The organism is Paenibacillus sp. W2I17 (assembly GCF_030815985.1).
Lineage (GTDB): Bacteria > Bacillota > Bacilli > Paenibacillales > Paenibacillaceae > Paenibacillus.
Genome location: NZ_JAUSXM010000001.1, coordinates 5,474,632 through 5,532,302 on the forward strand (window position 1 = coordinate 5,474,632; position 57,671 = coordinate 5,532,302).

A 57,671-nucleotide genomic window follows, 5' to 3' on the forward strand; every position below is an offset into this window, starting at 1 on the left:
AAAATAACCAATATGGTAAATGAAGTGGCTTATCGCTAGAACAGGGTAAAATCTTCAATGGTATATACCAAGCAGGGTACCTCCAGATTGCATGGGGTACTCTTTTTTTATACGCAAACTTTGTAATTCATGGGAAATGTGATGTTTATGTGCAGTTTGAGACTGCCGTAACTTGCAACCTGAACGTTAACGTTATAACCTAGATACTAAAGAGAACATACTACTACATATAGATAAGCATTTTGCACAAATCGAATGATGCAAAAATGCGGAGACAAAGGATTATATAAAATCCTAATGGGTTAATATGAGATCAGGGTTTACTCATCAATGGGGATAGCGGGGGCTGGCTTATGAATTATTTTGCTGACTTAACGTGGACAGAGTCCATTAAGGACGTTATCGATATATTGATCGTTACCTATATTATGTACAAACTGATTTTGCTTGTGCGGGGGACACGTGCGGTTCAGCTCCTGAAAGGGATTCTGTTCCTTGTGCTGATCTGGGCATTAAGTACGTGGCTAAACCTGTATACGCTCAAATGGTTAATGAACCAGATGTTTACGTTTGGTGTCGTTGCGGTGTTCATTATCTTTCAGCCGGAACTGCGTCGTGGTCTGGAGCAATTGGGACGCGGTAAGCTGTTTGGACGTTCAGCGGCAGCGAGTGATGAAGAATTAACCGTGTTAATTGGTGAGATTATTAAGTCAGTTAATTATTTGTCACGGCGTAAAATTGGCGCTTTGGTCGTATTTGAACGTGAAACAGGTCTGAACGATTACACGGAATCGGGCATTAAGATGCAATCTCTGGTCAGCTCGGAGCTGATGATTAATATCTTTATTCCAAATACACCGCTCCATGATGGAGCCGTTATTATACAGGGTAAACAGATTTCGGCGGCAGCTTGTTATTTGCCATTATCAGAGAATCCTTTTATCAGTAAGGAATTGGGAACACGTCACCGTGCAGCAATCGGGATTACCGAAGTTGCAGATGCGATCTGTTTGGTTGTCTCCGAGGAGACAGGACAGGTGTCACTTGCAATGAATGGACAGGTCGTTCGTGATATTAAGGAAGAATCGCTGATTGCCAAACTGTATGAGGAGTTGCGCCCTACATCCAATCTGAAAAAGAATGGCTGGACAACCTTCTGGAAACGGAAGGGAGGACGTAACAATGGATAAGTGGTTTAACAATAATAACTTTGCCAAAATACTTGCGCTTGCGGTGAGCCTGCTGCTCTGGTTCATGATTCATCTGGATGAAGTACCAACTACCCCTACGATTACAACAGGGACAACCAACAAGGTTGTGGAACGTACGGTGCCTGTTCAACCTTATGGATTAGACAGCAACAGCTATGTGCTTACTTCATTAAGTACCGATGAGGTCCGGCTGGAGATCAAAGGGCAGCGCTCGATGCTAACATCGATTTTTACGAATGATGACTACAAGGTACTGGTCGATCTGAGTCAGGTGAAAGATGGGTCCAATACACTGCCACTTGTACCTGATTTGCCTTCCGGGGTAGAAGTGGTCAGCATGGAACCTTCCATGGTTACGGTGAACGTAGAAAAATTGGGCACCAAATCCTTCAATGTGAATATTGTACCCGAAGGGGAACCATCCGCCGGATACAGCGCTGGAACGCCCGTAATTGAACCTTCGACGCCGGTTAAGGTAACTCTGCCCGAAGGACAACTCGAGGCTGTAGCGAAGGTCCAGGGCAGTGTGAGCGTGAAAGATGCCAAGGAAGATGTCATACAGAAAAAAGTGAAACTTCAAGCATACGATGCTGAAGGCAAGGTCCTTGAAAATGCGATAATAACGCCTCAAACGGTTGAAGTCCGAGTTCCGGTCAATCAGCCCTATACATCTGTACCCTTAAGAATCAAATATTCGGGACAGCTTCCGGAAGGCCTGGTACTCTCCACGGTAGAGCCAAACGTGAAAGAAGTCTCGGTTTATGGATCAGAGGATGCGCTTGCAGGTATACAGTCCTACGACCAAGTAACCCTTGATCTTACACAGTTTGATAAGTCGGGTACATCGACAGTTAACGTGGACTTGACGCCGCCTTCCGGTTTTGAGAAAATCGAGCCTAGTTCGATTCAGATCAAAGTAACCATATCCCCATTTGACGAGGCAGAGGAGACAACCAAAGTCTTTCCGAACGTCCCCATCACACTTACCGGTGCGGGGAATGGGCTGGAAGGTACACTCGTTACGCCTAAAAGTGGCGGTCTGAACCTTACGCTTACAGGCTCAGCAAGTATGCTTGAGGGTCTGAGTAGTGATGATCTCACGTTAACCGGGGATCTTGCTGGACTTGCGGTCGGAACGCATGAGATCAAGCTTGAAGCCGACCTGCCCCGTTATGCCAAACTGGATGAATCATCCACTGCTTTGAGTGCGACGGTTAAAATTAGTGAAAAGGCTGAAGACACCACAACTACTCCTAGCGAAGATCCGACTGACGAGGGAACGGTAGCACCTGACCCTTCACCAGCCGAGGTCGAAAATGGGGAAACGGAGCCTGTTCCTGATGAAGAAGAAACGGAATCGAATACGGATACTCAGGATCAGGGCCAACAGGGGAGCACAAGCAGTCGAGGTAATTTAAATAATAATAACAGCGGTACTAGCAGTAAAAGTGGCGCGAATCCGTAAACGTTCTAATTTTAAAATTCTCAAAAAATAATAATAGTGCTCGTATATGATGCGAATAGAAGGAGTTAAATCATGGGGAAATATTTTGGTACAGACGGTGTAAGAGGGGTTGCCAATAAAGAGTTAACGGCAGAGCTGGCTTATAGCATTGGACGTTGTGGTGGTTACGTGCTTGCAGGTGGTGTGGAAAGACCAAAAGTGGTTATCGGCATGGATACTCGTATCTCGGGATTGATGTTGGAATCCGCACTGGTTGCAGGTCTGTTGTCCATTGGCGCTGATGTGATCCGTCTGGGCGTAGTATCCACTCCGGGAGTGGCGTATATTGCACGTTTGTTGAAAGCTGACGCGGGCGTGATGATCTCCGCTTCCCACAATCCGGTTGAGGATAACGGAATCAAGTTCTTTGGTGGAGATGGCTTCAAGCTGTCTGATGAAACAGAGAACCGGATTGAAGAACTGATGGATGCGGAGACAGATCAATTGCCACGGCCAGTTGGTGGCGGGCTGGGTACTGTAACGACAGATGAAGAATCCCGTTATCGTTACCTTGATTTCCTGAAAACGACTGTAAATGAATCGTTCTCTGGACTTAAAATTGTTTTGGACTGTGCAAACGGAGCAGCTTATGAGCTGGCACCGAAATTGTTCAGTGAACTAGGTGCAGAAGTCATTGCCATTGGCGCTGAGCCTAACGGCCTGAATATTAATGAGCAATGTGGATCAACTCATCCAGAGAACCTGAAACAAGAAGTGCTTAAACATAAAGCAGATCTGGGTCTTGCTTTTGACGGGGATGCAGATCGTCTGATTGCTATTGATGAGACAGGCGCTGAAGTAGATGGAGACTTCATTCTGTGTATCTGCGGTGATGCAATGAATCGTGCAGGCAAGTTGAAGGACAGTACTGTTGTATCGACCGTTATGAGTAACATCGGATTCTACAAAGCAACGGAGAAACTTGCACTGAAAACAGCTAAAACAGCAGTAGGTGACCGTTATGTGATGGAGGAAATGCGTCGCGGCGGTTACAACTTGGGTGGAGAGCAATCTGGCCATGTTATTTTCCTGGATTACAATACAACTGGAGACGGTATGCTGACTGCGATTCAACTCGTGGATACGCTCAAGGCTTCCGGTAAAAAACTGAGTGAACTAAAAGCGCTAATGACCCAGTACCCACAAGTATTGGTGAATGTGCGAGTTGAAGATAAGAGCAAATACGAGGGCAATGCTGCAATCGAGCAAGCTATTGCTACAGTAGAACAACAACTCGGCGATAATGGACGTGTACTCGTTCGTGCTTCAGGTACTGAATCTCTGATCCGTGTTATGGCGGAAGGACCAGATAAAGACGAACTTGAACAATTTGTGTCTCAAATCGCAGATGTAGTGCAAAAAGAACTGGTATAGGACTGGAAGATGTAAGAGATACCTTCTGCATACTTTTCTTAAGGGAATTGTTGTGTAGAACGAGGCTTAATATAACATGATTTAGGACTTATGCATGGATATTCCTGCGTCCCGGCCTGATGAGACCATAGGTCCGTTTATCCGGTCGGGATTGTAGGTAAATATGCTAAAATTGTCACAGGTACTTTGCTCCATTGCAAAATGGACCTGACGTGCATATAATGAGTGGAGTCGTCATTCAGACACAGAAAGTGAGGAACGTAAGGTTACAGTTACACAAGCGCCAGAGCTTGGAGTTGCGCGGGATGATGTTGATCAGGATTTCTTCTAGGTTGAAGAACGGCTGATTAAGATCAACGGCAATCAAGCTGACGAGGTGGAGGTGTTCGGATTGTTCGGCGGGGACCTCCCGGTGAAGCACCAGAGCCGTAAACCGGATTGCGGAAAATGGATGGGTGACTGTCCACACAACGCGCCGGTGCAGGTGCAAGAGTTAAACTAAAATTCAAATGAATGTGCGTGAAGAGCGTAAACAGTACGCGGACGGGAAAATGATGTACATTCATGATTGCATTCATAACAGCTTATGATGACAGCGGGGCGACACGAGGTCGCTCTGATCATTGATAATTGAATAAGTACCAAGTATTCATGAAACGCTAGGCAATCACTCATTTTTCCGATATGCCGCCTCTGCCTGTTTCTCTTCGTGACACAGTATTCATATACAAACGGAGGAAATAAACTATGTGCGGTATTGTTGGATATATTGGTAATAAGAACACTCAATCGGTATTGGTCGAAGGATTAAAGAAACTCGAGTATCGTGGTTATGATTCTGCAGGTATCGCGGTATTTACACCGGAAGGTCTGCAAATCACGAAAGCTCTTGGTCGTCTTGCGAACCTTGAAGCCAAGCTGGATGGTGCACCACTGGTAGGTAATGCCGGAATCGGACACACACGTTGGGCAACTCATGGTAAACCATCGGATGAGAACTCTCATCCACACACGGATGGAAGCCAGAAGTTCTCTGTTGTGCATAACGGTATTATTGAGAACTACCTGGATCTGAAGGACGAATTGATGGCTCAAGGTCACACGTTCACTTCCGAGACAGATACTGAGGTTATCTCTCACCTGATCGCACGTGAATACAATGGTGATATCGTCAAAACAGTACAAAAAGTGATCACATTGTTGCGTGGCGCATTTGCACTGGGTGTATTGACAGAGCATGAGCCTGAGAAACTCGTAGCTGTGCGTCAAGCAAGCCCATTGATTATTGGTATTGGTGAAGGCGAGAACTTCATTGGTTCCGACATCCCGGCAATTCTGGAACATACACGTAACGTGTACATTCTGAATGATGGTGAAATGGCTGTATTGACACATGATGCTGTCGAATTGATGACGATTGAAGGCAACTTTATTTCTCGGGAAATGATTCGTGTCGATTGGGATGCTGTAACCGCAGAAAAAGGCGGATTCGAGCACTTCATGCTGAAAGAAATTCATGAGCAACCAAAAGCATATCGTGATACTATGCTGGGTCGCATCGATAATGAAGGTAAAAAAGTTCAACTTCCTGAGTTGAAAATGACTGAAGAACAAATTAAAAATATCCGTAACGTTCAAATCATTGCATGTGGTACAGCGTACCATGCAGGTCTGGTTGGACGTACAGTGATTGAGCAATTGGTACGTATTCCGGTTGAAACAGATGTGGCTTCCGAGTACCGTTACCGTTCCCCAATCGTGCACAAAGATACACTTGTAATCGTAGTGAGCCAATCCGGTGAAACTGCCGATACGCTTGCTGCATTGCGTGAAGCACAATCCAATGGTGCGCATGTACTGGCAATCACAAACGTAGTGGGCAGCTCCATTGCACGTGATGCAGATGATGTTATCGCAACATTGGCAGGTCCTGAAATTGCAGTAGCTTCTACCAAAGCGTATACTTCGCAGTTGATTGCTTTCAACTTGCTTGGTCTGTACCTTGCACAAGTTCGTGGTACTCAATCTGCAGAAGAGATTGCACACACACTGGCAGCGATGCAAGCATTGCCTGAGCAAGTGGAATCCATGTTGGAGCAAGCGGAGGCAATCAAAGGATATGCAGAGCAAATCTCCAAACATGAACATCTCTTCTTCATTGGTCGTGGTCTTGACTATGCAGTAGCTCAAGAAGGATCTTTGAAGCTGAAAGAGATCTCTTATATTCACTCCGAGGCGTATGCTGCGGGTGAGTTGAAACACGGTACACTTGCATTGATCGAAGACGGTATCCCTGTTATTGCCCTGGCAACGCAGGAGAACGTACTTGAGAAAACAGTGAGCAACATTAAGGAAGTAAAAGCACGTGGCGCAGATGTATTGGCAATTACGTACGAAGAGCACGTAGCACCATTGCTGAAATCCGTAGACCAAGCGTTTGCGATTCCTAAGACGCTGCCACTGCTTAGCCCTGCTTTGTCTGTAGTTGCGCTGCAATTGCTGGCATACTATGCTTCCCTGGCACTGGGTCATGATGTGGATAAACCACGTAACCTGGCGAAAAGTGTAACGGTTGAGTAAGGTAAGGAAATCTGTACAAATTACTTTATCGTCTAGTGATAAATAAGTGTAGAACCATTAACAAAAGTATGGAACTACACGAACTGTTGTCCAATGACATGGATAACGGGTTGTTCAATAGATTCAGTAAACTAATAAAGTATGAACAAAATAATGGTCCTGATGACTCTAAGTCATCAGGACTTTTTTGATGTTCAGGAGGGGGAAAACGATATAAGCTGTTGGAGGGAGAATAAGACGCATTCGGAAACTACATAAACAAAACGAAACTGAATGCAAGAAAATCTTAGGTGTATCGCAAGGGAATTAGAGCGAATTAGAGCAAAATAAAAATAAGACGTTAATTATAAAGTGGTTACAAGAGTTAAAATAGGTGGTTCTGAATATTAGAACCACCTTATTTGTGTTTGTGCATTGTAGATTGCGGTCATTCATTGAACGAAAATCCACCAGATTATAGAGCACCTTTTTGTAATTCTCACATTTGAAATATTCTTCGTGCACGAATGTAATCAACTTTTTAAAGAGAGTCATTAACATTCGCAACTCGTAAGTGCAAATATATCCTCAAGAAGGATGCGGATTGGGCATAAAAGATCATTTGAACGATAAAGGAAGATGACTGAACGTGACTGGTACATCTTTCAGCAACTCAAAAAATGGTATGCCAAGAAGCAACAATGCGCTCGATGAAGGAGCTTATTACGCGAAGTGAAATCATTGTCCGTTCAATTCGGACTCAGAACGCGATTGTAATCTGTATGTAAATAAATGAAGGACATCGGAAAGCGTATAAGGGAAAACCTCACGTACAGTTTGATGAGGAGGAGCAGAATATATTTACCCTTTACTCTAACAGAGGCGCAGAGAAGAAGGCGTGATACAAAACTATGCCAGCTACCATCCGTGCGGACGCTGTGGCCATTTTCCAGCCAGAAATTGGTCAGGTAATCATGTTAAGTTATTACAAAGTGCAAGGAATAGGAACACCGGCAAAGAATATTTAAAGGGAATATATACCAAATTTACCCGTTCAATGGCTGAATGTCAACACTCGTCAAATTCCTCGATTGATGTCAAATCATTCCCAACGTTTCTTCTCCATTCACTTTTTCACATTTTTTAACGAAAAATGTTAACACATTATGTTTTATGAACCAAATTTAACAATATAATGACTATATTTAACAAAAAAATCACTATACATTCTTGTAAATTTTGATATAATTCAACCTAGGTCTTATTCCCTATTATTCTAATAAATGGAATTGTAGGGTTTTTTATACCCATCCAAGCTGTGTGCGAGAGACCAGTATACTGGCTAACCAACAAGCCGGCATGCGGGGACCAACAATTGTGGAAAATGACAGCCTAGAATATGTTGCTCCATGACGTCAGAAGGTTCAGAAAGGAAGGTTCAGAAAGATGGAGCCAACCTTATCCCAATTCCGATGGAGGATGAAGTGAGTGAGCATTTTTGAAAAGCTGGAATCCAACGTAAGATCTTACTGCAGAAGCTTTCCGGTGGTATTCGACCGGGCCAAGGGAGACCTTTTATATTCTGAGGACGGAAGAGCATATATTGATTTCTTTGCAGGTGCCGGGGCACTCAATTACGGCCATAACAACGATTATATTAAAGATCGGGTTCTCGATTACTTGACCTCCGACCGGATTATGCACGGTCTGGATATGTATACAATGGCCAAGCGTGAATTCATCCAGAGCTTCTCTGAGCGGATCTTGGAGCCGAAGAAGCTGAATTACAAGCTTCAATTCTGCGGCCCAACAGGGACGAATGCGGTGGAAGCGGCCCTGAAGCTCGCACGCAAGGCGAAGAAGAGAAGTGGAATATTCGCATTCATGGGTGGCTTCCACGGCATGTCGCTCGGCAGTCTGTCGGCGACAAGCTCCAAGTCCATGAGAGAAGGGGCGGGGCTCCCTCTGGACGGAGTTACGTTCATGCCGCACCCGAGCGGGGCTTTCGCAGAAATGGATACGCTCGGTTATATCGAGAATATCCTGACTGATTCGCACTCCGGAATCGATAAGCCGGCTGCAATCCTGCTTGAAACGGTACAAGCCGAAGGAGGAATTCACGTTGTCGACGCGCAGTGGCTACGCGAGCTGCAGCAGCTTTGCCGCAGGCACGATATTCTGCTCATTACAGACGAGATTCAAGTAGGATGCGGTCGGACAGGCGAATTCTTCTCCTTCGAACGTGCAGGGATCGAGCCGGATCTCATTACCCTGTCGAAGTCGATCAGCGGGTACGGCCTGCCAATGTCCCTCCTGCTGCTGAAGCCCGAACTGGATATCTGGACGCCGGGCGAGCACAACGGCACCTTCCGCGGCAACCAGCTGGCTTTTGTGGCCGCGAAGGCTGCTCTCGAGTTCCGGGACAGAACCGAACTGGAAGCTCAGGTGAAGCAGAAGGAAGAGTATGTGCGCTCGTTCCTTGATCAAGAAATCAAGCCTCTGCATCCGTCCATCGCCATCCGCGGACTCGGCCTGATCTGGGGCATTGACGTCTCGGGGTTCATGGATGAAGCCGGGGCGAAGCGGGTGACGGATATCAGCTTCGAAAACGGGCTCATCATTGAAAGAGCCGGCAGAGGAGATTGTGTGCTGAAGATCATGCCTCCGCTTACCGTCTCGATGGAGCATCTGACCGCCGGCTGCGCCATTATCAAGTCCAGTATGCAGCAGGTGATCTCTCAGGAGACCAAGGATTTGTTAGTAACGACCTAAGCTTGGCCAAGCCGATGGCCGCCCCCGGCAAGAGGCATGAAAGTGCCTTCCGGAGGGCGTGCGGACTTGATGTTAAGGTAGCGCTTTCTCCTCATGCTACCTGCGGTAACGTCAATCAGCATGGAATTCTCCGGCAATCCAAGGGCAGTACCGTTCGTGCCATACGGAGCATTCCTTGAGTCTCATGCAGTACCCTCGTTAAATTTAATCGTCAGGAAAAGCTCACTACCCCGCAGCCGAATCTTTACTTATCCACACCAGGGCTGTGGGGGAATAAGCAAATCGTACATAGAGTGTATCAATACCCCTTAAACATAGGCTTCGTCAAAGGCAGCTCGGGTGCCAAATCAGGAGGTACGGTCGACTTCCTGCTGGACGGCTGGAACCCTGCGGCAAGCCTTACATCGACAGGAGGAACATTCCTTGTCGTCTATCCCCAAATCCAATTCCGAATCCCATGTTAAACCAAATCCCGTCTTCGGGTGGCTCGTCCGCAACAATCTTATTGAAGCAGAGGAGTCCGAAGTAACCGCATCTCTTGCGTAGAACGATGCTTGTTGTTGTCCTTTACGCATGGGAGCCAAGCGGGACAGCTGCTAGCAGAGGATTGCCGCATGCGATCAACCGGGCAATTGAAGCGGTGACATTGCGCAAGCCAATGATATTGTTGTCAGATGTTTGAAAAGGAGGGGAGCGTTGCTTCGGCATATGCTCCGCCGGATTGCTTTTACCGATGAAGAGAGGGGAACGATCCAGATGGCTTTTGAAAAAGAAACGTTGTTTTGGAACGAAAAATTCGGTAGTGACGATTATACCTTGACGCGGTTGCCTTACAGCAAAGCTCCAAACTCCCTGGTGCCCAATGTGAAAACCGTTGGCGGTTCGCTTTCGGAGGAAGCGGCGCAGCGCGTCCTTCAAATGAGCAAGGGTGCTCCGCTGGCTGCTTTTATGATTTTGCTCGCCGGTGTTCAGGCACTCTTGCATAAATATACAGGAGCTTCAGACATTCTGGTCGGCATGCCGGTTGTGCCGAAAAAGGGGGAGACGCGTCGATCCGTTAATCATACGGTCATTTTGAAAAACTCGCTTTCGGTGGGGGCAACTTTTAAAACGCTGCTGAGCGAACTGAGGACTTCCTTGCCGGAAGCCATTCAGCATCAACATATTCCGTTCTTGAAAATGACGGAGAAGCTGGACCTGCAATATGCAGAAGGGATACCCTTCGTCCATACGCTAGTATCCCTTAAGGAGTTGCATCTGGACGAAATTGGGCAAAACGTGGTCACGGACTGTTCCTTTGAATTCAGTTTAACCGGCGGGACGATACAGCTAGCGCTGTCATATAACGAGCACTTATATGACTCCGAGTTCATGAGTCGGGTCGTCGGCCACCTGAATCGCCTGCTGTCCGTGGGGCTTTATGAGCTGGAGCTGGACATCGTGCGAGCGGACATGCTGTCGGAGGACGAAAAATTTCAATTACTGCAAAGCTTTAACGATACCGAGAAGGACTATCCTCGTGATCGGACGATTCATCAGCTTGTGGAGGAGCAAGCGAAGCGTGTGCCCGAGGCGACTGCGGTTGTCTTTGAGGGGCAGCGGCTTTCATACGCAGAGTTGAACGAACGGGCAAACCAGCTGGCGCGTACGCTACGATCGGTCGGTGTGCTGCCCAATCAGTTGGTAGGCTTGATGGTCAGGAGATCACTGGAGACGGTCATTGGCATTTTGGCGGTTCTGAAAGCTGGCGGTGCCTACGTGCCGATCGACCCGGAGTACCCGGAAGAACGTATCCGCTACATTCTGGAGAACTCGAACGCGCAGCTGCTGCTGACTCAAAGAGAGCTGTTACAGCAAGTCCCGTTCGAAGGGACCGTATTGGCGCTCGATGACGAGCAGGCCTATAGCGACGATGGCTCGAACCTGGAGGCGGCCAGTGGTCCACACGATCTTGCTTATGTCATTTATACGTCAGGTACAACGGGCAAACCCAAAGGGGTCATGCTGGAGCATCGTGGTTTGGTCAGCTTGAAGCTGATGTTCGCAGACAGGCTGGGCATCACGGAGCATGACCGGATCGTACAATTTGCGAGCTTGTCCTTCGACGCATCCTGCTGGGAAGTGTTCAAAGCACTCTATTTTGGCGCGGCTTTGTACATCCCGACGGCCGAGACAATTCTTGACACTCGTCTGTTCGAGAGTTATATGAACGAGCATGAGATTACGGCGGCGATTTTGCCTCCGACGTACAGCGCTCATTTGAACCCGGACCGTCTTCCCAGCTTAACAAAGCTTGTAACGGGAGGTTCGGCGGTATCGGCCGAATTCGTGCAGCAGTGGAAAGCGAAGGTTCACTATTTCAATGCTTACGGCCCTACCGAAGCTTCGATTGTTACGACGCTTTGGGATGCGGATGAGCAGCAGCCGGAGCGCAGAGTCATTCCGATTGGGCGCCCGCTGGCTAATCATCAGATTTTTATTTTGGATGCCCACCTGCAACTTGTGCCTCCGGGAGTGGACGGCGAGCTGTGCGTGGCAGGTGTGGGGCTTGCGAGAGGTTACCTGAACCAACCGGAGCTGACGGCAGAGAAGTTTGTGGAACATCCGTTTGCGCCGGGAGAACGCCTTTACCGGACAGGAGATCTCGCCCGCTGGCTGCCGGACGGTAATATGGAGTACTTGGGCCGAATCGACCATCAGGTGAAAATCCGTGGATTCCGAATCGAGGTCGGTGAGATTGAAGAGCAGCTTCTGAAGATCGACTCGGTGCAGGAGACGATTGTAATCGCGCGGGAAGGCAAAAGCGGGCAAGAACTGTGCGCTTACCTGGTCGCTAGTCTCCCTCTTACGCTCGGCGAGCTGAGAAGCGCGCTAGCGCAAAAATTGCCGAATTACATGATTCCTGCGCATTTTGTTCAGCTACCGCGGATGCCGCTCACGCCGAACGACAAAATCGATCGTAAGGCTTTGCCTGCCCCGGAAGGCAACGCACTGACCGGTGGCGCGTACGTAGCTCCCCGCAATGAAACTGAGCGAACGCTTGCTGATGTGTGGCAGGCGGTATTGAACGCCGATCGTGTTGGGGTAACGGATCATTTCTTTGAGCTGGGCGGAGACTCGATCAAGTCCATTCAAGTATCTTCGCGGCTTCATCAAGCCGGGTACAAGCTGGAAATCCGGGATTTATTCAAATATCCGACGATTTCACAGCTCAGCCTGCATGTGAAACCGATCAGACGTACCATCGATCAAGGCGAAATAACGGGTGAAACGGCTTTGACACCGATTCAGCATTGGTTTTTCGAGAGTTCCTTTGCGGACCCGCATCATTTCAACCAGTCGGTGATGTTTTATCGGAAGGAACGCTTCAACGAAGAGACAGTGTATCAGGTGCTGCAAAAGCTGGCCGAGCATCATGATGCCTTGCGCATGGTGTTCTGCAAGACGGAACAAGGGTTTAGTGCGTTAACCCGAGCGATTCAGGATGGTGGGCTGTTCACGCTGGACGTGTTCGACTTTAAGGATGCGGAGAATCCCACGCAGGTTGTAGAAGCGAAGGCAACGGGCATTCAAGCAGGCATCGATCTGGAGAACGGGCCCCTCATGAAGGCGGGATTGTTCCAGTGCGAGGACGGAGATCATTTGCTGCTCGCGGTTCATCATGCTGTGGTAGACGGCGTGTCTTGGCGCATTTTGATGGAGGATTTCGCTCTAGGTTACGAGCAGACTGGAAAAAGCAAGGAAATTCGTTTCCCGGCGAAAACAGATGCGTACCGCACTTGGTCCGAGCAGCTGGCTGCTTACGCGCAAAGTCCGGAGATAGCGAAGGAACGGGCCTATTGGCAGGCCGTGGAACAAATGGAGGTTCTGGCCGTGCCGAAGGATATGGAGGCGGACGTTACGACGCAGTATGACAGCGAATCGCTGTTTGTCCGTTTGACTCCTGAAGAAACGGAGCTGCTACTGAAGCGGGTTCACCGTGCCTACAACACCGAAATCAATGATATTTTGGTAACGGCGCTCGGAATAGCCTTACACAAATGGACGGGGCACGAACGGGTGCGGATCAATCTCGAAGGACACGGACGTGAATCGATCGGAACGGATATCGACATCACGCGTACAGTTGGCTGGTTTACGACCAAGTTTCCGGTCGTACTGGAGCCGGAAACCGACCGAGATTTGGCATATCAGATTAAACAGGTCAAGGAAAACTTGCGTCGCATTCCGAACAAGGGGCTTGGGTACGGTATATGTCGCTATCTCTCGAAATCGGAGGATGGATTGGTTTGGGGCGCAGAGCCGGAAATTAATTTTAACTACCTCGGTCAGTTCGACGATGATGTCAACCAAGACGAGATCGGCATATCTTCTTATTCCAGCGGCAGCCCGGCTAGCGACCGGCAGGCCCGCAGCTTTGTGCTGGATATCAACGGTATGGTGCTGGACGGCGCTTTATCGCTCGATCTCAGCTACAGCCAGAAACAGTATCGCAAGGAAACGATGGAAGCCTTCGCTCAGCAACTTGAGCACAGTCTCCGAGACCTCATTATCCACTGTGCAGGCAAAGAAAACACTGAATTGACGCCGAGCGACGTTCAATTTAAAGGCTTGACCATTGCAGAATTGGAGCAAATCGCCCAGCGCTCGGGCCATCTCGGGGAAATCGAAAATATTTACTCACTTACGCCGATGCAGAAAGGTATGTGGTTCCACAGCGCGCTTGACCGGCAAACTGCGGCTTATTTTGAGCAGACGCGGTTTACGATGCGGGGAGAGCTCGACGTCCAGCTTTTTGAGAGGAGTTGGATGGAACTTGCGAAACGTCATCTGGTGCTGCGGGCGAATTTTGTGAAAGGACCCGCGGGCGAGCCACTGCAAATCATATACCGCGACAAACCGGTCGGTTTTGAATATGAAGAGCTGCTTCATTTGCAGATGGACGAGAAACAAGCTTACTTGGATAAAAAGGCTGAGGAGGACAAGCTTCGCGGCTTCGACATGGAACATGACGCGCTCGTTCGGTTCACGATCCTGCGCACCGAAGAGCAAAGCTATCATGTACTGTGGAGTTTCCAACATATTTTGATGGACGGCTGGTGCCTGGCTCAGCTGACGCAGGAGCTGTTTGAGGCATACTCGGCCTTGGCATCCGGCGAGCAATCAGCGGGAGATAAGGGATCGGATTATGGGGCCTATATCGAATGGTTGGAGAAACAGGACGATCAGGCGGCATCAGCCTATTGGATGGCATTCCTGGCAGGTTATGAAGGGCAAACCGTACTCCCTGGACAAAAGGAACTGGCGCTCAACGGCAGATTTACGGCTGATCACGTCACCGTCGAACTGGGCAAGGACTTGAGTGAGCGGATGGACCGGGTGGCGAAACAGCGCCTGGTTACGGTCAATACACTGCTGCAAGCTATTTGGGGCGTGATGCTGCAAAAATATAACGGAACAAACGATGCCGTATTTGGCAGCGTCGTAGCCGGAAGACCGGCGGAAATTCCGGGCATTGAGTCCATGATCGGGCTGTTCATCAATACGGTGCCGGTCCGGGTGACGAGTGAAGCGGACACCGTGTTCGCCGACCTGATGGCGAAGCTTCAAGAGCGGGCACTGGAGTCCGGGCGTTATGATTACTATCCGCTGTATGAAATTCAGGCCCGCAGCGTGCAAAAGCAGAACCTGATCAACCATATCATCGCTTTTGAGAACTATCCGGTGGACGAGCAGATGGAGCAGGCGGGGGACCAGCAGCACGGCGACCTGACGATTGCTGATGTTCAGATGGAGGAGCAGACAAACTATAACTTTAACGTCACCGTGGTGCCGGGAGACGAGATCGAAATTCGGTTCGACTTTAACGCCGAAGTGTTTGATAAAGACAGCATTGAGCGGCTCAAGGGGCATCTCGTTCATTTGCTGGAGCAGGTGACGGATAACCCGGAGATTACCGTGGGCGAGCTGGAACTTGTGACGGAGGCGGAAAAGGCTGACCTTCTCGGACGTTTTAACGACACCACAACAGAATTTCCACGCGGGAAAACGCTCATTCAATTGTTCGAAGAGCAGGTGGAGCGCATCCCGAATGCAGCTGCCATCTCCTTGAATGGGCAAGAACTGACCTACCGCGAGTTGAACGAACGCGTTAACCGTCTTGCTCGTACCTTGCGTAGCCACGGGATATCCAAAGGTCGCCTGGTCGCTATTATGGCTGAGCGTTCCATCGAAATGGTGGTGGGTATGCTGGCGGCACACAAAGCCGGTTCGGCTTACGTACCGATTGACCCGGAATATCCCGAGGAGCGTATCCGTTTCTTGATCGAGGATTCGGGTGCGCAGGTCATGCTGACGCAAAGTCGATTGCGCGAGCGCCAGGCGGGTTCTTACTCCGTGATTTTACTGGATGACGAGTCCTTCTATCACGAATACGGTACAAATCTAAATCAAGGTAGCGAAGCGACAGATCTGGCTTGCATCATCTATACGTCAGGCACGACGGGCAAGCCAAAAGGCAACCTTGTTTCACACCGCAATATCGTGCGGATCGTGCGAAATACGAATTATATCGACATCACTGAGCGGGATCATGTCCTCCAGCTTTCGAGCTATTCGTTCGACGGAGCGATTTTTGATATTTTCGGCGCTTTGACCAACGGGGCACGGCTGGTGCTTGTTCCCCACGAGACTTTACTGGAAATCGGCAAGCTGGCGGATCTCATCCAGCGCGAGCGAATTTCGGTCATGCTAATTACGACGGCTTTCTTCAACGTCCTTGTAGATGTGAACGTCGACTGCCTGCAGGATGTCCGGGCGATTTTGTTCGGAGGAGAGCGCGTGTCGGTCGGCCATGTGCGTAAAGCGCTCGCTCATATCGGACCGGGCAGGCTCAATCACCTGTACGGCCCATCAGAAAGCACGGTTTATACCACGTATCTTCCAGTCGACTTTGTCGATGAGTCCGCGGTTACGGTACCTATCGGACGGCCGATCAGCAATACGACGGTGTATATCGTCGACAGCCAGAATAAACTTCTGCCGATCGGCGTGGCTGGGGAGCTTTGCGTCGGCGGAGAAGGCTTGGTACAGGGCTACAATAACCGGCCGGAGCTAACGGCGGAGAAATTTGTGGACCATCCGTTTGTGCCGAGAGAGCGCATGTACCGGACAGGGGATTTGGCAAAATGGCTACCGGACGGCACGATTGAATACGTGGGGCGGACGGATGATCAAGTGAAAGTCCGCGGCTTCCGTATTGAGCTGGGCGAGATCGAAGCTCAGCTTCAGAAAGTGGAGGGAATTCGGAAAACGACGGTATTTGCGCGGGAAAACGCCTCCGGCGAGAAGCAGCTTTGCGCCTATTATGAAGCGGACCGTGAGCTTCCGGCGGCCGAGCTGAAGAGTGTTCTTTCCCAGGAACTGCCGGCCTATATGATCCCGGCTTACCTGATCCAGTTGGAGAGGCTCCCGCTGACGACGAACGGCAAGGTTGACCGCCGCTCCCTCCCGGCACCTGAGGAGAGCTTGCAGCCAGGCGAAGGACATACTCCGCCTCGGACTCCGTTGGAAGTCAGCTTGGCTGAAATATGGAAAGGTGTGCTCGGATTGGAACACATCGGGGTTCATGATAACTTCTTTGACTTGGGCGGCCATTCCCTGCGGGCAACGACACTGGTGAGCAAGGTGCATCAGGAGTTGAACGTCGAGTTGCCTCTGCGCGACGTATTCCGCTACTCAACGATCGAAGAGATGGCTCTCGCCCTCTCCCGGATTGAAGAGCAGTTGTTCTCGTCGATTCCGCTGGCAGATGAAAGAGCGTATTATCCACTTTCCTCAGCTCAGAAGCGGCTGTTTATCCTGAATCAGCTGGAAGGAGCCGATCAGAGCTATAACATGCCGGGTGTGCTGCTGCTCGAAGGATCGATTGACCACAGCCTGCTGGAGAAAGCTTTCCGCGGACTGATCGAACGTCATGAAACGTTGCGAACCGGATTTGAGATCGTGCAAGGCGAAGCGGTACAGCGTATTTACGAGAGCGTTGATTTTACCGTCGAGTGCCGTCATGCGAACGAGGAAGAAGCGTCTGCAGTCGTGCAGGCTTTTATCCGACCTTTCGACTTGGCGAAGCCACCGTTGCTGCGTGCCGAGCTCGTAGAGCTGGCAACCGAACGTTATTTACTGATGTTTGACATGCACCATATCATCTCCGATGGGGTTTCGATGGACGTGTTCGTTGAGGAACTCGTTCGTCTGTACAGCGGCGAGTCATTAGAACCTTTGCACATTCAGTACAAGGACTATGCGGTATGGCAGCAATCGGACGAGCAAAAAGTGCAATTGAAACGCGAGGAAGCTTACTGGCTGGACCGTTACCGGGGCGAGCTGCCGGTTCTGGAAATGCCAACGGACTACCCGCGTCCTGCTGTACAGAGCTATGAGGGACATACGCTGACGTCCTTCGTGGACGAGGCAACGAACGAAGGCTTGAAACAGCTGGCCGCTCAAAGAGGAACGACGCTATATATGGTGTTGCTTGCCGCATATACCGTGCTTTTGCATAAATATACAGGTCAGGATGATTTGATAGTCGGAACGTCGATTGCAGGCAGAACGCACGGCGACATGCAGCCTTTGATTGGAATGTTTGTTAACACGCTGGCGATCCGCAATTACCCGGCTTCGGAGAAGACCTTTCTGTCGTATTTGGAAGAAGTGAAAGAAACGACTTTAGGCGCTTACGAGCATCAGAATTATCCGTTCGAAGAACTCGTTGATAAAGTGCAGGTTAGCCGGGATTTGAGCCGCAACCCGCTGTTTGACACGATGTTCTCCTTGCAAAACCTGGAGGAGTCAGTGTTTGAGCTGGAAGGGCTGAAATTGTCCCCGTACCCTAGCGAATATGGTATGGCCAAGTTCGACCTGAGTGTGGATGTTACGGAAGAAAATGGCGGACTGGAGTGTAACTTTGAATTCGCAACGGCTCTTTATAAAGAAAGCACGATCCGGCGGTTATCGATTCATTTTGGACATTTGCTTGCGGCGATTGTAAGCCGTCCGGATGCAAAGATCGCTGAGCTGAACTTGTTGACGGCAGAGGAAAAAGGACAAGTTCTCGGCGCGTTCCATCCGACGCAATCGGAAGTGGCTCCTGTGTCGGCGTTCCACCGACTGTTCGAGGAACAAGCGGAGAGCACTCCGGAAGCGGAGGCCATCGTATACGAGAACGATCGGCTGACTTACACGGAGCTGAACGAGCGAGCGAACCGCTTAGCGGCCACGCTGCGCGCAAGTGGAATCGGCCGGGAGGAGATTGTTGGCATTCTCGCCGAGCGTTCGGTGGACCTGCTGGTGGCCGTGCTGGCCGTCTGGAAAGCAGGCGGGGCGTATGTACCGCTTGACCCGGATTATCCGGCAGACCGCGTGCGGTTCATGCTTGAAGACAGCGGAGCGAAGGTGCTGTTGACGCAAACGCCGCTGCGAGAGCGTGCCGAAGCCTGGCTCAGCGAAGAGGAACTGGCACTGGCGACGGTAGTGTACCTCGACGATGAAACGTCATACAGCGAAGACCGGGAGAATGCACCGCTTGGCTCCAGCATGGTTTCCGGTAAAGTCTCCGGCGAGCTGTCGGGTGCTGTGAACGACGGAGATGAGAGACATTCGAAGGTTGTGGGCATGGACAGCTTCCATGAAGCCCGTCCGGAGGACTTGGCGTACGTGATCTATACGTCGGGAACGACGGGCAAGCCGAAGGGTGTAATGATTGAGCACCGCAGCCTGGTGAACACGGCGGCGGGCTACCGGCGGGAATACCGGTTGGATCAGTTCCCGGTGCGGCTGATGCAACTCGCTAGCTTCTCATTTGACGTGTTCGTGGGCGATATCGCGCGGACGTTGTATAACGGCGGAACAATGGTGATTGTGCCGAAGGACGACCGGATTGATCCGTCTCGTCTGCAACACTGGATAGAGCGGGAGCAAGTGACGATCTTTGAATCAACGCCGGCGCTGATCGTGCCGTTTATGGAATACGTGCACGAGCAAGGGCTGGAGTTGAGCGGGATGGAGCTGTTGATCACAAGCTCGGACAGCTGTAGCGTGGCAGATTACCGTACCTTACAGGAACGGTTTGGTTCGTCGTTCCGCATTATTAACGCCTATGGTGTGACGGAAGCGGCAATCGACTCCAGTTTCTATGATGAGGAGTTGGCGAAGCTGCCGCAGACAGGCCATGTGCCGATTGGCAAAGTGTGGTTGAATGCGAAGTTCTACATCGTGGATGCGCATCTGAATCCCGTGCCCGTCGGGGTTCTGGGCGAGCTGGTTATCGGCGGCGTTGGCGTGGCAAGAGGGTACTTGAACCGTCCAGAGCTGACGGAAGAGAAGTTTGTAGACAGCCCGTTTGTCGCGGGCGAGATGCTGTATCGCACAGGAGACTTGGCGCGTTGGATGGAGGACGGCAACGTGGATTTCATCGGCCGAATCGACAACCAGGCAAAAATCCGGGGCTACCGGATTGAGACGGGCGAGATCGAGTCGCAGCTGCTGCGAGTGGAAGGCGTGCGCGAAGCGTTGGTGCTGGTTCGAAGTGATGCGAACGGGCAGAAGGCACTGTGTGCGTATTACACACCAGATACCGATGCGGAGCTGTCAGTGAACGATCTGCGCAGTGCGTTGGCACAGGAGCTGCCAGGTTACATGATCCCGTCGTACTTCGTGGAGCTGGAACGCATGCCTCTGACGCCGAACGGAAAGATGGACCGGAAGGCGCTGCCGGCGCCGGAAGGAGAAGCGGGAAGCGGAACACAGTACGTCGAACCACGCAATGAGCTAGAAATGAAGCTGGTGGTTATTTGGCAGGAAGTGCTGGGGCTTGCGAAGGAGATTGGTGTTCACGACAACTTCTTCGACATCGGTGGCCACTCCCTGCGAGCGACAACGTTGGTCAGCAAGATTCATAAAGAGTTGAACGTGGATCTGCCGCTGCGCGACGTGTTCCGCCATTCCACGATCGAGAGCATGGCTGTCTCCATTTCTCGGCTGGATGAACAGACATTCGTTTCCATTTCAGTGGCGGATGACCGAGAGGTGTACCCGCAATCTTTTGCTCAAAAACGTCTCTTTATCCTGAATCAACTGGAAGGCGCGGAGCTTAGCTACAACATGCCGGAAGCGATGCTGCTGGAGGGTGCTTTGGACCGGACAAGGTTCGAAGAAACGTTCCGTAAGCTCGTGTCGCGGCATGAAATGTTGCGCACCGGGTTCGAAATGGTGGATGGCGAAGCATCACAGCGGGTTTACCAGGACGTGAATTTTGCGGTGGAGTTCTATCAAGCGGATGAGCAAGAGGTCGAAGCGGTGGTTCATGGTTTCGTCCGTCCGTTTGACTTGGCTAAGCCACCGCTGTTGAGGGTAGGCCTTGTTGAGCTGGCTCCGGAACGCCATATTCTGATGTACGACATGCATCATATTATTTCTGATGGCGTTTCGATGGAAATCTTTGTTGAAGAATTTGTGCGTTTGTATGGTGGGGAGCAATTGGAGCCGCTGCGCATTCAGTACAAAGACTACACCGTTTGGCAGCATTCGCAGGAGCAGCAGGAACGGCTTCAGCATCAGGGGGCGTATTGGCTGGACATGTTCCAGGGCGAGCTTCCAGTGCTGGAAATGCCGACCGACTATCCACGTCCTGCTGTACAGAGCTATGAGGGCCAAACGATGGAGTTTTTCTTCGACGCTTCAAAAACCGACGGCCTGAAACAGTTGGCTTCGGAAACGGGCACGACGCTGTTTATGGTGCTGCTTGCGGCGTATAACGTGCTTTTGCACAAATATTCAGGTCAGGAAGACGTGATCGTTGGTACGCCGATTGCCGGAAGGAATCATGGAGATGTGCAGCCGTTGATCGGGATTTTCCTAAACACGCTGGCGATTCGCAGTTATCCGTCTCCGGAGAAAACATTCCTGTCATATCTGAACGAAGTCAAAGAAACAACTCTGCGTGCCTTTGAGCATCAGAACTATCCGTTTGAACAATTGGTGGACAAGGTGCAAGTCACCCGTGATTTAAGCCGTAATCCGCTCTTCGATACGATGTTTACGATGCAAAATACGGAGAACGAGCAATTTGAGCTGGAAGGGCTTCGCCTGATTCCTTACCCGAGCGTACTGGATACTGCGAAGTTTGATATCAGCTTGGATGTGGGCGAGGAGAACGGCGGGTTGGATTACAGCTTCGAATATGCAACGGCTCTTTATAAAAGGGAGACGATTGAACGGCTGGCAAAACATTACGAGCAGTTGCTCGTGACAATTGTAAACCGTCCAGATGCGAAGATTGCCGATCTGAATTTGCTGACGGCAGCGGAAAAAGAAGAAATTGTCTGCGCGTTTAATCCGGCGCAGCCGGAAGAGGCTCCTGTGGCGGCGTTCCACCGGTTGTTCGAGGAACAGGCGGAACGCACACCGGAAGCGGAAGCCGTCGTGTATGAAAAAAACCGCCTAACGTATGTGGAGTTGAACGAGCGAGCGAACCGCTTGGCGGCTACACTGCGCACAAGTGGCATCGGCCGGGAGTCAATCGTTGGCATTCTCGCCGAGCGTTCGGTGGACTTGCTGGTGGCCGTACTGGCCGTATGGAAAGCGGGCGGAGCCTATGTACCGCTCGACCCGGATTATCCAGCAGACCGGGTGAGATTTATGCTCGAAGACAGCGGAGCGAAGGTGCTGCTGACACAAACGCTGCTGCGAGAGCGTGCCGAATCCTGGCTCGGCGAAGAGGAACTAGCACTGGAGACGGTGCTGTATCTCGATGACGAAACGTCATACAGCGAAGACCGAGCGAATGCACCAATGGACTTCGGCCAAGGCATGGTTTCAGGTCTGGTCTCCGGCGAGCTGACGGGTGCTGTGAACGACCGTAATGAGAGTCATCCAAATGATGTTGATGTTGTCGGTATGGGCAGCTTCCATGAAGCCCGTCCGGAGGACTTGGCGTACGTCATCTACACGTCGGGAACAACGGGTAAGCCAAAGGGTGTAATGATCGAACATCGCAGCCTGGTGAACACGGCGGCGGGTTACCGATGGGAATACCGATTGGATCAGTTCCCGGTGCGGCTGCTGCAGCTCGCAAGCTTCTCGTTTGACGTGTTTGTGGGCGATATCGCGCGGACGTTGTACAACGGAGGCAGCATGGCCATTGTACCGAAGGACGACCGGATCGATCCGTCTCGTCTGCACTACTGGATAGAGAGGGAGCAAGTGACGATCTTTGAATCAACACCGGCACTGATCGTGCCGTTTATGGAGTACGTGCATGAGCAGGGGTTGGAGTTGAGCGGGATGGAGCTGTTGATCACTAGCTCGGACAGCTGCAGTGTGGCAGATTACCGTACCTTACAGGAACGGTTTGGCTCGTCGTTCCGCATTATTAACGCCTACGGTGTGACGGAAGCGGCAATTGACTCCAGTTTCTATGACGAGGAGTTGTCGAGACTTCCTCAGACAGGGCATGTGCCGATTGGCAAAGCGTGGTTGAATGCGAAGTTCTACATCATGGATGCACATCTGAATCCCGTACCCGTCGGTGTGCTGGGCGAATTGGTTATCGGCGGAGTCGGTGTGGCGCGCGGGTACTTGAACCGTCCAGAGCTGACGGAAGAAAAGTTTGTAGACAGTCCTTTCACCGCTGGTGAGCGGTTGTATCGCACGGGAGATTTGGCGCGGTGGATGGAGGACGGAAACGTGGATTTCATCGGCCGGATCGACAACCAGGCAAAAATCCGGGGCTACCGGATTGAGACGGGCGAGATCGAGTCGCAGCTGCTGCGAGTGGAAGGCGTGCGCGAAGCGTTGGTGCTGGTTCGAAGTGATGCGAACGGGCAGAAGGCACTGTGTGCGTATTACACACCAGATACCGATGCGGAGCTGTTAGTGAACGATCTGCGTAGCGCGCTGGCGCAGGAGCTGCCGGGTTACATGATCCCGTCGTACTTCGTGGAGCTGGAGCGTCTACCTCTGACACCGAACGGGAAAATAGACCGGAAGGCGCTGCCGGCGCCGGAAGGGGAAGCGGGAAGTGGAACGGAGTATGTCGCACCGCGCAATGAGCTGGAAATGAAGCTGGCGGTGATTTGGCAGGAGGTGCTGGGGCTTACGAAGGAGATTGGTGTTTATGACAACTTCTTCGACATCGGCGGCCACTCTCTGCGAGCGACGACAATGGCAGGCAAGGTATTTAAGGAATTAAACGTCAACCTGCCGCTGCGCGACGTATTCCGTCACTCGACCATTGCGGCGATGGCCGATGCGATTGCCCGGATGGAACGGCGGGAGCATGAGGCCATTCCTCAAGCGGAAGAGAGAGAGTACTACCCTCTGTCCTCCGCGCAGAAACGGTTGTTTATTCAGCACACGCTGGATGGAGCGGATCAGCTTTACAACATGCCGGAACTGGTGCAGGTGGAAGGCAAGTTTGATTTAGACCGGTTGGAAGCCGCCTTGCGGAAACTGATAACACGGCATGAATCGCTGCGCACCGGTTTTGAAATGGTGAAGGGCGAAGCGGTTCAGCGGATTTACCCGCAGGTCGATTTTGCTATCGAGCATCATCAAGCGGATACAGAGGATGCAGCTCAAGTTGAGCAGATCGTCCGCAACTTCGTTCGTCCGTTTGATCTCGGCAAGCCGCCGCTGCTGCGCGCCGGAGTCATCGAACTGGAGCCGAACCGGTATATTCTCCTTTTCGATATGCACCATATTGTGTCGGATGGCGTATCGATGGCGATTGTGATGGATGAGTTCTCGAGTTTCTACGCCGGGGAAGAACTGCCGCCACTACGCATTCAATATAAGGATTATGCCGTTTGGCAGCAGTCGGAGGTCCACCGAGAGCGGATCGGGCGGCAGGAAGCGTACTGGCTGCAAACCTTTGAAGGCGAGCTGCCGACGGGGGATCTGCCGATGGACTACGAACGTTCTACAGTTCGCAACTACGAAGGCGCGCATCTGGAGTTCGATGTCGAAGCTTCTCTCTCTGCGCGGCTGCGTGAATTGGCGGCCGAGCGTGAAAGCACGCTGTACATGGTACTGCTTGCGGCATATACCGTGATGCTGTCCAAGTACAGCGGGCAGGAAGACTTAATTGTGGGCACCCCGGTGGCGGGAAGAACTAACGCCGATTTGGAGCCGGTCATCGGCATGTTTGTTAATACACTGGCGCTCCGCAATCGTCCGTCAGGAGAAAAAACGTTCCTGTCCTACCTTGATGAAGTGAAGGAAACGGCTTTGGGGGCTTTTGAGAATCAGGATTATCCATTTGAGGAGCTCGTGGAGCGTTTGAATGTGAAGCGCGAGCCGGGCCGCTTCCCACTGTTTGATGCCGTTTTCGACTTGCAAAATATCGAAGAACGAGACGCCGAACTGGAAGGGGTCAGCCTGAAGAATTACGAGCTTGACCAATTGGAAGAAGCGAAGTTTGATCTGACGCTGTTTATGTATGAAAACGAAGGGGCACTGAGCGGGGGCTTTTTCTATGCCACCAAACTGTTCAAAGAAACGATGATCCGCACCTTAACCGAGGATTACCTGCGGGTACTTTCTCAAATTGCGGAAAATCCACAACTTGAGCTAAGTCGGATTGAATGTCATAAACCGGCGGCAGGCACAAAGAATGCCGTCGATACGATCGAATTTGCGTTCTAATATTACAAGCGCGCCTCCGCCGTCAAGCGAAAGTGGTGCGCATCCCATGGAAGACGGCGAACAACTTGCAAGTCCGTAAATCAAGCCCGTAAACGCGCAGGCCGAAAGTAAGTTTTTTCGGATCTGCGCCGGGGCATGCGGTCACTTCATTTTTAGGGGAGGTACGAATGAAATCTTTATTTGAAAAGGAAGAACGGTACTGGAGCAGCAAGTTTGACGACGATGACAGCCTGAGCTTCCTTCCCTACAGTCAATCCTCCAAATTATCTGTGGGTGGCGAAGCTGCGGCAGAGCCGGCCTTGCTTCACCGTACCCTGCCGAGTGAACTCTCGGAGAGAATTATTCGCCTCGCCAATGGTTCGGATCTGGCTTTGTACATGATTGTTTTGGCAGGAGTAAAAGGCCTGCTGTTCAAATATACCGGGCAGGATCAAGTACTGGTCGGCATGCCTTCTTATAGCGGTGACCCGGACGTGACTCAGCCGCCGCATGACATCCTGGTGATCAAAACATCCGTAAGCAGCCAGACGACGCTGAAAACGCTGCTCGGGGGCATCAAAGCTTCCATCGGTGAGGCGCTGGAGCATCAGCATCTGCCTTTTCGGAAAATGGTGGAGCCGCTCCATCTGGACTATACAGGGGAAGGCCTTCCGGTCATCACCACCGTTGCATCCTTCACTCCGATTCATCCTGAACCGCTGGGTAACCGGGTGGCGGCCGATACGGTTTTTCGATTCGACCGCCAAAACGACTCTATCGAGCTGGAAATAAGCTTTGACGGGCATCGGTACGAGCGGGCATTTGTGGAACAGACGGCCGACCATCTTGTTCGGCTTCTGTCCGTGCTTGTATTTCAGCCAGATCTGGAGCTTGGACAAGCCGATGTGCTTTCCCCGGACGAGAGGGAGACGTTGCTGAATCGATTTAATGACAACGAAACCGGGTTTGAGCGGGGGAAAACGATTCACGGTTTGTTTGAAGAACAGGCGGAGCTTTATCCGGACAATGTGGCTGTTGTCATGAACGAACGGCAGCTGACCTACCGCGAGTTGAACGAGCGATCCAACCGTCTTGCGCGCAAGCTGAGGGAGACGGGAGTTGAAGCGGACCAGCTGGTAGCGATTCTGGCCGAACGCTCACTCGATATGGTCGTCGGCATACTGGCGATTCTCAAAGCGGGCGGGGCCTACGTGCCTGTCGATCCCGACTACCCGGAGGAGCGCATTCGCTTCATGATCGAAGATTCGGGTGTACCGTTATTGCTGATTCAAAAGCATCTGCACGGTAAGACCGACTTCGCAGGAACGCGCCTTGAAATAGATGATTTCGTTTGGGGCGACAGCGGGGCGGACTCGGAAGGTGCGCTGGACGCTTCGAATCTGGAGCCAATTTCCGGGCCGGAGAACCTGGCATATGTCATCTACACTTCGGGAACGACCGGCAAACCAAAAGGCACATTGATCGAGCATAAAAACGTTGTGCGTCTTTTGTTCAACGACAAGAACTTGTTCGACTTCGGGCGGTTCGACACGTGGACGCTGTTCCACTCGTTCTGCTTTGATTTCTCCGTCTGGGAAATGTACGGAGCGCTGCTGTATGGAGGCAAGCTGGTCATTGTACCGCCGCTCACGGCTAAAAATCCGACCGATTTCCTGGCGCTACTAGGCCGTGAACAGGTCACGATTTTGAACCAGACGCCAACGTACTTCTATCAGCTGCTGCGTAAGGTCTTGGCGGATCATCCATATGATCTGCGGATTCGCAACGTCATTTTTGGCGGCGAAGCGCTCAGTCCGCTTTTGCTCAAGGGCTTCAAGACGAAGTACCCGGAGACAAAGCTGATCAATATGTACGGCATTACCGAAACGACGGTTCACGTGACGTATAAGGAAATTACGTGGGTCGAAATGGAGGCGGCAAAGAGCAATATTGGCAAGCCAATCCCAACGCTGAGGGTGTATGTTCTGGATGAAAACCGCCGCCCAGTGCCGATCGGCGTAGCAGGCGAAATGTACGTAGCTGGTGAAGGCCTGGCAAGAGGATACCTGAATCGACCGGATCTGACGGCGGAAAAGTTCATTGATTCCCCATTTGCGGAGGGGGAGAAACTGTATCGCTCAGGCGACTTAGCGACCTGGCTGCCGGACGGCAACATTGAATACCTCGGCCGAATCGACCATCAGGTCAAAGTCCGCGGGTACCGGATCGAGCTGGACGAAATCGAGACGCAGCTTCTGAACGCCCGGGGCGTGGAAGAAACGGTGGTACTCGCCCGAGACGACGCGAATGGCCATAAGCAACTTGTTGCTTATTACGTCGCGGAAACAAAGCTGGCGGCGAATGAACTCAAAGAGCAGCTCGCCAAGCAGCTTCCGGGGTATATGATTCCTGCGCATCTTGTGCAGCTTTCGCAGATGCCGCTGACCGCGAACGGAAAAATCGACCGCAAAGCGCTGCCAGTGCCGGAGGAAGCAGCGGCCAGAGGAGCGGAATATGTTGCGCCGAGAACACTGCTCGAGATGAAGATCGCCCGTGTCTGGCAGGATACACTTGGCATTCCACAGGTTGGCGTAAAGGATAACTTTTTTGAACTGGGCGGCAATTCGTTAAGTCTGATGAGGCTCGTTCAAGCCGTTTACGATGAAACGGGCATCGAGATACCGCTGAATCGCCAATTCCATAGTGTAACCGTTGAAGCCATGGCTTTTGGAGAGGAGGATCTTGGTCTGGATAAAGGGGGAGACTCCTTCATTAAGCTGAATAAAACAGGGGATCTGAACGTGTTCTGCTTCCCTCCAGGCAGCGGCTTTGGCATCGGTTACCGAGAGCTTGCAAGCAGGTTAGACGGCCGGTTCATGCTTTACGGTATTGATTTTATCGACGATGCCACCGATTACGATGCCATGCTGAACCGTTATGTGGATGAGATTGTTCGCATCCAGCCGGAAGGACCTTACGTGCTGCTCGGTTACTGCTTCGGAGGCAACCTGACGTTCGAAGTAGCCAAAACGATGGAAAGAAGAGGGCATTCCGTAACGGACGTGCTCATGGTGGACTCGTGGATTAAGGACACACTCACGCCTTACGAAACATCTGAGAAAGAGCTTGAAGAAATGCTTGCGGATTTCGACGAAGAAGAAAAGGAATTAATGAGCAATCCGCTCGTGCGGGAGCGTGTTCATCGGAAGATCAAAGCCACCTTGACGTACGAAGCGCAGCTTATTAATTCAGGCACGATAACTGCCCGGATTTACGAACTGATTGCGAAGGACAGCGAAGCGTTCCGCCTGGAGCACCAGTTGCCGTCCTGGCAGAGGGCAACGACGCAAGCTTACGCCGATTACCGGCTGGAGGGCGCACACGAAGAATTACTGGAACTCGCGCGCGTGGACGAAACGGCCGTTGTCATCCGTGATATCTTAGTGCAAATCAAGCAGCAGATCGAAGCGGAGGCCGGGGTCCTGCATGGGAGCTGACCGGCAGACGTCTGTTCAAGAACAAGGCACAGCGGCGCCTTCCAAGCGCCGAACCGCTTATGCCACCTGGAAAGCGTTTCGCTGGCTGATGTCCTATGTAAGCCGTCACAAAGGCTGGATGATCGTCGGTATCCTGTCCGCAATAGCCGCCGCGGTTATTGAGATATGGACGGGACGTTTGGTCGAGCAGCTGACCACACAGGCCGAGAATGGGGCGGGGCCAATCGTTCTGCAGATCGTGTACACGGTCTTTGTGGTCATCTTGATCGGTGTACCGGCGAAGTTTTTCATGAGCTTTGGTGTGGAGCGAAGCAGTGCCTCTGCGGTGCAGGATATCCGCAACCATGTCATGCGTCATATCGGCAAACTCCCGGTCCCCTATTTGGAAAAGCAGCACTCCGGCGACGTGTTGTCGCGGATCAACAACGATCTGCAGCTCATCCAGCAATTTATGATTCGGGACCTCGCCCAGTGGTTTTATCATCCGCTATTGTTTATCGGCTGTTTCGCTTATTTGATCTACCTCCAATGGGAGCTGATGCTGTACAGCCTGCTATTATTTCCCGTAGCACTGCTGGTTTCCCAATGGATCGGCAAGCAGTTGGAACAGTTGACGGAGGAAGCCCAGGCGAACATGGGCCGAATGAACGTCAACCTCCAGGATACGCTTGGAGGGATGCCTATTGTAAAAAGCTATCTGCTATCTGGTATGTTATCTCGCTCCTACCAAGTGTTGCTGCAATTGACGGCTCAAAAAAAGCTGGCCGTGAAAAAGCGGGAAGCCTGGGTCAACCCGCTGCTTTCTACGCTGATGATCAGCCCGATCATTTTCGCCGTCAGTTACGGAAGCTATTTGATCTACAACGGGCAGCTAGGCGCGGGAGAACTGATTGCCTTCCTGTACTTGCTTAATCTGTGTCTGGAGCCGCTGGAGCATATTCCCGAACTCATCACGCGCACGTTCGAAATGACCGGTGCCCTGAGAAGGGTCTCCGAAATCGTCGAGCAGCCGACCGAAACGGAAAATGGCCGTTTGCTTCCAACAGCGAGCGCCGCCCCCATCCAGTTTCAGAACGTAACCTTCGGGTATGAAGAGAGTTCCACGATTCTGCGGAATGTTAGCTTCTCGGTGCCGGAAGGCAAGACGATTGCGCTTGTCGGAGCGAGTGGCGGAGGGAAGAGCACGGTGTTTAAGCTGGTATGCGGCTTTTATCCGCTTCCGGAGGATCAGGGCGAGATCCGCGTGTTCGGAAGCCTGATCCACGGTGCAGATCCAGAGCAGCTTCGGTCACATTTTTCCGTGGTAACCCAAGATTCATATTTGTTTAGCGGTACAATCGCCGAAAATATCGGCTATGGGCGGGAAGAAGCGTCGATGGACGAGATTATCGAAGCCGCCAAATCCGCTCAGGCTCATTCTTTCATTATTCAGCTTGAGGACGGTTACCAGACGTATGTCGGAGAGCGCGGCGGGTTTTTGTCCGGTGGGCAACGCCAGCGCATTGCAATGGCCCGGGCGTTTCTGAAGGATGCTCCCGTTCTGCTGTTGGACGAGCCCACATCGGCACTTGATCCGGAGTCGGAAAGCGCGGTTCAGGAAGCGTTGGGCGTATTGATGAAGCAGAGAACGACCATGGTTATTGCCCATCGGCTTTCTACGGTACAAAACGCCGATGAAATTTGGGTTTTGGAACAAGGAAGTATTGTCGAAAAGGGCACTCATGAACAATTGCTCGAGAGGAAGGGACTGTACGCCCAGTCGTACTACCAGGAATTTACCGAGTCTGCCGAACGCAGGGAGGTGTCGTATACATGAAAAAGGGCGGAAGGCTATCGCAAGTGAAAGAACTTGGCTACTTGCTGACGTTTATGAACCGCAAGCGCAAAACCCAGTACGCGATTGGCCTTGCTGTAACGGCGCTCACCCAGACACTGTTTCTGATCGCCTTCAGCTTGGTCGTACATAACTTGGTTGATTTCGCCGTGTCCCGAGATACGTCCCTGATGGTGGAAGCCTTTATTATTTTGGGCGTGGCCCTGTTTCTGGAAAATATAATTTCTCCCTGGTTCATTTACTTATACCAGCGCAGTGTCGAGCTGACCGTGCTGAATATCCGCAAACGTCTTTATGATAAGCTGTGCCGGGTGCGGCCGAGATTCCTGGAGCAGACGCACCATGGGGACTTGCTGTCGCGAGTGAACAACGACGTAACGACCGTTGAGTTTACATTCTCGCAGGTTTACTTCGTTTTGCTGCTTCAAGTTGTCTTTTGCATCGGCTCCATTGTCTCCATGGTGGTGATCGATTGGCGGTTTGCTGGCGTATCCTTCGTGATTCTGCTGCTGTCCTCTCTGGTCAGCCTGAAATTTGCACGGGATATCCGTGCCTTGTCCGAACAAGGCTTGCAAACGCTCGGTAAAATGACCGAAAAATTTAAAGATTTTATGGGCGGCATTCAAATTGTGAAGCTGTTCCGCATCCGCACGATTTACGGCCAGTACGAGGCGTTGAACGAACAAATGACGCAAACGCTTCGGCAAACGGCGAAAAAGAACGGTATGCAGGCTGCGGTGAACCATTTTATCAGCTACGTCACGTTTTGCGGCATCATCGTCATCGGCAGTCTTCTTTATGCCTACGGATTGATGGGAATGGGAAGTGTCGCCGCTCTGGCAGTTTTGCAAGTGAATCTGACGCACGCCTTGTTGAACTTGGGGATGGTTCTGTCGATGACCCAGAATTCGCTCGCGGGCGCTCACCGGATTCAAGAGGTACTAAGCGAGGAAGAGGAACCGGAGCGTCTGGGATCTTCTCGTAGCGAGCTTGTATCGGAGGCTGCGGTGGAGTTTCGCGATGTGGAATTTTCCTATCAGGCAGATAAAAAGGTACTTGTCGACATGTCGATGCAAGTGTTTCCTGGCCAGGTCGCTGCGATCGTGGGAGCCAGCGGCAGCGGCAAAAGTACGCTGATCAAGCTGCTGCTCGGTTTTTATCCTGTGGACAGCGGAGATATCCTGCTCCAGGGCAAACCGTTCGGACATTACACGCTGGACGAAATCCGCAGGCAGATTGCATACGTTCCGCAGGAGCCGTTTTTGTTTACCGGCACGATTGAGGAAAACATCCGTTATGGAAACCCGGATGCAACGGATGAAGAAGTGGTTGAAGCGGCCAAAGCGGCGTACGCTCACCATTTTATTCAGGAACTTCCTGAACAGTATAAAACGCCGGTGGGAGAGAGAGGAGCGTCGTTGTCAGGCGGACAAAGGCAGCGAATTGCGATCGCCCGGGCGATTCTCAAAAACGCCCCGATTCTCCTGCTGGACGAAGCGACTTCTGCATTGGATAACGAATCCCAGCATTGGGTACAGCAAGCTCTGAACGTATTGATGAAGGGGCGCACCACCATTCTGATTGCGCATCGTCTCAGCACTGTGGAACATGCGGATTTGATTACGGTCATGAACCAAGGAACGGTCGTGGAACGGGGCCGCCATCAGGACCTGCTGGCGCTCGGAGGTTATTACGCGCGGCTGTATGGCTAGACCATTACGACGAGCGGCTTCCTGCTGATATCTAGATAAAAAGCCTATCTACAAACAATCTCTAATACGGGAGTGTGTCGATGTGAGAGAGAATACGAACAAGCAATATGGATTAACGCAAGCCCAGCGCCGGATATGGTTCATGGAAATTATGAATCCGGGCACATCCATCACGATGCTTTCCGCGACCTACCAGATTACGGGCGAGATCGACACCAAGCTGCTGGAGCAAGCGGCCGCAGAGATTGTCAAAACCTATGACGCTTTCCGAATCCGTATTAGCGGGGATTTGCAAAATCCAACGCAGTGGTTCGAAGAGCCGGAGAATGTCCAAGCCCAGATAAGCCACCTCGAAATAGGTACAACCGAACAATTCTATGCCTGGGTGAAAGAAGTAACCGAAAAACCAGCCAGTGTGTTCGACGAACACCTCTATCAATTTACGATGATCCATTTTGCGAACGGCCAAGTATGGCTTAATTTGACTGTAAATCATATCATTGCCGATGGCTTGTCCGTCACTGCTCTGCTGCATGCGGTGATGGAAAAATACCTGGAACTGCGCAAAGGCATCTTCAGCAGTTACCAGGCCCCTTCCTACCTGGATTATATTTCAACTGAGCATGAATATGAGCAATCGCAGCGTTATCAAAAAGGCAAGGAATATTGGCTGACCAAGTACAACACTTTGCCTGAAACGAGCGGCATTAAATCGGTTCCGCCATTCTCAATTGGCAGCGAATCGAATAAACGTTCCATCACGTTGGATGGTTCCCGGTATGACCGCATTCTGGCTTTTAGCGAACAATATCAGGTCAGTTTATATACGTTATTTTTGTCCGCCATGTACGCCTTATTGTATAAGCTGACCGACAGCACCGATGTGCCGGTCGGCACGGTTTTTGCCAATCGCACCAGCAAGAAGGAAAAAGAAACGATTGGTATGTTCGTCAGCACCGTGGCTACGCGGATTAGTCTGAATCCAGATGGGTCCGTGCTTTCCTTGATCCAAACGGTTTCCAAGGAAAATACGGCGGATCTGCGGCATCAGAAATATCCTTATAACCAATTGATCCAGGATTTACGTGAACAACACGGCCGTAACGATCTTTCGGAGCTGTTCCGCACGTCTCTGGAATATCTGCCTTTGAAAATCGTGGAATACGAAGAAATCAAGGTACGTCTGGAGGCTCACTTTGCCAGGCACGAGATGGGCGATCTACTGCTTCGCTTCGACCATATGCTGAATGAAGGCCATGTCATTCTCCATGCTTCCTATCGTACCGGCCTGTTCGAGATGGCCGAGATTGATCGCATTATGGAACAGTATGTAACTGTTTTGGACCAGTTTCTTGAGACTCCCGAACTGCGGGTACGCGAGATTTCTCTACTGAGCGATGAGGAGAGACACCGCATTCTGGGCGTGTTTAACCCGCCGGTGGCAGCACTGAGCGAGGGAATTCCGTTTCATCGGTATGTCGAAAAGTTTGCCCGAGACATTCCGGATCACCCGGCAGTTGTTTACATGGACAAAAAGCTGACTTACGGCGAATTGAACGAACGCGCCGATCGGCTGGCTTCGCTCCTTCGTGAACAGGGCGTGGGAAGGGAGACGATTACGGGGATCTGGGCGGAGCGCTCGGTGGAACTGCTGGTCGGTGTGCTCGCCGTATGGAAAGCCGGCGGAGCTTATGTACCGCTGGACCCCGATTATCCGGCGGAGCGGATTGAGTACATGCTCAGCGATAGCGAAGCATCGGTGCTGCTTACGCAGCGTCATCTGTTGGAGGGGGCCGGAGGTTGGTTGGCCGATGACCGGCTGAAGCTTCAAGCTGTCTATGCGATGGATGATGAACAGATGTATAACGGGGATACCTCAGCCGTGGAATTTGAATCTGCTGACAGTGCCCCGCAAGACTTGGCTTATGTGATTTACACCTCGGGTACGACGGGACGCCCAAAAGGCGTCATGATCGAGCATGGTAGTCTCGTGAATACGGCGGATGCGTACCGCCGTGAGTACCGGTTGGATCAGTTCCCGGTGCGGCTGCTGCAACTGGCGAGCTTTTCGTTTGACGTGTTCGTTGGAGACATCGCGCGGACGCTGTATAACGGAGGAACGATGGTAATTGTGCCAAAGGATGACCGGATTGATCCGAACCGCTTATACGGCTGGATTCGGCAGCAAAACATTACGGTATTTGAATCGACACCTGCGCTCATCCTGCCATTCATGCAGCATATTTATGAAGAAGGGCTGGACGTCAGCTCCATGCAGTTGCTGATTACCAGCTCGGATGCTTGCAGTGTCACCGATTACCAATTGCTGCAGGAAAGATTCGGCGGACAATTCCGCATCATCAACAGCTACGGCGTTACCGAAGCGGCCATTGACAGCAGCTTTTACGATGAGCCGCTGGACAAGCTGCCATCGTTGGGTCATGTGCCGATCGGCAAAGCCTGGCTGAACGCTCGGTTTTACATTGTAGATGCCGGGTTAAAGCCGGTTCCTGTAGGGGTTCCGGGTGAGCTTGTCATCGGCGGCGCCGGGGTGGCGCGCGGGTATTGGAACCGTCCGGACCTAACCACCGAGAAGTTTGCAGACAGCCCGTTTGTGCCTGGCGAACGTCTGTATCGGACAGGAGATTTGGCCCGCTGGCTGGAAGACGGCAACGTTGACTTCATCGGCCGGATTGACTATCAGGTGAAAATTCGCGGGTTCCGGATCGAACTCGGCGAAATTGAAACGGCCCTGTTGCGTTTCCCGGGTGTCAAGCAGGCTGTGGTGACAGACCGTACGGATGAGCAGGGGCAAAAGTATTTGTGCGGATACGTGGCGGGGGATGATTCCTTGCAGATGAGCGATCTGCTGTCCCAATTGAAACAAGAGCTGCCTGCACATATGGTTCCGGCCCGGCTGGTGTCTCTTGATCAGCTTCCGCTCACACCGAATGGCAAGATTGACCGTAAAGCGCTGCCTGAACCGACCGGAGAGGTAGAAGCGGGCCGTGAGTATGTGGCTCCTCGCACAACGCTGGAAACCAGACTTGCGCTTATTTGGCAGCAGGTGCTGGGTATTGCGCGAGTTGGAGTCCAAGACGATTTCTTTGACCTGGGTGGTCATTCCTTGCGGGCCTCCGCCCTTGTTTCCAAGATTCGAAAAGAGCTGCAAGTCGAGGTTCCGCTGCGGGACGTTTTCCGCTACACCATGATCGAACAGCTGGCCCAAAGAATCGGCGGTTTAAAGCAGCAGGAGACGTATGAGATTACAAAAGCGGCAGAGGCCGAGTACTATCCGGTTTCATCCGAGCAAAAACGTCTGTACGTCCTGCGCCAGCTTGACGCGGCCGAGCGTAGCTACAATATGTCGGCGGCGCTTCTTCTCGAAGGCAAGCTGGACCGCCCGCGCGTAGAGTACGCGTTCCGGGCGCTGATTCAGCGCCATGAGACGCTGCGTACCGGGATTGAGCAGGTTCAAGGCGAGCTTGTGCAGCGCATCTATGACGAGGTGGAGTTTGCTGTAGACTATTTCCAGGCGAGCGAGCGAGAAGTGGACCAAGTGGTGGAAGCATACTATCACCCGTTTGATCTGACCAAGCCGCCACTTCTTCGCATCGGCCTGATCGAAGTCGCCGAGGATCGCCACATCCTGTTGTTCGATATGCACCATATCATCTCGGATGGCATCTCGACAGCGCTGCTTTTCGACGAGTTCAGCCGTCTGTATCGGGGTGAGGAGCTGGCTCCGTTGCGTATTCAATACAAAGATTATGCCGTTTGGCAGCATTCCGAAGCCTACGGGCAATTGATCCAGCCGCAGAAGGAGTACTGGCTGGAACAGCTGTCGGGCGAGCTGCCTGTATTGGAACTTCCAACGGACTTCCCGCGGTCTGCGGTGCAAAGTTTTGACGGCCGGACCGTGAAGTTTGATATTGGGAAAGAGCGGACGGAGAAGCTGAAAGAACTGGCCGCACGGACGGGCACGACCCTGTACATGGTGCTGTTGTCTGCTTACTCGATCCTTATGCATAAATATTCGGGTCAGGAAGATCTGATCGTGGGAACGCCGATTGCCGGAAGAACGCAGGAAGAAGTGCAGCCAATCGTAGGTATGTTTATCAACACACTTGCCATTCGCAGCCAGCCAGAGCGTTCCAAGCCGTACCTTAAGTACCTGGAAGAAATGAAGGAAATCACACTTGGGGCTTTTGAACACCAAAATTATTTGTTCGAAGATTTGGTGGAAAGTCTTCACATTCCGCGCGCGACCGGCCGGAATCCGCTCTTTGATACGTTCTTCTCCCTGCAAAATACGGAGAATGAGCAAATTGTCATCGAGGGGCTGGAGCAATCGTTTTATCCGTTGGAAAACCGAACGTCCAAGTTCGAGCTGCTTCTGGACATTTCGGAGCTGGACGGTCAGCTCGAATGCCGGTTGGAATACGCTACGGCTTTGTATAAACAGGAGACCGCGGAGCGGTTCGCCAGACATTATGACAAGCTACTCGAAACTATCGCAACAGCACCCGAAGGGGATATTGCTTCGCTGGAAATGCTAACGGAGCAGGAAATCCGTGAACTGGTGCGAGGTTTCAATGATTCGGAGGCAGACTACCCGCGGCAGCAGACGATTCATGGCTTGTTTGAAGAGCAGGCAAAGCTTTACCCGGATAACGTGGCCGCCGTCATGAATGAGCGGCAGTTGACCTACTGCGAGCTGAACGAGCGATCCAACTGGCTTGCGCGCCAGCTGCGGGAGACGGGAGTCGAAGCGGATCAGTTGGTAGCGATTCTGGCCGAACGTTCGCTTGATATGGTCGTCGGCATTCTGGCGATTCTCAAAGCGGGTGGAGCCTACGTGCCTGTCGATCCCGACTACCCGGAGGAACGCATCCGCTTCATGATTGAGGATTCGGGCGCACCGTTATTGCTGATTCAAAAGCATTTGCATGAGAAGACCGACTTCGCAGGAACGCGCCTTGAATTGGACGATTTCGTTTGGGGCGACAAAGGGGCGGACTCCGTTGGTGAGCTGGACGCTTCGAATCTAGAGCCGATTTCCGGGCCGGGTAACTTGGCTTATGTCATCTACACGTCGGGAACGACCGGCAAACCCAAAGGCACGTTGATTGAGCATAAAAACGTCGTGCGCCTTTTGTTCAACGACAAGAACCTGTTCGACTTTGGGCCGTCCGACACTTGGACGTTATTCCACTCGTTCTGCTTCGATTTCTCCGTCTGGGAGATGTACGGAGCGTTGCTGAATGGAGGAAAGCTGGTTATCGTACCGCCGCTTACGGCGAAAAATCCGGCCGAGTTCCTGGCACTGCTGAGCCGCGAACGGGTCACGATTTTGAACCAGACGCCAACATATTTCTACCAACTGCTGCGTGAGGTTTTAGCGGACCATCCGTACAATCTGCGGATTCGCAACGTCATCTTCGGCGGCGAAGCGCTCAGCCCGCTGTTGCTCAAGGGTTTCAAGACGAAGTACTCGGAGACAAAGCTGATCAATATGTACGGTATTACCGAGACGACGGTTCACGTGACGTATAAGGAAATCACATGGATCGAGATGGAAGCGGCGAAGAGTAATATCGGCAAGCCGATCCCAACGCTGAGCGTGTACGTTCTGGATGAAAATCGTCGTCCTGTTCCGATCGGCGTAGCAGGCGAAATGTACGTGGCCGGGGAAGGCTTGGCGAGAGGATACCTGAATCGCCCGGATCTGACGGCGGAAAAGTTCGTTGATTCGCCGTTTGCGGAGGGGGAGAAACTGTACCGTTCGGGTGACTTGGCGGCCTGGCTACCGGACGGCAACATTGAATACCTCGGCCGGATCGACCATCAGGTCAAAATCCGCGGGTACCGGATCGAGCTGGACGAAATCGAGACGCAACTTCTGAACGTGGAGGGCGTGGAAGAAGCGGTAGTGCTCGCCCGTCAGGACAACGGGGGCGAGAAGGCGCTTGTTGCCTACTTTGTGGCGGACCGGACGCTGACGGTTAGCGAAATGAGAACCTCGCTGGCCCAGGGAATGCCGGGATACATGATCCCGTCGTACTTCGTGCAGCTGGAATGCATGCCGCTGACGTCCAACGGGAAAGTGGACCGCAAAGCACTGCCGGAGCCGCAAGGCGGCTTGCAAACGGGCGTTGAATACGTAGCGCCGCGTAACCTTACGGAGTCCCAGCTTGTGAAAATCTGGGAGGAAGTGCTGGGTTACTCCGGCATTGGGGTCCTGGACAATTTCTTCGAGCTCGGAGGGCATTCCTTGCGGGCGACAAACCTTGTCAGCAAGATTCGGAAGGAAATGAACGTTGAACTTCCGCTGCGCGATGTGTTCCGCTATATGACGATAGAAGCGATGGCTGGGGCTATTGCCAGCTTGGAAGAATCAGAGCACAGCACGATTCCAGTAGCGGAAGAGAAAGCATACTATCCGGTTTCCTCTGCACAAAAAAGGCTGTACGTCCTGCACCAGCTGGATAGCTTGGAGCTGAATTATAACCTCCCAAGCGCCTTGCAATTGGAAGGGACTTTGAACGAGGCCAAAGTAGAAGATGCGCTGACTACTTTGATGACCCGGCACGATATGCTGCGCACCGGTTTTGAAATCGTGAATGGGGAGCCGATTCAGCGTATTCATCCGCTCGTCGCTTTCAAGGTCGAGAAGATTCAAGCAAGCGAAGATCAGGTTGCAGCCATTTTTGAAGGCTTCATTCAGCCTTTTGATTTGACCCAGCCGCCTTTGTTGCGCACCCTGCTGATCGAATTGGAGAAAGAAAAATTCCTGCTCGCGCTGGATATGCATCACATTGCTTCAGACGGCCTTTCCATGGATGTGCTGCTGCGTGAATTCGTGCGGCTTTACAATGGGGAAGAATTGCCGGAGCTGCGGATTCAATACAAGGATTACGCCGTTTGGCAGCAATCCAAGGAACAGCGTCAACGCATCAAACGACAGGAGGAATACTGGCAAGGGGTATTCAGCTCCGAGCTTCCGGTTCTTGAGTTACCTCTTGACTACTCCCGTCCAGCCGTTCAGCAGTTTGACGGTCAAACGCTCACGTTTAGGCTCGATGCGGAGAAAGGAGAAGCTCTTAAACAGCTTGCCAGCGATTCGGGGGCGACGCTGTACATGCTTCTGCTGGCTGCGTACTCCGTATTGCTTCATAAATACGCGGGACAGGAAGATATAGTAGTCGGCACTCCGATTGCCGCTCGTTCTCACGCCGACTTGCAGCCGATTATCGGCATGTTTGTCAATACGCTGGCCCTTCGCTTGGGTCCGACGACAGAGCGGACGTTTATGGATTACTTGCAGGAAGTGAAGGAAACGACGCTTGGAGCCTACGAGCACCAGGACTATCCGTTTGAGGAGCTGGTAGAAGCTCTTCAGGTGAGCCGGGATTTAAGCCGGAATCCGCTGTTTGACACCATGTTTTCTTTGCAAAAGCACGAAAGCCTGGATTTAACCCTGGAAGGCTTGCAATGGTCGCTGTTTGACATCGAGGAAAAGACGGCGAAGTTTGATCTTAGCTTGGATATCGTTGAAGAGGGTAACGAGTTAGTTTGCAAGATCGAGTACGCTACCTCGTTGTTTAAACAGGAAACGATGGTACGGCTTGCGGGTCATTACGAGCAGCTTTTGGCGTCGATCCTGGCTCAGCCGGGTGCGCGGATTTCGGATTTGGATATATTGACGGACAGCGAAAAGGATAATTTATTGGTCGGGTTTGACGTGTCGTCTTCGGCTCTTGTGAAGCAACCCGCTACAGAGGGTACAGGTCTGGAAGCGGATGAGTCGTGGAGAGAGAGAACGTTCCACGAGCTGTTCGAGGAGCAGGCGGAGCGCACTCCGGGAGCGCTGGCGGTTGTCTACGAAGACAGCAAGCTGACGTATGCGGAGCTGAACGCCAAAGCGAATCGTTTGGCGTATGTACTGCGGGCACGTGGGGTGAAGCCGGAACAGGTGGTCGGCATTCTGGCCGGCCGTTCGGCCGAGCTGTTGATCGGGGTACTCGCCGTATGGAAAGCTGGCGGCGCTTATGTACCGCTTGACCCCGATTATCCAGCGGAGCGGATCGAATATATGCTCGCGGACAGCGAGGCATCAGTGCTGCTTACGCAGACTTGCCTGTTGGAGCAGGCGGAAGCTTGGCGCAGCAACGGAGCTTTAACGCTGCAAACGGTGCTTGCACTTGATGACGCCGCGGCGTACAGCCTCGGAGCGGCGGAAACAGATGTAGCCTTACAAGCTTTAGGCGAAGCGGGCGCGGAGGCTTTGGTGCAAGTGGCAATGGCTGCTGTCGAAACATCTGCCACGGCAGAAGCTGAGCAGAACATACAAGCGGAGGATCTCGCATCAAATCCGGCAAATGTGAACAAGCCAGGCGATCTGGCTTACGTCATCTACACCTCCGGTACGACGGGCCGTCCGAAGGGCGTGGCAGTGGAACACCGCAGCTTGGTGAACACGGCGGCGGGCTACCGGCGGGACTACCGCCTGGATCAGTTCCCGATCCGGCTGCTGCAACTTGCCAGTTTCTCGTTTGATGTGTTCGTTGGTGACATTGCACGGACGCTGTACAACGGTGGAACTATGGTCATCGTGCCGAAAGAAGACCGGATTGATCCAACCCGCCTCTATGGCTGGATTCGTGATTACGCCGTGACGGTGTTCGAATCAACTCCGGCGCTGGTCGTGCCGTTCATGGAGCATGTGTATGCCGAGGGTCTGGACCTCAGCTCGATGCAGCTGCTGATCACAAGCTCGGATGCGTGCAGTGTAGCGGATTACCGCACATTGCAGGAGCGCTTTGGCTCGCAGTTCCGTATTATTAACAGCTACGGCGTAACGGAAGCAGCGATTGACTCCAGCTTCTATGACGAGCCGCTGGAGAAGCTGCCGAACACGGGCAGCGTGCCAATCGGGAAAGCGTGGCTTAACGCCAGATTCTACATCGTGGATACAAATCTGAAGCCAGTGCCGATCGGGGTGCTCGGCGAGCTGGTTATCGGTGGAGTGGGTGTGGCCCGCGGTTACTTGAACCGCCCGGATTTAACGTTGGAGAAATTCGTAGATAGCCCGTTCACCGCTGGGGAGCGGTTGTACCGGACGGGTGATCTGGCACGCTGGATGCCTGACGGCAACGTAGATTTCATCGGCCGAATCGACAATCAGGTGAAAATTCGTGGTTATCGGATCGAGCTTGGTGAGATTGAAGCGGCCATGAAAAATGTTGCCGAGGTGCGGCAAGCGCTTGTCATCGACCGGACGGACGAGCGGGGGCAGAAATATCTGTGCGGATATGTCGTAGTGGATTCCAGCTTCGATCTGGAAGGGCTTGTGGCCCATCTGGACGCCGTACTGCCTTCTCATATGGTGCCTTCGCGCATCATGCTTCTCGATCAATTGCCGCTTACACCGAACGGCAAGATCGACCGTAAAGCGTTGCCTGTGCCGGAAGGAAGCATTCGTGCCGAGGCTGCATACACGGCGCCGCGTACTCCTGCCGAGAAAGCACTCGCGTTGGTCTGGCAGTCAGTGTTAGGCGTGGATCAGGTTGGCACCATGGATAATTTCTTTGCGCTTGGTGGCGATTCAATTAAAGCTTTACAGGTATCTTCTCGTCTTTTGCAAACGGGGTACAAGCTGGTCATGAAAGATTTGTTCCATTACCCGACGATCTCCGCCCTTAGTTTGCGGTTGCAAACAGCCGAGAGAACGGCAAGCCAGGCCGAAGTGACGGGAGAGGTTATCCTGACCCCGATTCAGCGGTGGTTCTTTGAACAAAATCAGGCCGACGTTCATCACAGCAACCAGGCATTTATGCAGTTCTCCAAGCAAGGCTTTGATGAAAAAGCTTTACGCCAAGCGGTGCGTCAGCTTATCGTGCATCACGATGCTCTTCGTACGGTTTATCGTCAAACCGAGAATGGTTATACCGTCTGGAACCGCGGCGCTGGGGAGAACGAAGTGCTGTTCGATCTGGAAGTTGTCGATTTCAAGGGAGCCCGGGACGTGAAAGAAGCGGTAGAGGCGAAGGCAAATGACATTCAAGCAAGCATCGATCTGGAAAACGGTCCGCTGGTGAAGCTTGGTTTGTTCCGCTGCGACGATGGCGACCATCTGCTCATCGCAATCCATCACTTGGTCGTAGACGGCGTATCCTGGCGGATTCTGCTTGAGGATTTTGCTGCCGCCTATGAGCGGGCGCTGCAAGGGCAGCCGATCCGCCTGCCGCTCAAAACGGATTCATTCCAAACGTGGGCGAAACAGCTCGCTGATTATGCGAACGGGCCGGCGATGGAAAGCGAGAGAGCGTATTGGCAGTTTATCGAGCAATTGGCCTATGAGCCGCTTCCGAAAGATTTTGAACAAGGCAGATCCAAGCTGAAGGACAGCGGGCTCGTAACCGTGCGATGGACAGCGGACGAAACCGAACAGTTGCTGAAGCAGGCTCACCGTGCTTACCATACGGAAATGAATGATTTGCTGCTTGCTGCGCTGGGCCTCTCAGTACAAGCTTGGAGCGGTCAGGAACGCGTGCTGGTGAATCTCGAAGGCCACGGCCGGGAAGAACTTTTGCCAGATGTAGACATTACGCGCACGGTAGGCTGGTTTACAAGCCAATTCCCTGTCGTTCTGGAGCCGGGTCACGCTCAGACGCTCGGTCATCAGGTGAAACAGGTCAAAGAAAGCTTGCGCCGCATTCCGAACAAAGGGATCGGCTATGGCATCCTGCGTTATTTGTCGGCGCCGCGTGAAGGTGAGTACTTCGTTTTGGAGCCGGAGATCAGTTTTAACTATTTGGGTCAGTTCGACCAGGATTACGAAAGCAGTAGCTCGCAGCCGTCTCCGTTCAGCCCGGGCTCCGATTCAAGCCCAAATGCTGTGATGGATTATGTCCTCGATATCAACGGTATGGTGTCGGAAGGCGTGTTGGAACTCACGATCCGTTATGGGGAAACCCAGTATCAACGGGAGACGGTTGAGCGCCTGGGCACCCTGCTTCAATCGAGATTGCGTGAAGTCATCAGCCATTGCGTATCGAAAGAGCGGCCTGAGCTTACGCCTAGTGACGTACTTCTTCAAGATGTGACGGTGGAGGAACTGGAGCGGCTGTCCGAACATACGGCGGCACTCGGCGAACTGGAGAATGTATACACCCTGACTCCACTGCAAAAAGGGATGTTGTTCCACAGCCTGCTGGATGCCGATTCGGGAGCTTACTTCGAACAGGTGACCTTCGATCTGTACGGAAGCCTGAATGTGGAAGCCTTCACCCGAGGATTGGATACGCTGGTGCAGCGGAATGAGGCGCTGCGGACCAACTTTATTACCGGCTGGAGAGACGAGCCGATTCAAGTGGTATTCCGCGAGCGGAAGTGCGAAGTGCACTTTGAAGATATTCGCTCGGCAAGAGATGAACAAGCGGAGAAGACGATAGCTGAGTTTGTCAGCGCGGATAAAGCGAACAAGTTCGATTTGGCCCAAGACTCTCTTATGCGTGTGACCGTTTTGCGCACAGGCGACGAGTCCTACCATGTGATCTGGAGTCATCATCACATTTTGATGGACGGCTGGTGCATGTCCTTCATGATCAAGGAAGTGTTCGACACTTACTTTGCGTTTCAGGAGAAGCGAGCGCTAGAGCTTCCTCCGGTTACTTCGTACTCCCGGTATATCGAATGGCTGGAAGCTCAAGATGTAGCGAAAGCTTCGGGTTACTGGTCAGAGTATTTGGCGGGTTACGATCAGCAGACCAAGCTGCCGCAGGAGACAACGCAGCTGAAACAGCATGCTTTTGAAATGGCTGAAATCGATGTGGAACTCAGCAAAGGACTGACCGGGCAAATTGAGCGTGTGGCGCGCCAGCAGCAGGTGACACTCAACACGTTTATGCAGACTGTATGGGGACTGGTCCTACAGATATACAACAACAGCGAGGATGTCGTGTTCGGCTCCGTTGTATCCGGGCGTCCGGCGGAAATTCCGGGCATCGAAAGCATGATTGGCCTGTTTATTAATACGATCCCGGTCCGTATTCAAGGTAAAGCCGAGGAGACGGTAGCCGATATTTTGAGAAAAACCCAGGATCAAGCGCTGGCATCGGGAGCTTACGAAACGTTCCCGCTGTTCGAAATTCAGTCGCTGAGCGAGCAAAAGCGTGACTTGATCAACCATATCATGGTCTTTGAAAATTATCCGATGGAAGAACAGATTGAGCAAGTTGTCGGCGGAGGCCAAGAAGCGCTGAAAATCGCTAATATCCAATCGCCGGAACAAACGAACTATGACCTGGACATTACCGTCATTCCTGAAGAGCATATTTTGCTGCGGTTTACGTACAATGCACTGACGTTCAGAGAGCAAGACATCAGGCAGATCCACGGTCATTTTGCCCGTGCATTGGAGCAGGTTGCGGCTAATCCGAATGTTTGTGTAAATGAGTTAGAGCTTTTGACAGCGGCGGAAAAAGAAGAAATTGTCGGCGTGTTTAATCCGGTGCAGCCGGAAGTGGCTCCTGTGGCCGCCTTCCATCGCCTGTTCGAGGAACAGGTGGAACGCACGCCAGAAGCGGAGGCCATCGTATTCGAGAACGATCGGCTGACGTACGCGGAGCTGAACGAGCGGGCGAATCGCTTGGGGGCAACGCTGCGTGCAAGCGGCATCGGCCGGGAGACCATCGTTGGCATTCTCGCCGAGCGTTCGGTCGATTTGCTGGTGGCCGTGATGGCCGTCTGGAAAGCGGGAGGGGCGTATGTACCGCTTGACCCGGATTATCCTGCGGACCGCGTGCGGTTCATGCTGGAAGACAGCGGAGCGAAGGTGCTTCTGACACAAAACCTGCTGCGAGAGCGTGCCGAATCCTGGCTCGGCGAAGAGGAACTAGCACTGGAGACGGTGCTGTATCTCGATGACGAAACGTCATACAGCGAAGACCGAGCGAATGCACCAATGGACTTCGGCCAAGGCTCCAGCATGGTTTCAGGTTTGGTCTCCGGCGAGCTGACGGGTGCTGTGAACGACCGTAATGAGAGTCATCCAAATGATGTTGATGTTGTCGGTATGGGCAGCTTCCATGAAGCCCGTCCGGAGGATCTGGCGTACGTCATCTACACGTCGGGAACGACGGGCAAGCCAAAAGGCGTGATGATCGAGCACCGCAGCCTGGTGAACACGGCGGCGGGTTACCGACGGGAATACCGGTTGGATCAGTTTCCGGTAAGGCTGTTGCAGCTCGCAAGCTTCTCGTTTGACGTATTCGTGGGCGATATCGCGCGGACGTTGTACAACGGAGGCACGATGGTGATTGTACCGAAAGACGACCGGATTGATCCGTCTCGTCTGCACTACTGGATAGAGCGGGAGCAAGTGACGATCTTTGAATCAACGCCGGCGCTGATCGTACCGTTTATGGAATATGTGCACGAGCAAGGGCTGGAGTTGAGCGAGATGGAGTTGCTCATTACGAGCTCGGACAGCTGCAGCGTGGCAGATTACCGGACCTTGCAGGAACGGTTTGGCCCGTCGTTCCGCATCATCAACGCCTACGGCGTGACGGAAGCGGCAATTGACTCCAGTTTCTATGATGAGGAGTTGGCGAAGCTACCGCAGACAGGCCATGTGCCGATTGGCAAAGCGTGGTTGAATGCGAAGTTCTACATCGTGGATGCACATCTGAATCCTGTTCCAGTTGGCGTGCTGGGCGAATTGGTTATCGGCGGAGTCTGTGTGGCGCGCGGGTACTTGAACCGTCCCGAGCTGACGGAAGAGAAGTTTGTAGATAGTCCGTTTATCGTAGGTGAGCGACTGTATCGCACGGGAGACTTGGCGCGGTGGATGGAGGACGGCAACGTGGACTTCATCGGCCGGATCGATAACCAGGCGAAAATCCGGGGTTACCGGATCGAGACGGGCGAAGTCGAAGCAAAGCTGCTGAGTGTAGGTGGCGTGAAGGAAGCGGTCGTTGTTGTCAGGGAAGATCAAGAGGGGCAGAAAGCGTTGTGCGCTTATTATACAGTGGAAAAAGGCTTGACGGCGGCAGATTTGAAACGGGCGATCTCCAGCGAGCTACCGGGATACATGATTCCGTCGTATTTCGTCGAACTGGAGCAATTGCCTCTAACGCCGAATGGGAAAATAGACCGGAAGGCGCTGCCAGCGCCGGAAGGGGGAGCAGGCGGAGGCCACGAATACGTGGCGCCGCGCACCGAACTGGAGGCAAAACTGGCCGCCATTTGGCAGGAAGTGCTTGTTCGGGAGAAGGCGGTAGGCGTAACGGACAACTTCTTCGACCTCGGAGGACACTCCCTGCGGGCGACAACACTTGTCGGCAAAATGCATAAGGAGCTGGGCGCCCAATTCCCGCTTCGCGACGTATTCCGCTACTCGACAGTTGAGGAAATGGCTGTGGCTATGGAGCGTTTGGAGATCGCCTCGTTTATGGCTATTCCGGCTGCGGAACCTAGCGAGTACTATCCCCTCTCTTCTGCTCAGAAACGTCTCTATATCTTGAACCAGCTGGAAGGAGGCGAGCTGAGCTACAATATACCAGGAGCTATGCTGATCGAAGGGCAGCTCAACCGGCAACGGTTTGAAGAAGCGTTCCGCGGGCTTGTAGCTCGTCATGAAACGCTGCGTACCGGCTTTGAGATGGTTGAAGGCGAAGCGGTTCAGCGGATTTACGAAGAAGTCACCTTCCAGGTGGAATATGTGCAGATCAGCGAGGAGCAGGCGGAAGAAACGGTGCGCCAATTCGTTCGTGCGTTTGATCTAGCGAAACCGCCACTTCTGCGGGTGGGCATTGCCGAACTCGCGCCGGACCGGCACATCCTGATGTTCGATACACATCATATCGTATCGGACGGCGTATCAATGGACGTACTGATCGAAGAGTTCGTGCACTTGTACAGCGGCGAGCCGCTCAAGCCACTCCGCATTCAGTACAAAGATTATGCAGTATGGCAGCAATCGGACGAGCAGAAAACGCAGCTTGCCAAGCAGGAAGCCTACTGGATTGACATGTTCCGCGGAGAACTGCCAGTTCTGGAAATGCCAACGGACTATCCGCGCCCGGCTATGCAGAGCTATGAGGGCCGCACGCTGCAATTGTTTATGAATATTGAGAAAAGCGAAGGTCTGAAACGGCTTGCAGCTGAGAACGGCGCAACGCTTTACATGGTTCTGCTTGCGGCGTATAACGTGCTTCTGCATAAATATTCAGGTCAGGAAGACGTGGTGGTAGGTACGCCGATTGCGGGAAGAAATCACAGCGACGTTCAACCGCTGATCGGGATGTTCGTTAATACATTGGCCATCCGCAGTTACCCGGCTGCTGGTAAGACGTTCCTTGACTACTTGAAGGAGATCAAGGAGACAACGCTGGGTGCTTTTGAACATCAGAATTATCCGTTTGAGGAACTGGTGGATAAGGTAAACGTGGCTCGTGATTTACGCCGTCATCCACTGTTTGATACGATGTTTGCTTTGCAGAATACAGAAAATGTGGAAATCCAGCTTCCGGGACTGCATCTGTCGACGTATGCCAGCGAAGAAATTGTTTCTAAATTCGATCTCAGCTTGGACGTCACCGAGATTGAGGACGGCTTGGAATATCTGTTTGAATACGCCACGGCTCTATATAAAACCGAAACGGTGGAGAAGTTGGCTGCCCACTACTTGCAGTTGCTTGAATCCATTCTCCGCAACCCGTCAGCGACGATCTCCGAGTTGGATATTTTGACGGCGGTGGAAAAAGAAGAAATTATCGGCGCGTTTAACCCGGCGCAGCCGGAAGAGGCTCCGGTGGCAGCGTTCCATCGACTGTTCGAGGAACAGGCGGAACACACGCCAGAAGCGGAAGCTGTCGTGTACGAAAACGATCGGCTGACGTACGCGGAGCTGAACGAGCGGGCGAATCGCTTGGCGGCTACGCTACGCGGAAGCGGCATTGGCCGGGAGACGATCGTTGGCATTCTCGCCGAGCGTTCGGTCGATTTGCTGGTGGCCGTGATGGCCGTCTGGAAAGCGGGAGGGGCGTATGTACCGCTTGATCCGGATTATCCGGCGGACCGCGTGCGGTTTATGCTGGAAGACAGCGGAGCGAAGGTGTTATTGACACAAACGCTGCTGCGAGAGCGTGCCGAATCCTGGCTCGGCGAAAAGGAACTGACACTGGAGACGGTGCTGTACCTCGATGATGAAGCGTCGTACAACGAGGAACGAAACAATGCGCCAATGGACTTCGGCCAAGGCTCCAGCAGTGCTCCCGATCCAGTCAACGGCAAGCTAACGGGGGCTGTGAACGGTGGTGGCGAGAGTCATGTAAATGATGTTGATGTTGTCGGTATGGAGAGCTTCCATGAAGCCCGTCCGGAGGATTTGGCGTATGTCATCTACACGTCCGGAACGACAGGCAAGCCCAAGGGTGTGATGATCGAGCACCGTAGCCTGGTGAACACGGCAGCGGGCTACCGACGGGAATACCGGTTGGATCAGTTCCCGGTAAGGCTGTTGCAACTCGCAAGCTTTTCGTTCGACGTGTTTGTGGGTGATATCGCACGGACGCTGTACAACGGCGGCAGCATGGTCATTGTACCGAAGGACGACCGGATCGATCCGTCTAGTCTGCATTACTGGATAGAGCGGGAGCAAGTGACGATTTTTGAATCAACGCCAGCGCTGATCGTACCGTTTATGGAGTACGTGCATGAGCAGGGGTTGGAGTTAAGTGGGATGGAGCTGTTGATCACAAGCTCGGACAGCTGCAGTGTGGCAGATTACCGTACCTTACAGGAAAGGTTCGGCTCGTCGTTCCGCATTATTAACGCCTACGGTGTGACGGAAGCGGCAATTGACTCCAGTTTCTATGATGAGGAGTTGGCGAAACTGCCGCAAACAGGCCATGTGCCGATTGGCAAAGCGTGGTTAAATGCGAAGTTTTACATCGTGGATGCACATCTGAACCCGGTGCCAGTCGGCGTGCTGGGCGAATTGGTTATCGGCGGAGTCGGTGTGGCGCGTGGGTACTTGAACCGTCCAGAGCTGACGGAAGAGAAGTTTGTAGACAGCCCCTTCAACGCGGGTGAGCGGTTGTATCGCACGGGAGATTTGGCGCGGTGGATGGAGGACGGAAACGTGGATTTCATCGGCCGGATCGACAATCAAGCGAAAATCCGGGGCTACCGGATCGAAACGGGTGAGATTGAGTCGCAACTGCTGCGGGTGGTAGGTATACGCGAAGCGGTGGTGCTGGTTCGAAGTGATGCGAACGGGCAAAAGGCGCTGTGCGCATACTACACAACGGATATCGAACTGACGGCGGCCGACCTGAAACGAGCGATCTCCAGCGAGCTGCCAGGTTACATGATCCCGTCGTACTTTGTGGAGCTGGAGCATTTACCTCTGACACCAAACGGGAAAATCGACCGGAAAGCGCTGCCGACGCCGGAAGAGGGAGCAAGTGCAGGGCGCGAATACGTGGCGCCGCGCACCGATCTGGAGACGAAACTGGTCTCCATCTGGCAGGATGTGCTTGGGTCAGTTACGATTGGTGTGACGGACAACTTCTTCGACCTCGGCGGTCACTCGCTGCGGGCGACAACGCTGGTCAGCAAGGTGCACAAGGAGCTGCACGTGGACCTGCCGCTGCGCGATGTATTTCGGTACTCGACTATTGAAGGGATGGCTGAAGTGATTAGCCGATTGGAGCAGCAGGAATTCCTTTCCATTCCGGTTCTGGATAAAAGGGAGTATTATCCGCTTTCCTCTGTGCAAAAGCGGCTGTACATCCAGCAGCAGATGGAAGGCGCCGAGCTTAGCTACAACATGTCCGGCATGACGGTTCTCATCGGGCACTTGGAGCGGAATCAATTCGAGGCGGCTCTCAAAGGATTAATCGCTCGTCACGAAGTTTTGCGAACTGGCTTCGAAATGGTCGACGGCGAACCGGTACAACGGGTTTATTCGGACTTGGAGTTTGCCGTCGAGTATACAAAAGCGACGGAAAGTGAAACGAAAAGCATTGCAGATGCCTTTGTACGTGTCTTTGATTTGGAGCGGCCGCCGCTGCTGCGTGTGGGCTTAGTTGAATGGGAAACGGAACGTCATCTGCTTATGCTGGACATTCATCATATCGTCACGGATGGCATGTCGATGGGTATCTTCATCGAAGAGCTGCTGCGCCTGTATAACGGTGAGACACTGGAACCGCTTCGGATTCAATACAAGGAATTCGCCGCTTGGCAGCAGTCCGAACCTGTAAAAGAACGGCTGAAACGCCAGGAAGCCTACTGGCTGGACATGTTGGAAGGTGAACTGCCAACGCTTGAGTTGCCTACGGACTTTGTCAGACCTGCCGCTCGCAGCTTTGAGGGAGATGTGCTGCCTTTCAGTATCGACAAGCAGATGACTGACAGCTTGCAGCGTATTGCCGATGAGAACGGTGCTACCCTATATATGGTGTTATCGGCGGCCTATTCCATCCTGCTCAGCAAGTACTCGGGACAAGAAGACTTCATAGTAGGAACACCGGTTTCGGGCCGCACACATGCCGACCTGGAGTCACTCATCGGAATGTTTGTCAACACGTTGGCGATCCGCCATTATCCATCCGGGGATAAGACGTTCCTCGCTTACTTGAACGAAGTCAAAGAAACGATGCTGGGGGCCTACGACCACCAGGATTATCCGTTTGAAGAGCTTGTGAAAAAGCTGCAGGTGCCGCGCGATCAAAGCCGCAATCCTGTATTTGATGTCATGTTTACACTGGAAACGAAGGAAGATAACGTTCAAAGCTTCGGGGATATCCAGATCGAATCTTATCCGGAAACGCATACGGTTTCCCAATTTGATCTTACCTTGATCATTTCGTTGCTGGATGAGGGTATGAATGGGCAGTTTGAATATGCCACCAAGTTGTTTACGCGCAATCTGATCGACAATTTCGCTCAGGACCTGCTCGTGATCATCAACCAAATTGGCGAACAGCCTTCGGTGCTGCTCAAGGATATTTCCCTGAACGGGCAATCCGAACAGGAGCAAGATGAGCTAGAGGCTATTGATATTATTTTCTAATCCCTTACCCGGCTTGGGTGAAAATGGATCATTTAAGCACGTTATATGCGACATTCGGTATATTGAGGAAGTGGTAATTTTCTTTTTGTGGTAATTTGTGGTGGTTTCACGACTTTTTTATCACCTGACAAAAGTATTTAAGTTATGTAACAAAGGGTCCTGATGACAGTTGTCATCAGTACCCTTTGTTTATGAACGTATAATTAATGTTCTTATGTCCAAATCAGTATGAGGCTATTATAATGAAAGCCTTTAACTGATATAGGATGAGTACTCTGGTATTATGGAATGCACAGTGATTTTTATCTATTTTTCAGACTTAGTATTTACTTATAGTTGTTATATTCACTTAACTATATAATACAAGAGATATTACTTCATTGAGAGTAGCTGTTGATTATGCCCAAGTTGTAATCGTTTCAACCGGGAGACGATAGGAAGGATAGCCATCTTTGGCTGCTTTGCCTATGGAGATCAACATCACGGGCTGGAACCGTTCTTTATCCAGGCCGAACGCTTCGGCGATCTGACCTTTGTCATAACCAGCCATAGGGTTCGTATCATAGCCATGAGCACGGGCAACGAGCATGAGTTGCATGGATATGAGGCCTGAGTCAATGAGGTTCATGTCACGCAATTCGGATACGTTTATGTTCGCATAATAAGGTTTTACCTGCTGCATCTGCATATCCATGATGTCTTGGGGCATGTATCCAAGTTCCACTGATTTTCTGAAGATCTCTTCCATGTATTCAACGTTGTTAGCATCGTAAAATACGGCAATGACAGCGGAAGACGTTAGTGCCTGTGTCTGGTTAAAAGAGGCCAGTGGTGCAAGTTTCTCTTTGCCTTCAGCACTGTCGATAACAAGAAAACGCCAAGGTTGCATGTTAATGGCCGAAGGGGCACGTGAAGCTTTCGCCAGTATTTCGGTCATCTCCTCGCGACTGATTTTCACTTCAGGGTCGTAGACTTTAACGGAATGGCGCTCCAAGACGATGGTATCAAAATCATTTGTTTTGTTGAATTGGCCGGTAATTGTATTCATATCGATTTCTCTCCTCATATCTATATTGGTGAGAGTGGGTATAGGTTATATCTCCATCTGTCTCACTATGAGGATTGTAAACTATAAAGTATACTTTATAGCAAGAAGAAGAAACGGGGGAAATCCATATGAAGATTAGTGAAGTAGCGAACCATGTAAACCTTCCGATATCCACGATTCGTTACTACGAGAAAATAGGTATTATCCCGGATGAACATATGCTGAGAGATCATAATAACTATCGAATATATGCGCAGAGCATTATTCAGCATCTGGAAGTGGTCAAACAATGTTTAGCTGTTGGTTTTACGATCCATGAGATCCAATCTATGATCTCTAAACATGGGTTTTCAAGTAATGATCAAGCAAGCATTATCCAAGCGAAAATATCAGAAATTGAAGAAACACAAAATAAATTAGAGAATTCCAAACAAAATCTGTACGAAATTCTTAAATCGGATATCACGTGTGAGGATGGTTTTGGTAAGTATTAAGCCGGAAGTCCCTCTTGAGGTTTTCATTCAGTACGTTCTTACATCATATCGATTCAATCGAGTACATATCGTCCTGTATACGCAGACTACCGGGCTGCCCAGTTTCAACTTTTACCTCCGTGGCAAATACACCAGGCATACGCCCGTCTGGGAACCAAGGCTTCTGTTTATCAATGACAATAAACATGCCTTCTGCATCACCCGTGGGGGAGAATTGTTTTCCGTCTCCGGCAAATGGTTCAAGTTGATAATGCTTATTCAATGTGTTCATTGTCTCAGGAACATCATCGACGGGCAGACCGATTTCACTAATACATAACAGATGCTTCACTTCAAAAGCTTCATCGACTGCGTTATCGAGTGAATGGTGAGCGATAAATTCCATCAAGTTGCCGCTTGGATCATAAAAATAGAAGGCTGTTGCATCCCAGTAGGGGAAATAAAATTCATCCTGTCCATCTTTGGAGAGCAATGGAATGTTACGGTCTTGAGCCCACCTTTTTGCATCAGCAAGTTTATTCGTTGGAATCGTAAACGCTACATGATAGTAGGGCTTCTCTTGTTCTGGCGCCTTCTTGAAAGATAGGACTGAGTTCCCCGCACGGAATGAAACGCATGTTGCATTATCCTCCACAAGATTCAATTCCAGTAGTGTACCGTAATACTCTTTTATGGCCTCGACCTGATGTGTCAATAAACCAACTTCTCTTATTTTCATTTCAAAATCCTCCTTTTAATCTCACCTTTGATTGAAATACTCGATTGTTTTCTCAATAAATGCCTTGGCCGATTGCGTCAGGTAACGGTCGGACCGATGGATGATCTCAAAGTGCCGGTATGGCGGATCGTCTGTAATTCGGATGCAACGTAGCGTAGGCTCATTCATGGCTTTGATCAGAGGATAAGGCAGCAGTGTTCCTCCGACGTTGGCTTTGACCAGGCTAATGATGGAGGTTGCAGAACTGGTCTCCATGATGGTATTTAAGGTGAATCCATATTTACGGCAATAGCCGTCAACCAATTCTCTTCCTGTGAATCCTTCGGGAAACATCACCGTTTGGATATCACGTAGCTCCTGAATTTCAATTGTGCTTCGTTCAGCCCAATCATGATTCTCGGAAACGACGAGTACATATTCTTCACTGCACAAAGGAATGCGTACAAGCCGTCTATCAGGGGCAGACGTGATCTCGATGCCGATGTCGACTTCATTTTCCAACACTTGATTTACGACATAGATCGAAGAGATAACCTTCAATTGCACCTTGGGGAATCGGGCATGAAAATCAACGAGCAGCGGAGTGATACGGTAATCCAAATCGGATGGAAGAACACCAATAATCAATCGTCCCCGCTGATCATTCCGAAATTCAGCCAACGCATCTTGGGTATTCTGTAGATGCCGGATCATCTGTACACAGTGCTCCAGAAACAGAGTGCCTGCCTGGGTCATCACAATTTTTTTGCCGACACGGTCAAACAAAGGAACACCAAGTTCATCCTCCAACCCACGTATCTGTTGACTCAACGTAGGTTGAGATATGCCAAGTTTCTCAGCTGCCCGTGTAAAATGAAGCTCCTCACACACTGTAATAAAGTTTTCCATTTGACGAATCTCCATGAATTCACCTCTAATCATTGGTTTTAATAATCATTTTAATAGAAACAATAGTATTGTTCAATCATTATAATGAATCTATACTTAATCGTGCAACACCCGAAGATCTTGTCATTAACAAATGGGATCTTTGGTGAAGGCAACGATACTACTACCATGAGGTGATCCATAATGAAACTTTTTTATATTGTATTGGCGCTTATTCTGGCTTCACTGAACTTAAGACCACCAATTACTTCCATTTCTCCTCTGATGAGTACCATACAGAATGATCTGGGTTTGAGTGGCATGACCGCCAGTCTGTTAACTACACTACCGGTATTATGTATGGGCATATTCGCTCCATTCTCTGTAAGACTAAGTAGAAGGTGGGGGAACGAAGGTGCCATTGTGCTGGCTTTAATCCTTATTGGGATAGGTACAGGATTACGATTGTTCGTAGGCGCAACTCCGTTGATGATGTTCACTTCTTTTCTGTCAGGTGTAGGGATTGCATTGGCAGGGCCGCTGTTGTCCAGCTTCATTAAGCAGTATTTCCCTAACCGAGTGGCAGCCATGGTCGGCATCTACTCTACAGCAATGGTGATGGGGGCCAGCATTAGTGTGGGATTATCGGTTCCGCTTCAGCATACGTTGGGGGGATCTTGGAGAGGTTCTTTGGCTACATGGGCATTACTCGCTGCCATTGCATTGCCGATCTGGTTAAAATTAGCTTGGTCTGCGCGTACAGAGCGACAATCCGGACAAACCTCGGCTGTCATTCATGCACCACTTCCGGTGAAGAACAGGCGTGCATGGGTGCTGACACTGTTCTTCGGACTGATGGCCGCGATCTTCTATTCATTAACCGCCTGGCTTGCGCCAGCCATTCAAAGCCATGGATATAGCCAAGAGACTGCTGGCAACATCCAAACGTTATTTACATTGATATCACTGCCCTCAACGTTATTCATTCCCATGCTTGTACACCGATACCAAAGACGTGTCTTCTGGCTTGTTGGATGTGCGATGTTGGAGTTAACAGGTGTCCTGATGCTGAATCTCTCTGTCAGTCCGTGGCTCGCGGCGATCCCTCTCGGTATTGGTGCAGGTGGACTGTTCCCGATTGCACTCATGTTGCCGATTGATGAGACAAACAATGCTCAGGAAGCTAGCAGCTGGTCGGCTATGACTCAATCTGGTGGCTACATTCTTGGAGCACTTGGGCCGCTGGCGATTGGTTGGCTCCGCGATCTAACAGGCAGCTTCGTGCAAGCATTTTATGGTTTGGCTATCATCATCGTGTTGCAGATTATCGTTCAATTGGCTATTGGCAATAAAAGAAGTTTAAAAATTAGCCAGGAGCAGAGCTAAAAGGCATGTAAAGTAAAATGGATATAGAAATATGATCTTTATACATGATCCAACAAGTCCAGGTAGTACTGCCTTAATGCTTTCTGTAAGATGACGGGCTCCATAATCTTAATCGATTTACCATAGCCTGCAAGATATCTCACTATGAAATCAAGCTCGTGAGGTTCATACGAACCGACAAGATACATGTGTCCCATCTTCTCGATGATCTGCATAGATGGAAAATGTTCTTGCTGGAATAGCTCCATCCCGGCTTCATCAATCAGGCATTTGAATGGAATTGCTTGTTCCGATGGTTTCCATAGAGATTGGGCATCCTGTGAATAGAGTTCCTTTACATGAGTTAAAGGTTCAATCTCTGTTGTTTCGGCTGAAATGATGCGGTCGCAGCGGAATACACGATAAGCTTGTTTATGCAGATCATAGGCCTGGCAATACCAATAGCCTTTCCTGGCATAGAGCGCGATGGGTTGAATGGTGCGGATATTGGTGTGTGCAGAAGATGGCCTTTGATCAGAGGATCTACGCTGATTAGCGTACGTAATCTGGATCACTATATTCTGAACAGCAGCCATCAACAGAAATTCCAAATGTGCACTATCGCGGATCTGCTCCGTATGTTGGAAGTAAACCCGGTGTTGGATGTTCTCAATATCCTGTCGTTGCTTGTCGGATAACGCGCTCATAAATTTCTCATGAATGGTACGGAAAGAGACTTGAAAGGGTAAGCTGGAGAAGCTGCGGAGAGCCTGCATCGCAACATAAAGGGCATGAAGCTCACCCGTATTAAACGAAATGGGAGGCAGTTGCATCTGTTGCAGCAGTCGATATCCGCCGTAGCGTCCATATTCGACATAGATGGGCGCACCTAACTCTTCCAATGAAGTGATATCTCTTAACGCAGTTCGTTTGGAGATCTGGAACTCCTGCATGAGATCTTGCAGAGTGAACTGTTGTTTTTGATTAATAAAGCGCAGCATCTGGTTCATACGTTCTGATTTTTTCATATCAAACCCTCTTAATGGTGCCATGGATTGGCACCTTTCGTTGTTATAGTGATAAGTGTAATCCAATAGGAACAAGGAGGCAATATAATGAATTTTGAAGTGATACCATTTTTGTCGATGAACGGGGATGCGGCGGCAGCCATTGCTTTTTATGAGGAGTTTCTGGGCGCCAAGGTGATATTCAAGAAAAGTTATAAAGAGATGAAGGAGATGAACCCGGGCTTCGAGTACCCTGCCGGTCAAGATGAGTATATTACACATTCGGTGCTGGAGATTGGGGTTAACAAAGTCATGATTGCGGAAGAAGCAATGGATACGGAGAGAGCATGGCAGCTGGGGAACAGCACGTCACTATGTATTCAATCCAAGGATAAAAATACAATCGATCAACTGTATCATTCTCTGATGCAACATGAGGGTGTGAAGGTACTGGTACCGTATGAACAAAATGAATTCAGCCCAGGATACGGCATTGTACGGGATCCATTCGGCATTGCGATTCAGCTATGTGTAACTGTGCACGATTTTTAAAATGAGTTCAGGCCCCCGGTTAAGCACTCGGTATGTAAACCTGTAACTAACTTAAAAACATCAAAAAAGAAGAGCCATGGATATCATGCGCTCTTCTTTTTTTGGTTTCTATACAAGGTTGTTCGAGCAACCGATGGTTATAGCGGACCTCTTTTCGTGTAAATCATATAGGTACGGATGTCGCTGTGTACAAGCAAGTTCAATGGATAAAGGAAAGAAGGGATAACATGATTACGAGAGGAATTGACCATATTGGAATAACTGTACCGGATATGGAGCAGGCGACACTATTTCTACAACAGGCGTTTGGAGCTCAACTTGCCTATGACCATATAACGCCGGATGATCCCCCACAGGAAGGACCCGAGGTAGAGCGTAAATTAGGA

General features: G+C 51.4%; 20 protein-coding genes (2 of these 20 only partly in view). 16 read left to right on the plus strand and 4 right to left on the minus strand.

Translation table 11 applies throughout. The annotated features are described in order from the left end of the window. From QF041_RS24535 to QF041_RS24590, 12 genes are all read left to right on the plus strand, one after another. On the plus strand, positions 1-39 hold the end of the coding sequence (locus QF041_RS24535; RefSeq protein WP_036614042.1) for a zf-HC2 domain-containing protein. Its footprint begins 576 nt before the window's first position; the window shows 39 of its 615 coding nt (coding positions 577-615); its start codon lies off the left edge, out of view; it ends in the stop codon at positions 37-39. A gap of 314 nt (positions 40-353) precedes the next feature. Beyond that, positions 354-1,190 (plus strand): diadenylate cyclase CdaA, encoded by an 837-nt coding sequence (cdaA, locus tag QF041_RS24540; protein WP_047841664.1) that lies wholly within the window; start codon positions 354-356, stop codon positions 1,188-1,190. Then, entirely contained in the window at positions 1,183-2,676 is a 1,494-nt protein-coding gene (locus QF041_RS24545) for a CdaR family protein (protein ID WP_307415977.1), read from the plus strand. Before cdaA ends, QF041_RS24545 begins: the two co-directional genes overlap by 8 nt. A 72-nt stretch (positions 2,677-2,748) precedes the next feature. Continuing rightward, positions 2,749-4,089 carry a phosphoglucosamine mutase gene (gene glmM / locus QF041_RS24550; RefSeq protein ID WP_017692121.1) on the plus strand — a complete coding sequence of 447 codons (1,341 nt, stop codon included), beginning with the start codon at positions 2,749-2,751 and terminating at the stop codon, positions 4,087-4,089. A gap of 747 nt (positions 4,090-4,836) precedes the next feature. Continuing rightward, positions 4,837-6,669: a glutamine--fructose-6-phosphate transaminase (isomerizing) gene (gene glmS / locus QF041_RS24555; RefSeq protein WP_076217241.1), complete on the plus strand. Its 1,833-nt coding sequence runs from the start codon at positions 4,837-4,839 to the stop codon at positions 6,667-6,669. A gap of 1,467 nt (positions 6,670-8,136) precedes the next feature. Beyond that, positions 8,137-9,420 (plus strand): diaminobutyrate--2-oxoglutarate transaminase, encoded by a 1,284-nt coding sequence (gene ectB, locus QF041_RS24560; protein ID WP_076217242.1) that lies wholly within the window; start codon positions 8,137-8,139, stop codon positions 9,418-9,420. Positions 9,421-9,843: 423 nt separating this feature from the next. After that, positions 9,844-9,966 carry a hypothetical protein gene (locus QF041_RS24565; protein WP_307415978.1) on the plus strand — a complete coding sequence of 41 codons (123 nt, stop codon included), beginning with the start codon at positions 9,844-9,846 and terminating at the stop codon, positions 9,964-9,966. Positions 9,967-10,128: 162 nt separating this feature from the next. Then, positions 10,129-25,125, plus strand: a complete 14,997-nt coding sequence (locus QF041_RS24570; RefSeq protein WP_307417046.1) for a non-ribosomal peptide synthetase — start codon at positions 10,129-10,131, stop codon at positions 25,123-25,125. 167 nt (positions 25,126-25,292) lie between these two features. Then, positions 25,293-28,601: a non-ribosomal peptide synthetase gene (locus QF041_RS24575; protein WP_307415979.1), complete on the plus strand. Its 3,309-nt coding sequence runs from the start codon at positions 25,293-25,295 to the stop codon at positions 28,599-28,601. Next, on the plus strand, positions 28,591-30,417 hold the full coding sequence (locus QF041_RS24580) for an ABC transporter ATP-binding protein (RefSeq protein ID WP_307415980.1): 1,827 nt from the start codon (positions 28,591-28,593) through the stop codon (positions 30,415-30,417). The genes QF041_RS24575 and QF041_RS24580 overlap by 11 nt, the downstream gene beginning before the upstream one ends. After that, on the plus strand, positions 30,414-32,147 hold the full coding sequence (locus QF041_RS24585; protein ID WP_307415981.1) for an ABC transporter ATP-binding protein: 1,734 nt from the start codon (positions 30,414-30,416) through the stop codon (positions 32,145-32,147). Before QF041_RS24580 ends, QF041_RS24585 begins: the two co-directional genes overlap by 4 nt. 82 nt (positions 32,148-32,229) lie before the next feature. Further along, complete coding sequence (locus tag QF041_RS24590; protein ID WP_307415982.1) at positions 32,230-51,234, plus strand: non-ribosomal peptide synthetase; 19,005 nt, start codon at positions 32,230-32,232, stop codon at positions 51,232-51,234. Between the two features lie 397 nt (positions 51,235-51,631). On the opposite strand, the gene QF041_RS24595 is transcribed toward QF041_RS24590, so the two are convergent. Then, entirely contained in the window at positions 51,632-52,282 is a 651-nt protein-coding gene (locus QF041_RS24595) for a nitroreductase family protein (RefSeq protein ID WP_307415983.1), read from the minus strand. A gap of 128 nt (positions 52,283-52,410) precedes the next feature. Between QF041_RS24595 and QF041_RS24600 the strand changes: the two genes are divergently transcribed. Continuing rightward, entirely contained in the window at positions 52,411-52,776 is a 366-nt protein-coding gene (locus QF041_RS24600; RefSeq protein WP_167483811.1) for a MerR family transcriptional regulator, read from the plus strand. A gap of 43 nt (positions 52,777-52,819) precedes the next feature. Here the strand turns inward: QF041_RS24600 and QF041_RS24605 are convergent, their stop codons facing one another. Further along, positions 52,820-53,494, minus strand: a complete 675-nt coding sequence (locus tag QF041_RS24605) for a VOC family protein (protein ID WP_307415984.1) — start codon at positions 53,492-53,494, stop codon at positions 52,820-52,822. A gap of 21 nt (positions 53,495-53,515) precedes the next feature. Beyond that, positions 53,516-54,397: a LysR family transcriptional regulator gene (locus tag QF041_RS24610; RefSeq protein ID WP_307415985.1), complete on the minus strand. Its 882-nt coding sequence runs from the start codon at positions 54,395-54,397 to the stop codon at positions 53,516-53,518. A 168-nt stretch (positions 54,398-54,565) separates the two neighbouring features. Here QF041_RS24610 and QF041_RS24615 point away from each other — a divergent pair, with 168 nt between their 5' ends. After that, the gene (locus QF041_RS24615; RefSeq protein WP_307415986.1) at positions 54,566-55,747 is read left to right on the plus strand and encodes an MFS transporter; all 1,182 of its coding nucleotides are present in this window, start codon (positions 54,566-54,568) and stop codon (positions 55,745-55,747) included. A gap of 38 nt (positions 55,748-55,785) precedes the next feature. On the opposite strand, the gene QF041_RS24620 is transcribed toward QF041_RS24615, so the two are convergent. Beyond that, complete coding sequence (locus tag QF041_RS24620; protein WP_307415987.1) at positions 55,786-56,754, minus strand: helix-turn-helix transcriptional regulator; 969 nt, start codon at positions 56,752-56,754, stop codon at positions 55,786-55,788. An 87-nt stretch (positions 56,755-56,841) separates the two neighbouring features. On the opposite strand from QF041_RS24620, the gene QF041_RS24625 reads away from it, so the two are divergent. Together QF041_RS24625 and QF041_RS24630 are read left to right on the plus strand one after the other, a co-directional pair. Beyond that, positions 56,842-57,285, plus strand: a complete 444-nt coding sequence (locus QF041_RS24625) for a VOC family protein (RefSeq protein ID WP_307415988.1) — start codon at positions 56,842-56,844, stop codon at positions 57,283-57,285. 227 nt (positions 57,286-57,512) lie between these two features. Next, positions 57,513-57,671: the start of a VOC family protein gene (locus QF041_RS24630; RefSeq protein WP_307415989.1), read on the plus strand. It continues 366 nt past the right edge of the window; 159 of the gene's 525 nt are visible here — the first part of the coding sequence; it begins with the start codon at positions 57,513-57,515; its stop codon lies beyond the right edge, outside the window.

Coding starts and splice junctions, on each gene's coding strand:
- cdaA (WP_047841664.1), top strand. CDS start 354: ATGAATTATTTTGCTGACTTAACGTGGACAGAGTCCATTAAGGACGTT.
- QF041_RS24545 (WP_307415977.1), top strand. CDS start 1,183: ATGGATAAGTGGTTTAACAATAATAACTTTGCCAAAATACTTGCGCTT.
- glmM (WP_017692121.1), top strand. CDS start 2,749: ATGGGGAAATATTTTGGTACAGACGGTGTAAGAGGGGTTGCCAATAAA.
- glmS (WP_076217241.1), top strand. CDS start 4,837: ATGTGCGGTATTGTTGGATATATTGGTAATAAGAACACTCAATCGGTA.
- QF041_RS24570 (WP_307417046.1), top strand. CDS start 10,129: ATGCTCCGCCGGATTGCTTTTACCGATGAAGAGAGGGGAACGATCCAG.
- QF041_RS24575 (WP_307415979.1), top strand. CDS start 25,293: ATGAAATCTTTATTTGAAAAGGAAGAACGGTACTGGAGCAGCAAGTTT.
- QF041_RS24580 (WP_307415980.1), top strand. CDS start 28,591: ATGGGAGCTGACCGGCAGACGTCTGTTCAAGAACAAGGCACAGCGGCG.
- QF041_RS24585 (WP_307415981.1), top strand. CDS start 30,414: ATGAAAAAGGGCGGAAGGCTATCGCAAGTGAAAGAACTTGGCTACTTG.
- QF041_RS24595 (WP_307415983.1), bottom strand. CDS start 52,282: ATGAATACAATTACCGGCCAATTCAACAAAACAAATGATTTTGATACC.
- QF041_RS24600 (WP_167483811.1), top strand. CDS start 52,411: ATGAAGATTAGTGAAGTAGCGAACCATGTAAACCTTCCGATATCCACG.
- QF041_RS24605 (WP_307415984.1), bottom strand. CDS start 53,494: ATGAAAATAAGAGAAGTTGGTTTATTGACACATCAGGTCGAGGCCATA.
- QF041_RS24610 (WP_307415985.1), bottom strand. CDS start 54,397: ATGGAGATTCGTCAAATGGAAAACTTTATTACAGTGTGTGAGGAGCTT.
- QF041_RS24615 (WP_307415986.1), top strand. CDS start 54,566: ATGAAACTTTTTTATATTGTATTGGCGCTTATTCTGGCTTCACTGAAC.
- QF041_RS24620 (WP_307415987.1), bottom strand. CDS start 56,754: ATGAAAAAATCAGAACGTATGAACCAGATGCTGCGCTTTATTAATCAA.
- QF041_RS24625 (WP_307415988.1), top strand. CDS start 56,842: ATGAATTTTGAAGTGATACCATTTTTGTCGATGAACGGGGATGCGGCG.